The sequence below is a fragment of the Streptomyces sp. NPDC001904 genome, from assembly GCF_040297005.1.
Lineage (GTDB): Bacteria > Actinomycetota > Actinomycetes > Streptomycetales > Streptomycetaceae > Streptomyces.
Window position 1 is genome coordinate 1 of record NZ_JBEOYI010000024.1, and the last position, 55,557, is coordinate 55,557.

58 protein-coding genes and 2 pseudogenes (1 of these 60 only partly in view) are annotated in these 55,557 nt (G+C 69.3%); 35 read left to right on the forward strand and 25 right to left on the reverse strand.

Going from position 1 to position 55,557, the window contains the following annotated elements; translation table 11 throughout:
* Positions 1-528: 528 nt before the first annotated feature.
* Positions 529-1,140, forward strand: coding sequence for an HAD-IA family hydrolase (locus tag ABT127_RS30190; RefSeq protein ID WP_351456750.1), 612 nt, complete (start codon positions 529-531; stop codon positions 1,138-1,140).
* A 279-nt stretch (positions 1,141-1,419) separates the two neighbouring features.
* On the opposite strand, the gene ABT127_RS30195 is transcribed toward ABT127_RS30190, so the two are convergent.
* Entirely contained in the window at positions 1,420-1,824 is a 405-nt protein-coding gene (locus ABT127_RS30195) for a hypothetical protein (protein WP_351456753.1), read from the reverse strand.
* 579 nt (positions 1,825-2,403) lie between these two features.
* Between ABT127_RS30195 and ABT127_RS30200 the strand changes: the two genes are divergently transcribed.
* Entirely contained in the window at positions 2,404-2,664 is a 261-nt protein-coding gene (locus tag ABT127_RS30200; RefSeq protein ID WP_351456756.1) for a hypothetical protein, read from the forward strand.
* A gap of 285 nt (positions 2,665-2,949) precedes the next feature.
* On the opposite strand, the gene ABT127_RS30205 is transcribed toward ABT127_RS30200, so the two are convergent.
* On the reverse strand, positions 2,950-3,654 hold the full coding sequence (locus ABT127_RS30205; RefSeq protein WP_351456759.1) for a hypothetical protein: 705 nt from the start codon (positions 3,652-3,654) through the stop codon (positions 2,950-2,952).
* Positions 3,655-3,657: 3 nt separating this feature from the next.
* On the opposite strand from ABT127_RS30205, the gene ABT127_RS30210 reads away from it, so the two are divergent.
* Positions 3,658-4,791 carry an oxidoreductase gene (locus ABT127_RS30210; RefSeq protein WP_351456762.1) on the forward strand — a complete coding sequence of 378 codons (1,134 nt, stop codon included), beginning with the start codon at positions 3,658-3,660 and terminating at the stop codon, positions 4,789-4,791.
* Positions 4,792-4,814: 23 nt separating this feature from the next.
* Here the strand turns inward: ABT127_RS30210 and ABT127_RS30215 are convergent, their stop codons facing one another.
* Complete coding sequence (locus ABT127_RS30215; RefSeq protein ID WP_351456765.1) at positions 4,815-5,285, reverse strand: hypothetical protein; 471 nt, start codon at positions 5,283-5,285, stop codon at positions 4,815-4,817.
* A gap of 259 nt (positions 5,286-5,544) precedes the next feature.
* Between ABT127_RS30215 and ABT127_RS30220 the strand changes: the two genes are divergently transcribed.
* Positions 5,545-6,012: a nuclear transport factor 2 family protein gene (locus tag ABT127_RS30220; protein ID WP_351456768.1), complete on the forward strand. Its 468-nt coding sequence runs from the start codon at positions 5,545-5,547 to the stop codon at positions 6,010-6,012.
* Here ABT127_RS30220 and ABT127_RS30225 read toward each other — a convergent pair.
* From ABT127_RS30225 to ABT127_RS30235, 3 genes are all read right to left on the reverse strand, one after another.
* On the reverse strand, positions 5,937-6,287 hold the full coding sequence (locus tag ABT127_RS30225) for a transposase (RefSeq protein WP_351456771.1): 351 nt from the start codon (positions 6,285-6,287) through the stop codon (positions 5,937-5,939). The genes ABT127_RS30220 and ABT127_RS30225 overlap by 76 nt on opposite strands.
* 119 nt (positions 6,288-6,406) lie before the next feature.
* Positions 6,407-6,694 carry a hypothetical protein gene (locus tag ABT127_RS30230; RefSeq protein WP_351456774.1) on the reverse strand — a complete coding sequence of 96 codons (288 nt, stop codon included), beginning with the start codon at positions 6,692-6,694 and terminating at the stop codon, positions 6,407-6,409.
* An 836-nt stretch (positions 6,695-7,530) separates the two neighbouring features.
* The gene (locus ABT127_RS30235; RefSeq protein WP_351456777.1) at positions 7,531-7,980 is read right to left on the reverse strand and encodes a hypothetical protein; all 450 of its coding nucleotides are present in this window, start codon (positions 7,978-7,980) and stop codon (positions 7,531-7,533) included.
* A gap of 503 nt (positions 7,981-8,483) precedes the next feature.
* Here ABT127_RS30235 and ABT127_RS30240 point away from each other — a divergent pair.
* The 6 genes and pseudogenes from ABT127_RS30240 to ABT127_RS30265 all read left to right on the forward strand — a co-directional run bounded on the left by ABT127_RS30240 (position 8,484) and on the right by ABT127_RS30265 (position 11,883).
* Entirely contained in the window at positions 8,484-8,825 is a 342-nt protein-coding gene (locus ABT127_RS30240; RefSeq protein ID WP_351457105.1) for a DUF6192 family protein, read from the forward strand.
* Positions 8,826-8,827: 2 nt separating this feature from the next.
* Positions 8,828-9,235 carry a RacP protein gene (locus tag ABT127_RS30245; RefSeq protein ID WP_351456780.1) on the forward strand — a complete coding sequence of 136 codons (408 nt, stop codon included), beginning with the start codon at positions 8,828-8,830 and terminating at the stop codon, positions 9,233-9,235.
* 26 nt (positions 9,236-9,261) lie between these two features.
* Positions 9,262-9,447 (forward strand): annotated as a pseudogene (locus tag ABT127_RS30250) (transposase); the annotation flags it as partial.
* Between the two features lie 146 nt (positions 9,448-9,593).
* On the forward strand, positions 9,594-10,256 hold the full coding sequence (locus tag ABT127_RS30255) for a hypothetical protein (RefSeq protein ID WP_351456783.1): 663 nt from the start codon (positions 9,594-9,596) through the stop codon (positions 10,254-10,256).
* 112 nt (positions 10,257-10,368) lie between these two features.
* Positions 10,369-10,623: a hypothetical protein gene (locus ABT127_RS30260; RefSeq protein WP_351456786.1), complete on the forward strand. Its 255-nt coding sequence runs from the start codon at positions 10,369-10,371 to the stop codon at positions 10,621-10,623.
* A 51-nt stretch (positions 10,624-10,674) separates the two neighbouring features.
* Positions 10,675-11,883 (forward strand): FAD-dependent monooxygenase, encoded by a 1,209-nt coding sequence (locus ABT127_RS30265; RefSeq protein ID WP_351456789.1) that lies wholly within the window; start codon positions 10,675-10,677, stop codon positions 11,881-11,883.
* Positions 11,884-12,210: 327 nt separating this feature from the next.
* Here the strand turns inward: ABT127_RS30265 and ABT127_RS30270 are convergent, their stop codons facing one another.
* On the reverse strand, positions 12,211-13,956 hold the full coding sequence (locus tag ABT127_RS30270) for a putative Ig domain-containing protein (protein WP_351456792.1): 1,746 nt from the start codon (positions 13,954-13,956) through the stop codon (positions 12,211-12,213).
* Between the two features lie 355 nt (positions 13,957-14,311).
* Here ABT127_RS30270 and ABT127_RS30275 point away from each other — a divergent pair, with 355 nt between their 5' ends.
* The 3 genes from ABT127_RS30275 to ABT127_RS30285 all read left to right on the forward strand — a co-directional run bounded on the left by ABT127_RS30275 (position 14,312) and on the right by ABT127_RS30285 (position 18,943).
* Positions 14,312-17,263, forward strand: coding sequence for a helix-turn-helix transcriptional regulator (locus ABT127_RS30275; RefSeq protein ID WP_351456795.1), 2,952 nt, complete (start codon positions 14,312-14,314; stop codon positions 17,261-17,263).
* Positions 17,264-17,338: 75 nt separating this feature from the next.
* The gene (locus tag ABT127_RS30280; protein WP_351456798.1) at positions 17,339-18,229 is read left to right on the forward strand and encodes an endonuclease/exonuclease/phosphatase family protein; all 891 of its coding nucleotides are present in this window, start codon (positions 17,339-17,341) and stop codon (positions 18,227-18,229) included.
* Between the two features lie 219 nt (positions 18,230-18,448).
* Entirely contained in the window at positions 18,449-18,943 is a 495-nt protein-coding gene (locus tag ABT127_RS30285) for a hypothetical protein (protein WP_351456801.1), read from the forward strand.
* A 71-nt stretch (positions 18,944-19,014) separates the two neighbouring features.
* Here the strand turns inward: ABT127_RS30285 and ABT127_RS30290 are convergent, their stop codons facing one another.
* On the reverse strand, positions 19,015-19,542 hold the full coding sequence (locus ABT127_RS30290) for a hypothetical protein (protein ID WP_351457114.1): 528 nt from the start codon (positions 19,540-19,542) through the stop codon (positions 19,015-19,017).
* Between the two features lie 337 nt (positions 19,543-19,879).
* The gene (locus ABT127_RS30295) at positions 19,880-20,260 is read right to left on the reverse strand and encodes a hypothetical protein (RefSeq protein ID WP_351456804.1); all 381 of its coding nucleotides are present in this window, start codon (positions 20,258-20,260) and stop codon (positions 19,880-19,882) included.
* A gap of 415 nt (positions 20,261-20,675) precedes the next feature.
* Here ABT127_RS30295 and ABT127_RS30300 point away from each other — a divergent pair, with 415 nt between their 5' ends.
* Complete coding sequence (locus ABT127_RS30300; RefSeq protein WP_351456807.1) at positions 20,676-21,332, forward strand: hypothetical protein; 657 nt, start codon at positions 20,676-20,678, stop codon at positions 21,330-21,332.
* A gap of 244 nt (positions 21,333-21,576) precedes the next feature.
* On the opposite strand, the gene ABT127_RS30305 is transcribed toward ABT127_RS30300, so the two are convergent.
* Complete coding sequence (locus tag ABT127_RS30305; RefSeq protein WP_351456810.1) at positions 21,577-21,876, reverse strand: hypothetical protein; 300 nt, start codon at positions 21,874-21,876, stop codon at positions 21,577-21,579.
* A gap of 136 nt (positions 21,877-22,012) precedes the next feature.
* On the opposite strand from ABT127_RS30305, the gene ABT127_RS30310 reads away from it, so the two are divergent.
* From ABT127_RS30310 to ABT127_RS30335, 6 genes and pseudogenes are all read left to right on the forward strand, one after another.
* Positions 22,013-22,996 carry a tetratricopeptide repeat protein gene (locus tag ABT127_RS30310; RefSeq protein WP_351456813.1) on the forward strand — a complete coding sequence of 328 codons (984 nt, stop codon included), beginning with the start codon at positions 22,013-22,015 and terminating at the stop codon, positions 22,994-22,996.
* A 347-nt stretch (positions 22,997-23,343) separates the two neighbouring features.
* Complete coding sequence (locus ABT127_RS30315) at positions 23,344-23,736, forward strand: SMI1/KNR4 family protein (protein ID WP_351456816.1); 393 nt, start codon at positions 23,344-23,346, stop codon at positions 23,734-23,736.
* 178 nt (positions 23,737-23,914) lie between these two features.
* Positions 23,915-24,139 (forward strand): annotated as a pseudogene (locus ABT127_RS30320) (IS5-like element IS4811 family transposase); the annotation flags it as partial.
* A gap of 698 nt (positions 24,140-24,837) precedes the next feature.
* Positions 24,838-25,617, forward strand: coding sequence for a hypothetical protein (locus tag ABT127_RS30325; protein ID WP_351456819.1), 780 nt, complete (start codon positions 24,838-24,840; stop codon positions 25,615-25,617).
* A gap of 200 nt (positions 25,618-25,817) precedes the next feature.
* A complete protein-coding gene (locus tag ABT127_RS30330) occupies positions 25,818-26,183 on the forward strand; it encodes a hypothetical protein (RefSeq protein WP_351456821.1) in 366 nt (121 codons plus the stop codon).
* Between the two features lie 191 nt (positions 26,184-26,374).
* A complete protein-coding gene (locus ABT127_RS30335; RefSeq protein ID WP_351456824.1) occupies positions 26,375-26,758 on the forward strand; it encodes a hypothetical protein in 384 nt (127 codons plus the stop codon).
* Positions 26,759-26,802: 44 nt separating this feature from the next.
* Here the strand turns inward: ABT127_RS30335 and ABT127_RS30340 are convergent, their stop codons facing one another.
* Complete coding sequence (locus tag ABT127_RS30340; RefSeq protein ID WP_351456827.1) at positions 26,803-27,441, reverse strand: TetR/AcrR family transcriptional regulator; 639 nt, start codon at positions 27,439-27,441, stop codon at positions 26,803-26,805.
* 157 nt (positions 27,442-27,598) lie between these two features.
* Between ABT127_RS30340 and ABT127_RS30345 the strand changes: the two genes are divergently transcribed.
* The 4 genes from ABT127_RS30345 (at position 27,599) to ABT127_RS30360 (ending at position 32,640) form a co-directional block, all read left to right on the forward strand.
* Entirely contained in the window at positions 27,599-29,062 is a 1,464-nt protein-coding gene (locus tag ABT127_RS30345) for a purine-cytosine permease family protein (protein WP_351456830.1), read from the forward strand.
* The gene (locus tag ABT127_RS30350; protein ID WP_351456833.1) at positions 29,055-30,176 is read left to right on the forward strand and encodes an S-methyl thiohydantoin desulfurase family protein; all 1,122 of its coding nucleotides are present in this window, start codon (positions 29,055-29,057) and stop codon (positions 30,174-30,176) included. Before ABT127_RS30345 ends, ABT127_RS30350 begins: the two co-directional genes overlap by 8 nt.
* On the forward strand, positions 30,173-31,717 hold the full coding sequence (locus tag ABT127_RS30355; RefSeq protein ID WP_351456836.1) for a hydantoinase/oxoprolinase N-terminal domain-containing protein: 1,545 nt from the start codon (positions 30,173-30,175) through the stop codon (positions 31,715-31,717). The genes ABT127_RS30350 and ABT127_RS30355 overlap by 4 nt, the downstream gene beginning before the upstream one ends.
* Positions 31,718-31,875: 158 nt before the next feature.
* Entirely contained in the window at positions 31,876-32,640 is a 765-nt protein-coding gene (locus tag ABT127_RS30360) for a hypothetical protein (protein WP_351456838.1), read from the forward strand.
* A gap of 86 nt (positions 32,641-32,726) precedes the next feature.
* Here ABT127_RS30360 and ABT127_RS30365 read toward each other — a convergent pair whose 3' ends face one another.
* Complete coding sequence (locus tag ABT127_RS30365) at positions 32,727-33,005, reverse strand: HU family DNA-binding protein (protein ID WP_351456841.1); 279 nt, start codon at positions 33,003-33,005, stop codon at positions 32,727-32,729.
* A gap of 59 nt (positions 33,006-33,064) precedes the next feature.
* Between ABT127_RS30365 and ABT127_RS30370 the strand changes: the two genes are divergently transcribed.
* Positions 33,065-33,202 (forward strand): hypothetical protein, encoded by a 138-nt coding sequence (locus tag ABT127_RS30370; protein ID WP_351456844.1) that lies wholly within the window; start codon positions 33,065-33,067, stop codon positions 33,200-33,202.
* Positions 33,203-33,308: 106 nt separating this feature from the next.
* On the opposite strand, the gene ABT127_RS30375 is transcribed toward ABT127_RS30370, so the two are convergent.
* Both ABT127_RS30375 and ABT127_RS30380 read right to left on the reverse strand, forming a co-directional pair.
* Positions 33,309-33,680, reverse strand: coding sequence for a hypothetical protein (locus tag ABT127_RS30375; protein ID WP_351456846.1), 372 nt, complete (start codon positions 33,678-33,680; stop codon positions 33,309-33,311).
* 127 nt (positions 33,681-33,807) lie between these two features.
* Complete coding sequence (locus tag ABT127_RS30380; RefSeq protein ID WP_351456849.1) at positions 33,808-34,758, reverse strand: aldo/keto reductase; 951 nt, start codon at positions 34,756-34,758, stop codon at positions 33,808-33,810.
* An 83-nt stretch (positions 34,759-34,841) separates the two neighbouring features.
* On the opposite strand from ABT127_RS30380, the gene ABT127_RS30385 reads away from it, so the two are divergent.
* The 3 genes from ABT127_RS30385 to ABT127_RS30395 all read left to right on the forward strand — a co-directional run bounded on the left by ABT127_RS30385 (position 34,842) and on the right by ABT127_RS30395 (position 38,807).
* Positions 34,842-35,504, forward strand: a complete 663-nt coding sequence (locus ABT127_RS30385) for a TetR/AcrR family transcriptional regulator (protein WP_351456852.1) — start codon at positions 34,842-34,844, stop codon at positions 35,502-35,504.
* 163 nt (positions 35,505-35,667) lie between these two features.
* Positions 35,668-37,935, forward strand: coding sequence for a tetratricopeptide repeat protein (locus ABT127_RS30390; protein ID WP_351456855.1), 2,268 nt, complete (start codon positions 35,668-35,670; stop codon positions 37,933-37,935).
* A 173-nt stretch (positions 37,936-38,108) separates the two neighbouring features.
* Positions 38,109-38,807 carry a L,D-transpeptidase family protein gene (locus tag ABT127_RS30395; protein WP_351456858.1) on the forward strand — a complete coding sequence of 233 codons (699 nt, stop codon included), beginning with the start codon at positions 38,109-38,111 and terminating at the stop codon, positions 38,805-38,807.
* Positions 38,808-38,930: 123 nt separating this feature from the next.
* Here ABT127_RS30395 and ABT127_RS30400 read toward each other — a convergent pair whose 3' ends face one another.
* Positions 38,931-39,698 carry an esterase/lipase family protein gene (locus ABT127_RS30400; protein WP_351456861.1) on the reverse strand — a complete coding sequence of 256 codons (768 nt, stop codon included), beginning with the start codon at positions 39,696-39,698 and terminating at the stop codon, positions 38,931-38,933.
* 324 nt (positions 39,699-40,022) lie between these two features.
* Here ABT127_RS30400 and ABT127_RS30405 point away from each other — a divergent pair, with 324 nt between their 5' ends.
* The 3 genes from ABT127_RS30405 (at position 40,023) to ABT127_RS30415 (ending at position 43,372) form a co-directional block, all read left to right on the forward strand.
* Positions 40,023-41,750: a thiamine pyrophosphate-dependent enzyme gene (locus ABT127_RS30405; RefSeq protein ID WP_351456864.1), complete on the forward strand. Its 1,728-nt coding sequence runs from the start codon at positions 40,023-40,025 to the stop codon at positions 41,748-41,750.
* Between the two features lie 124 nt (positions 41,751-41,874).
* The gene (locus ABT127_RS30410; RefSeq protein ID WP_351456867.1) at positions 41,875-42,174 is read left to right on the forward strand and encodes a hypothetical protein; all 300 of its coding nucleotides are present in this window, start codon (positions 41,875-41,877) and stop codon (positions 42,172-42,174) included.
* Positions 42,175-42,340: 166 nt separating this feature from the next.
* Positions 42,341-43,372 (forward strand): polysaccharide deacetylase family protein, encoded by a 1,032-nt coding sequence (locus ABT127_RS30415; RefSeq protein WP_351456869.1) that lies wholly within the window; start codon positions 42,341-42,343, stop codon positions 43,370-43,372.
* A gap of 90 nt (positions 43,373-43,462) precedes the next feature.
* On the opposite strand, the gene ABT127_RS30420 is transcribed toward ABT127_RS30415, so the two are convergent.
* The 8 genes from ABT127_RS30420 to ABT127_RS30455 form a co-directional block, all read right to left on the reverse strand.
* Positions 43,463-44,167, reverse strand: a complete 705-nt coding sequence (locus ABT127_RS30420; protein WP_351456871.1) for a polysaccharide deacetylase family protein — start codon at positions 44,165-44,167, stop codon at positions 43,463-43,465.
* A complete protein-coding gene (locus ABT127_RS30425) occupies positions 44,164-44,493 on the reverse strand; it encodes a hypothetical protein (protein ID WP_351456873.1) in 330 nt (109 codons plus the stop codon). Before ABT127_RS30425 ends, ABT127_RS30420 begins: the two co-directional genes overlap by 4 nt.
* A gap of 66 nt (positions 44,494-44,559) precedes the next feature.
* Positions 44,560-45,408: a class II fructose-bisphosphate aldolase gene (locus ABT127_RS30430; protein ID WP_351456876.1), complete on the reverse strand. Its 849-nt coding sequence runs from the start codon at positions 45,406-45,408 to the stop codon at positions 44,560-44,562.
* 33 nt (positions 45,409-45,441) lie between these two features.
* Entirely contained in the window at positions 45,442-46,215 is a 774-nt protein-coding gene (locus tag ABT127_RS30435; protein ID WP_351456878.1) for a DeoR/GlpR family DNA-binding transcription regulator, read from the reverse strand.
* Complete coding sequence (locus ABT127_RS30440) at positions 46,205-47,224, reverse strand: D-2-hydroxyacid dehydrogenase (RefSeq protein WP_351456881.1); 1,020 nt, start codon at positions 47,222-47,224, stop codon at positions 46,205-46,207. The genes ABT127_RS30435 and ABT127_RS30440 overlap by 11 nt, the downstream gene beginning before the upstream one ends.
* Positions 47,221-48,006 carry a carbohydrate ABC transporter permease gene (locus ABT127_RS30445; protein ID WP_351456884.1) on the reverse strand — a complete coding sequence of 262 codons (786 nt, stop codon included), beginning with the start codon at positions 48,004-48,006 and terminating at the stop codon, positions 47,221-47,223. Before ABT127_RS30445 ends, ABT127_RS30440 begins: the two co-directional genes overlap by 4 nt.
* A 129-nt stretch (positions 48,007-48,135) precedes the next feature.
* Positions 48,136-49,086 carry a carbohydrate ABC transporter permease gene (locus tag ABT127_RS30450; RefSeq protein WP_351456886.1) on the reverse strand — a complete coding sequence of 317 codons (951 nt, stop codon included), beginning with the start codon at positions 49,084-49,086 and terminating at the stop codon, positions 48,136-48,138.
* 29 nt (positions 49,087-49,115) lie between these two features.
* Positions 49,116-50,417, reverse strand: a complete 1,302-nt coding sequence (locus tag ABT127_RS30455) for an ABC transporter substrate-binding protein (protein ID WP_351456889.1) — start codon at positions 50,415-50,417, stop codon at positions 49,116-49,118.
* A gap of 213 nt (positions 50,418-50,630) precedes the next feature.
* Here ABT127_RS30455 and ABT127_RS30460 point away from each other — a divergent pair, with 213 nt between their 5' ends.
* The gene (locus tag ABT127_RS30460) at positions 50,631-50,957 is read left to right on the forward strand and encodes a hypothetical protein (RefSeq protein WP_351456892.1); all 327 of its coding nucleotides are present in this window, start codon (positions 50,631-50,633) and stop codon (positions 50,955-50,957) included.
* 10 nt (positions 50,958-50,967) lie between these two features.
* Here the strand turns inward: ABT127_RS30460 and ABT127_RS30465 are convergent, their stop codons facing one another.
* On the reverse strand, positions 50,968-51,819 hold the full coding sequence (locus ABT127_RS30465) for a DeoR/GlpR family DNA-binding transcription regulator (protein ID WP_351456895.1): 852 nt from the start codon (positions 51,817-51,819) through the stop codon (positions 50,968-50,970).
* A 94-nt stretch (positions 51,820-51,913) separates the two neighbouring features.
* The gene (locus ABT127_RS30470) at positions 51,914-52,468 is read right to left on the reverse strand and encodes a Rossmann-fold NAD(P)-binding domain-containing protein (protein WP_351456898.1); all 555 of its coding nucleotides are present in this window, start codon (positions 52,466-52,468) and stop codon (positions 51,914-51,916) included.
* A 431-nt stretch (positions 52,469-52,899) separates the two neighbouring features.
* Between ABT127_RS30470 and ABT127_RS30475 the strand changes: the two genes are divergently transcribed.
* The 3 genes from ABT127_RS30475 to ABT127_RS30485 form a co-directional block, all read left to right on the forward strand.
* Positions 52,900-53,796 carry a hypothetical protein gene (locus tag ABT127_RS30475; RefSeq protein ID WP_351456901.1) on the forward strand — a complete coding sequence of 299 codons (897 nt, stop codon included), beginning with the start codon at positions 52,900-52,902 and terminating at the stop codon, positions 53,794-53,796.
* 84 nt (positions 53,797-53,880) lie between these two features.
* Positions 53,881-55,083: a saccharopine dehydrogenase family protein gene (locus ABT127_RS30480; protein WP_351456904.1), complete on the forward strand. Its 1,203-nt coding sequence runs from the start codon at positions 53,881-53,883 to the stop codon at positions 55,081-55,083.
* Between the two features lie 130 nt (positions 55,084-55,213).
* Positions 55,214-55,557: the 5' portion of an SIS domain-containing protein gene (locus tag ABT127_RS30485; RefSeq protein WP_351456907.1), read on the forward strand. The gene runs 841 nt beyond the window's last position; only the first 344 of its 1,185 coding nucleotides appear in the window; its start codon is at positions 55,214-55,216; its stop codon lies beyond the right edge, outside the window.

Sequence of the window (55,557 nt, forward strand, 5' to 3'; positions counted from 1 at the left end):
AGCAAAATAAACCGCCCCCAACACCCACCACAATCCACACACTCACCCCACCAACAAAAAACTGCACACGGCATACCCACCCCACCACCACAACGCATCGCAAGCGAAAAGTGCACGCACACAGATACAAACAAGACCGCAAGAACAACAGCACAACACCGAGCAGCAGTACGAAATCGCATCCTTCCAAACACCACCCGTACCGCTCTGCGCCACCACCAGCCCATCCCTTGGGCCACCCCTCGACGCATCTATCGAGTACAGACACCCCCAACCGGACAGACTTCGGCTGCTCACGCCTGCCCTCATGGGTGACCCAGACATTTCCGCGGCTTTGCAGATCGTCACGAGTTTTGAGAGCACTTGCCGATTGAGGCGATTCGGGTCGACGGGTTGCGACAGGGCTGTCACAGCCTTCGAAGATCGCTTGACCTTGTGCCAGAGGGAGAGACAACAGTGTCTCTGTCGATCACACGAGTGGGCGCTCTGCGCTCACTGGTCGGTCCAAGACGAAGAGGGGGAGTTCGCGTGACCGCGACCTGCGTCATTCTCGACATCGGCGGCGTGCTGGAGATCACGCCGGAAACAGGATGGGTGCAACGGTGGGAGAAGCGGCTGGAGTTGCCAATGGGCACTGTCCATGAACGGATGCACGACGTGTGGTCTGCTGGGAGTGTCGGCAGTATCAGCGAGCGCGAGGTGCACAAGCAGGTAGCTGGCCGCTTGGGACTTACCACCCTCCAGGTTGAAGCCTTCATGGCTGATCTGTGGGCGGAGTATCTGGGGACGCCGAACGAGGAGTTGATCGACTATGTGCGAGGACTGCATGGAAGCTGCAGGCTGGGCATCCTGAGCAACAGTTTCGTCGGCGCCCGGGAGCGGGAGACGTCGCTGTATCACTTCGACGAACTGGTGGAACAGATCGTCTACTCGCACGAGATCGGCATCGAGAAGCCCGATCCGCGTGCCTTCGAGGCAGCATGCGCCAGCTTGGACGTGCGCCCGGAGAACTGCCTGTTCATCGACGACGCCGCAGCCAACGTTGCAGCTGCCCAGGCGGCAGGCATGCAGGCGCATCTGTTTGAGGACAACACCCGGACCGTCACGCGCATCGCAGCTCATCTGGATGCCGGCACTTGACTGCAGGACGGGTCCCGCGCCGGCAAGAACCGCAGGGCTGTCAAAACTCGTGACACATCACCCGCCCGCGGATCGAGACGGCGCCCAACCCACTGGCCGACCAACCAGTGTCGTTACCCGTGGACAAGGCCACTGGCGCGTCAACCAACCCGACAGGCACCAGAATCACGGGCTGATCCACCGGAAGCGCCTACTCTGATGCCAGCGGCTCGTCCCGGCACCGTCCGGTCGGCCCGCAGCCATCGACTTAGCTCGAAGAGCATGCACGACCACGGCGCGCTACGTCGCAGGGGCGGCCGCCACCTTCTGCAGCGCGGACACCTGACGGTGCAGGAGATCACGCGGGGTGCGGACCTCGGTAGCAGTACCGCTCAGGTCGTTGCTGGCGAACGTGACGAGCGTCGTGCCCACCCGGACGACACGCACTTCGGTCGCCAGCGCCGGAGTGTCCGGGACCGGCACCATCTCGGCGCGGAAGGCCAACTCCTGATCTCCTTCGCCGAGTTGCCCTGCCGCATGGACGTTGCTCCACTTCCCACCGCCCCACAGGGCCGGAAAGGCTCGGCAAGTGCGCAGTGCGGCACGCAGGTCGTCCATGACCCGCCCGGCGTCCTGCGCCGAGTACGCGGTGAGAAAGACCTCGACCCCCACATGGCCTCCTGGCGAGACCGTGCCGTGCACCATCCCCCGGGGCATCCTCTGACTTTGGCCCTGGGCGGCAGCGAGTACCGGCGTGCAGTCCGCGGGGCTCGCGGCTCCTGCGCGTATCGCGGACGGCCGCCCGTCGATGGCCGAGCTCTCACGCAGCGCGGCCGCCTTCAGCTCCCGCTGTGTCAGCACGCGCGCGGCTACGGCCGACCTCGACGGCACCGCCGCGGTAGTCGGCCTGTCCGCCGCCGGTGTGTCTCCCCCGCAGCCGCTCGCACCGGCCAGCACGCATGCCACCGCGGCAAGCGCGACGGCCCCGCGTCCGTATCTTCCACCGCTCCCCACGGTTGCCTCCTCTGATCGGATCGCACGGATCTTACGGGACGGGCCGGAACACACGCCGCCCGGATTCCAACACCAGCCCCGGCTCATTCCTGCGGCTCATTGGCGGGAACACTGGCGGAGCCCAACTCACGAAACAGCACGCATCCCACGGGACCAGACGCTCAGCACCCGCGCGCGCCGTCCGCCACATCACATCACTGTCACAACCACTCCCAGCATCCCGCCCATCACGGATGATGCATTCCCACACAGCGCATCCCCGGGGGACCCTTGAAAACCCGCACCGCAATCATCGCCGTCGCCTTGTTGGCGGCCACACTCGCCGGCTGCACCAGAACCGAGGCCAACAAGCGAACCGACTGTCGTAACGCCCTCACCGACGGGGCCGCGACCGCGGACCGCCCCGACGCCTGCAAGGACGTCAGCGAGGACGACTACCAGACCCTGCTCGCCGACTGGAGAGAAGAGAACAAGGACATCATCGACGAAAACGGCGGAATCGACCCGAACAAACTGTTCGACAACGGCTGACAGTTTGTTGCACGACGACCGGAACCGCCCTGCGTGCGGACCAACCTGATATCGGCGACGTCGACGAAAAGGTGGGCCGCTTCCTCGGTTTGGCGCGTGAAGTGCACCGTTCCGCGGAGGTAGTCATTCTTGAGGGGCCTTCGTCTCTTGCCGCCGTCGCCGAGGGCGTAACCCGTGCATCCAGTGATGCCTCGCCAATCTCTGTGACGGGGAAATCGATTTCGCAGCCCGGGGGCATCTTGTCGGCGGAGGTTGCTCACTCCGAGGGATCGACACTCGCCTTGACTATGTCTGCGGCGAAGACTTCGTTAATGGCGATGTCGCAGTCGTGTAGGGCACTGAGGTAGCCGGCGCACGCGTCGCGACGCTGCTGACGACGCCACTGCTCATGTTGAGCCTGTGCCTGCGACCGGCCATTGATGAAAGCGGCGCCCAGCGTCGCCAGAGAACCAACAGCAGCGCCCAGAACACCTCTGCCGCCCACGCGTGCCGCGGAGTCTGTACGGGAGGCCGCCGACGCTGCAATGATCGCCGATCATGCAGCTCGAAGAACTCGGCCCCGCTGAAAGCCAGTTGTGGCACTCCTACGCTCAGGGTCACCACGTCGACGTTCGCCCGGAATCGTCGCGAGCTGCCCGCCCCTCCATTCGCGCCGAGTGCATCATGGCCCTGCTCCTTGGCGCCGGTCCCGAGCCCGGCCCAGGTGAACGGCCCGGGCTGCGACTGAGCGGTGCGGCCATCACGGGCACACTGGACCTGCAGTTCGCTGACGTCCCCGCACCCGTCGCCCTGACGGACTGCCACTTCGCAGAAGCTCCTGTCCTGCGAGGTGCCCAGTTCCGCGAACTGTCCTTTCATGACTGCCTGTTGCCCGGCCTGATCGCCGACACGACTCAGGTCCACGGCCGACTGATCCTCTCTCACTGCCGGCTGTCCGGCCCTCTCGTACTCACCCGTGCCGAGATTCAGAGCGACCTGGACCTGACGCATACCGTGATCACCGCACCGGGACACGAGGCGGTCTCCGCCGTACGCCTGACCACGGGCGGGGACCTGCTGTGCACTCACCTGGCCGTGCACGGGACCACGCGCCTGACGGGCGGCTGCATAGCCGGCGAGTTCGACCTGGAAGGCGCGCACCTGAGCAGTCCCGGCGGCACCGCCCTTGACGCCTACCACATGCAGATCACCGAGGACCTCACCTTCCATCCCGGCTTCCGTGCCGGGGGAAAGGTCATCCTCTCGGGTGCCAAAGTGGCCGCGGCCATAGGTTTCTGCGGGGCCCGCCTGGACAACCCCGGCGGCACCGCCCTGGAGGCCGTCGATGTCACGGTCAGTCGCAACTTCGACCTCGGCGTGGGCCTCACCGCGAACGGCGGGATCACGCTCGACGGTACCCACATCGGCACTCGCCTCAGCCTCCACGACGCCACTGTGGTGCACCCCACCGGCACAGCCCTGTCGTTGCGCCTCACCCAGGCGCGAGAGACCGACCTGCGGACCCGGACGGCGATCGACGGCTCGGTCGACGCCGGCAACGCCCAGCTCGGCGTTCTCTACGACGCGCCCGCCACCTGGCCGGCCCGGTTGCGGCTGTCCGACACCTCGTACGACGCTCTCGCCACCCCGCTCACCGCCACCGAACGGCTCACCTGGATCCGACGCAGCCCCGACAGCTACCTTCCACAGCCGTACGAACAGCTCGCCGCCGCCTACCGTCGCCTGGGCCACGAGGACGAAGCCCGCACTGTTCTGCTCGCCAAGCACCGCCGCCGCCGTTCCGGACTTCGCTTGCACGCTCGCGTGTGGGGGTACGTCCAGGACGCGACCGTCGGCTACGGGTACCGGCCCACGCGCGCGGCCCTCTGGCTGATGGCCCTGCTCGCTCTGGGCACGGCCTTCTTCTCGGCGCATCCCCCGACCCCGCTCGAAGCCGCCAAGGCCCCGCCTTTCAATCCGCTGTTCTACGCACTCGACCTCCTGCTCCCCATCATCGGTTTCGGCCAGAAGGGCGCCTTCGCACCCCACGGCATCGGCCAGTGGATCGCCTACACCCTGACCACCGCCGGATGGATCCTCGCCACGACAGTGACCGCCGGAGTATCCAGGGCCCTCAGCCGTCAGTAGCGCAACTCACTGCGAAGGTCAGTTCAGAAGGAGGCGAGACTCGAACGCGCCGCGTCCATGATGGCACTCTTGTGCTCCTCGACATGCTCGTTGACCTCGGCGTCTCCGATCTCGCGCCAGACCGCCTGATTCAACGCACGGGCATAAGCCTGAACAGGAGCCTGAAGACTGGCATGGCAGACGAGAACCAGGTGTCGCTCCGCAACCCAGAGTCTGCCCATCGCCGCCGAAGCCGCCCCATGCCACCCCTCGTCTTCACCCCATGCCACAGGGCGCCGATAGGCCACTGCTTCGGACTCTTGCACACAGGCGAGAAAGTCCTTGATCGCCTGCAACTGCTCAGCCCGGCGAGCCTCGCGGCCCGCGACGGCCTGGCGACGCTCCTCCAGCCGCTCGGCAGAACGCTGAACAGCACGTTGCGACAGAGCCGTCAGACCGCCGCCCAGTACAACACCCGCCAGCGAAAACAGCGGCGCCCACACCTCTGCCGCCACGCGACACTCCCCCTCACCACAAGCCCTCGCCCGCCAGAATTCACAGTCTGTCGTCGTGGCTCGATGCCTCATAGTGGGCAGACTCGCCCCTCACTCTGATCCGACCGTTACAGACGAGAGCCGGACGGCTCAACGCCGTAATGGCGAGCGGCTGATTGGTTCGCGGGACCTAGCGCGTGTTGCGGAAGTGCCGACCGCCCAGCACAACGACGTCTGATTGCCGCCAGCAGGGTCCTGCTGTGACGCTCATGCTGGCGGCATGAAGATGTCATCCACTTCCGAGTCAGCAGCAGTTCTCACCGCCATGTATGCGGCTGAGGCGGAGTACCTGGCGGCGGGCGGCCCTGACGAGGCCTCGTTCGACCTCCTCGCCCCCTTCTTCGCGCCGGATGTCGAGCTGCATCAAGCAGATGCCCTGCCCTATGGGGGCACTTGGCGTGGATACGGCGGCATGACCCGGTTCTTCCTCATGATGCGAGAGGTGTGGGAGTCGTTCGACATGGTGGAGCAGGAGTTCCTTGCCACCGGTGAGACTGCGGTCGTACTCACACAGGTCCGTGCTCGCGCTCGCGCGACCGGCCGCGAACTCAGCTTCCCGATTCTGCAAGCGATCACGGTCAAGGACGGGCGGATCACCAAGGTCCGTCCGTTCTACTGGGACACGCGGGCTATCGCCGATGCGTGCGCCGTGCCGACACCGACACCGACACCGACACCGACAGACTGAGGAGGACGACAAGACCCACTGGCCACAGCCACCCGGCAGGCAGTGGAGTTGACGTTCACGGCCCAGGTGATCAGGCCCTTCGCCTCCGCCCCGGCCTGGAGTTGGGTGACGATCCTGGCCCAGGTGCCATCCCGCTGCCAGCGGCAGAACAGGTCATAGGCCCGGTCCCAGGGTCCGTAGCGTGCCGGTACATCGCGCCAGGGGGCACCGTGTGCCGTCCAGCAGGTGCCGCCGCGTCCACGCTGGAGGCACAGCTTGAGGCCCTGTGGAAACAACGGCTACAGCCGGGCCCCGGGTTCGTTTCGGCCTCGCTGCCACGATGCCGCTGGCCAGCCTCGATGGAACACACCGCCTGACGCGCACGTCGGCACTAGAACAACCGAGTGCCTGGCACTCACGCGCCGGCAGGACCGCACATCTGCGATTCCTCCCGGAGAGACAAGTCAAGCCCCTTGGCCTGCGCGTACTCACCGATCTCCACCAGGGCCTGTTCAATGTCCGCTGCCGTGGCCGGCATCCCTGACGCGGTAGCAAGCAGATGTGAGGTTCCCTCGTCTCGGGCGGACGCCAGAAACTCGTAGAGCCCAATCACCGCGGTGAGGGCGGTTCTCCCCTCGATGGACTGCTCCCAGCCATGGTGGACGGCAACGTAACCGCTGTGGTCCTCAAACACGACGATCATCTGCCGGACGCTACAAGCCGACCTACTTCCGTTCACGAAACGCCACACAAGAGGGCAAACAGTGCAACCCAATGGGCGGCATCCGGCAGAGATCAGCGCAGGTGAATACCGTCGATGCAGACCAAGCCAACGGGCAGCCGACGATCGGCCCAGCGCTCATGCGTCGAGGCATCTTCGACAACGTCCCCTTGACCACCCTCTCCCCTGCCTTGTCGCCCACCGACGTGCGGTCCCCTGCGACATGCGGCCCGTGCCGTTGACGGGGCCCGAGCATGTGGAGGCAGAACAGAGTGGGAATGGGCCCTGCAGCACGCGGTCTTCCGGGGCCCGGAACCGGGGACACCCATCATCCTTGGCCTGAATGTTGTTGAGCATGCAGACGGACCCGACCAGCTGGAGTTCCTACTCCAGGTCGTATGGACGGAGCAAGGTCAACTCGCCATCGATGCGGCGGCCAACGTGGCCTGCTGGTGCGACACCGAGCACGCCACCCGTGACATCGACCCTGTCAGAGTTGTTGTCGACAACGTGAGCTCACTGGTCAGTGCCTTCCAGGCTGGCACCGAGCGTCTGACCGGGTGGCTGGCCGATCCTCGAGACGCGGACTACTGGCGCGCTCGGGCAGGACTGCCCGCCCGCCGTCTCGCATGACAGGGTGCGTTCACCAGTAGGCCGCCAGCAAAACATGGCATCCCAAGGTGTCGCCTCGGACAGCACCGTCAAGCAGCTCACAGTCACCGCATGGGCGACTGCCACGCTGGAGTAGGCCTGCACCGCGCTCTCCGCCAACCCTGTGCCGATGCAAGTCCGGAGGTGTGAAGAGGGTCAGCCCGGGATTAGGAGAACCAGACGATGAGACGCACGTTGGATGCGCCGTGCAGGTCGCTCAGCGTGCGCATCACGCTCCACGCGGGCCCCCAGTGCGAGTCGTCGCCGGCTGCCTGCTCCCGGGTCCGCTTGCCGGAGGCGTCGGTCACCTGCCAGTTGGCTGCGAGCAGCTCCGCCCACGTGATCCACGTAGTTCCGTGAACGCTGTCGAGCCTCCAGGACGCGTGCTCGTCGGCAACCGTCTCGGAGGCATCCACAGGGAGTCCACGGTCTGCGGCCAGGGGGTGAAAGCCGTAGGTGTTGCGAATACCGAAGAGGCAGGCCAGGGCATCGTAGGCATTGCCGATGTTCAGCAGCCACAGCTCCATGGCAGCGTGCCAGACGGAGTCCTCGTCGTCGGGGCCCCACAAGCGGGCGCCTGGACGGCATTCGATCATCCCGTCGACCTCGGTTGCCATGCCGGGGATCTTGCCTCCTCGCGGGCCTTACTGCACCCGCATTTTCTGACATTGGGCAGCAGTTGGTGGGGTCGAACACACCCGCCGCGCTGAGTGTCTGATTGGAATCCCTGGTCGTAGGGCTTGGGGCCGTGATGCTGGCTGTATGGGTTCGAGTGGGGTGGTGCGGCGGTACTGCCCGGAGTGTGGGGTGTGCCGCTGGCGCCGACGAAGTCGGCGGTAGCGGTGTTCTGTTCGGGTAGGTGCAGGTCAAGTCGTTGGCGTGCCTTGCACCATGCCCGTCGGCGGGTGGCAGAGATGCAGCGGGGCCGTAGAGCGTTCTGCCCGGTGTGCGGGCGTGGGTGGACGGTTGGGGTCGAGTTGCGCCGCTCGGCGGTGTTCTGCTCGTCGCGGTGTCGGACGCGGGCCTGGCGGGCTAAGGCGTCACCGGATTCCGTCACGGTGCCGCCATAGCCGAACGCTGCAGGTGAACCGCATGTCACAGGGCTTTCGCCGAGGGGCACCTGTTCAACAAAGCGCAGAACAAACGGTGGCAGCAGGCGGAGCGGGCCCGCCAGGAGGAGGTGCCCGGGCAAAAGGAGGGGCCGCTGGCCCCGGTGGTGCGCTCGATCGACCGGACGATGGAGTTCCTCGATCTGGTTGCGGCCTGCCACAAGTTCGTGGCGTCCACCAACCGTCTGGTGCCGCTCTTCAACGACCGGTACCTGCCTGAGGACGCCCGGGCCGTGATCGATCACAATTTGTCGCGGGTGCGGGCCGCGTGCGACTGGGTGGAGCACGCCGTCTCCACGGGCGAGACGGACATGGATGAGGAATTGGCGCGCCTTCTGCGGGGCGGCGAGTGACCATGGCACGACGCAAGGGTGATGCGGCCCGCGCGCACGCCGCGTGCATCTACCGCATCCTGCTGGAGACGCGGCCGGCTGGGCTTGAGTTCCCCCAGATCCTGGCCGCCTGCGAGTTGACCCGCAGTCAGGTGCGGGACGGCCTGGCGATGCTGCGTGACCAGATCGCCGAGCAGGACTGGCCGCCCCTGGTCTACAGCCGCCGGGACAAGTGGTACTTCTTCACCGCCGATCCCGACGAGCTGGAATCCTATGAGGTGATGTGGGTGCGGGCCCGACTCACCCAGGTCCGCCGTTTCATCAACGGCACGCTCATCCCGCACACCAGGTTGGCCCCGGATGACAAGCGGGTGCGTTTCATCAACAGCCAGATCACCGCGGTCGAGTCCACTCTCGACCTGATCGCCTGACCGGAGAGGATAGGGGCGAGTCGCAGATGAGGCAGCGCTGCTATCCGTCGGACACCAGTGATGCGGAGTGGCAGGTCATCGCACCGCTGCTCCCGCCGCCGGCCTGGACAACGCCGCGCGGCGGGCGCCCCGAGAAGGGGCCCCGCCGGAAGATCTTCGACGCAATCCGGTATGTGACGTCCGAAGGGTGCCGGTGGCGGGCTCTGCCTGCGGGCTGACCCTCGCCGGAGTAGCGGCGGCGTCAGAAGGGCAGAGACCTAAACCGAAAAGCTACTTGCGGGAGGGGGCCTGCGGGCCGATTCGTACGAGCAGCACGGGTCCATATGCTCGCGGCACCGCAACCACATCGGAGAACTTGATGACCAACGGCACTGCTTGGATAGGCGCGCGCCAGCACACTTCTGTTTCCGGCGCTGTGCAGGGAATGCACGGTGGAATTTCGCTCACGGCGGCCAGGAGTATTGACCCTGACGAATTCCTCCTCGCGCTGGGCGCAGAGGTGGATGAGCTGGCTGTGCGCATCCCGTACAGGGACCTTGAAGTGCCGGTGAGGGGTCCTGGCGGTCCGTCGCCCGCGGTCAATCCCGTCATGTACGGGACGTGCGGCGACTGGGTCTATGTGCTGGAGGACTGGGGGGCCGCGACGTGGTCCACCGGCTGGCGCACAGTGGAGTCGATGCGGCCGCAGCCGGGCGAGGAGATCGTCTGCGTGACGGTGAACCGCTTCAGCCCGCCGTCGCAGATCTTGCACGTCCCGGGTGACGAACAGGCGCGGCGGGCGGAGTTCGGCCAGGACACCGGCGAAGCGTCCGCTCTGGACTCGGCGCTCAACGCGGCGGGCGCGGTCTTTCCCGCCGTCGGGGACGTCGGAGAGGCCGCTGTGGTGGAGTACTACGAGGAACACGGGCCGCGGCTGCCCGAGGCGGTGTTCACCGCCGTCGGCAGCTACTGCGGTCTGTCCATCGACGAGGCTACGGTCCGGGCCGGTGGCCTTCCTGGTGTACTTCTGTCCATGCCCTGACCGTGCCGCCGGGCGCCCGCCGACCCTATCCGCAGTCGAGGTGGGGGCCGGCGCGTTGGACGGGTCTACTGTGCGGTCAGCCGTCATGGTTCGGGGATGAGCAAGGGCATCCGTGGGAGGGTCTTCCGGGCGGGCCGGTCCCGAGGCCGTCGCCGCCCGGCTCCGCGCCGCCGTCCACCCGGGCCGGCTCCTTGCCCAGCACACCACGGCCGAACTGGAGGAGAGGATCGGAGCGGGGGCACGACTTCGACTCACCGACGCCTACGAACAACTGCGCAACGGCACGGGCTCGCTCCTGGATCTGCCCCAGTCGGTACTCGACCTGCGCGCCGCACGACCCGCCTGGTGGGGTCTGCTGGAGGGGTGATCCCCCGACAGGACCTGTGACCGGCGCGACGACTCGACCCGAAGGACACTCATGCACACCCCCACCGTTCTGATCTCCGGAGCGAGCATCGCCGGCCCCGCCGTGGCGTACTGGCTGAACGCCCACGGCTGGCGGACGACCGTCGTCGAACGCTTCGACGAACTGCGCGACGACGGACAGAACATCGACGTGCGCGGTGCCGGCCGCGAGGTCAGCCGGCGGATGGGCATCGAGGACGACATCCGGGCGGCGACCACCGGCGAGAAGGGCACCGAGTTCGTCGACGCCGACGGGAGGCCCCTCGCCCGCTTCGCGGCCGGCACGTCCGACTCGGGCGGCGCCACCGCCGAACTGGAGATCCTGCGCGGCCAGTTGTCCCGCATCATCGTCGACCGCACCCGTGGCGAGACCGAATACGTCTTCGGTGACCAGATCGTCGCCCTGGAGGACGGGGAGAACGAGGTCACCGTGCGCTTCGCCCACGGCGCGGCCCGCACCTTCGACCTGGTGATCATCGCCGAGGGGCTGCGCTCGCGCACCCGCGCCCTGGTCTTCCCGGACAGGGACGCCGTACACGAACTCGACTTCTACACCGCCTACTCGACCATTCCACGCACTCCGGCGGACACCGACCTGTGGCGCTGGCACAGCGCGGCCCGCGGCCGCAGCGTCACGCTGCGCCCGGACAACCTCGGGACCATCCGGGCCACCCTCTCCTTCCTGTCCGAGGTCCGAGGTCTCGAAGAGCTCGACCGCGACAGCCTCACCACCGTCCTGCGCCGCACCTTCGCCGATGTGGGCTGGGCGGCACCCCGCATCCTCGACGCCCTGGACGACGCCCCGCTCTACTTCGACGCGGTCGGCCAGACCCGCATGCCGAGCTGGAGCAGCGGACGGGTCGCCCTCGTCGGGGACGCCGCCTACTGCTCCTCGCCGATCAGCGGCATGAGTACGAGCCTGGCCCTCACCGGCGCCTACGTACTCGCCGGAGAACTCTCCGCCCACCCGCACACCGCGGCGTTCCGGCGCTACGAAACGCTCATGCGCCCCTACGTGGACCAGGCCCAGAAGCTTCCCCCCGGCACCCCGCGCGTGGCCAACCCGCGCAGCCGCGCCGGACTGGCCACCATGAACACCGTCCTCAGGATCGCCGGCACCCCGACAGCCGCCCGCCTGGGCGGACTTGCCTCCCGCTGGTTCACGCCCCCCGCGGACGCCATCGACCTCCCGACCTACCCGCTCCCCCGTGCCGCTCACTAGAGCGAGGCGCTTCGGGACGGCGACCCAGGGCGCGGTGGCCGGGAAGGGCCGGCGGATCGTGCGGCCAGACGCGCGGGGCGGCGGTGAAGTCCGGCACGCGCTCGGTCGCCCCGGGAGGCGTACGGGACCCGATGGTGACGACGCGGGACGCGCCCGCGGCCCGAGCGGCCCGCCGACCGGCGGCGGAGTCATCGAAGGACGACGGCCCGGGCCGGATCGCACGTCAGGCGACGCCGTGGGCCCCGGCCCCAGGGTGAGAGCCGTGGGCCGAGGCCGCGATCTGCGAGGTCCCGCCGTACGGTCGTGCGACGGGGCCGTCTTCGGCGATCAGGACCAGACGGTGATGGTCACCGTGGCTGAGGACTTCTTGCCGGAGGCATCCGTGACGGTCAGGGTCGTGCTGCGGAAGCCCCAGGCCGTGGGCGTGCCGCTGATGACGCCGGTGGAAGCGTTGAGGGTGAGGCCTGCGGGCAGGCCCGACGCGGTGAAGGTGTACGGGGTGGTGCCTCCGGTCGCCTTGAGGCCAAGGCTGAAGGGCCGGTTGAGGTAGGCGTTCTGGTTGCCGGGGTTGGTCAGGGTCGGCGAGGTCGTTCCGGAGGCGGTGACGGTCCAGGTGAAGCTTGTTGAGCCCTTCTTGCCCGCCGAGTCGGTCGCGATCAGAGTGACCGGGCTGGTGCCCGCGGTGGTCGGTGTCCCCGAGACCGTGCCGGTGGAGGCGGCGATGCCGAGGCCTGCCGGAAGACCGGTCGCGGTCCACGTGTACGGGGCGGTGCCGCCTTCGGCGCTGTTCGTCAGTGTCACCGGGGTGCCGACCGTCGTGGTGCGGTCCGAGACGGCGGCGACCGTCACGTCTCCGGGCTGGGGCGCGGATGTGGACAGGGAGGCGCCGAACTTGCCGAGGGCCTCGTTGACGGGCTGGAAGATCGTGAATTTCTCGCCGCTGCCGCTGGAGCAGGTGGCGCTGCCGCCTCCGGAGTGCAGGCCCACCGCCTTACCGCCGGTCGCGGTGACGTAGGAGCCGCCCGAGTCGCCTCCGGCGGAGCAGGCGCTGGTATAGGAAAGTCCGTTGATGACCACGGTGCCGTAGTCGACGCTCTGGTTGACCTTGGTGACCTCGCCGCACTGGAACCCGGTGGTCTGTCCGGAGTGGCAGACGGCCGTGCCGACGACCGCTTCGGCGGAGCCGGTGAGGGGGACGTCGCCCTTGCCCCAGCCGGAGACCTTGGAGGAGAGGTCCCAGCCGGTCTGGTCGACCTCGACGATGCCGAAGTCGCCCTCGGAGCTGTTGATGCTGCCCGTGCCGCTCTTGTTGGAGGTGCCGACCCGTGATCCGTCCTTGCCGTAGGCGGGCTGGTTCACGTCGTTGGTGCAGTGGCCCGCCGTCAGGAACGCCTTGGCGCCGCCGGAGCGGGTGACGGGGAACCCGATGGAGCACGGGCTCTCGCTGCCCGGTGTCCACTTCTCCCCGCCGACCACGCTGCCGCCCTGCTGACGGGGGACGTCGCGCGACTCGGTCATCGACACCAGATCGCCCAGTTCGGCCAGTCGTCCGCGCAGGGCCGCGGTGCGCGCGTCCGAATGAGCCGGATCCATCACCACACGCACCCGGTCGGTCCGTGCGTCCGGACCCCAGGACAACAGCGCGGGTACGCCCTTGCTCCAGCGGCCGATCGAACGCGTGACCTCGTCGAGCCGCGCGCTCGAATGACGGGCCCTGTGCGCGACGGCGCCGGCCGCCTCGATCGCACGGCGGTCGGCGCCGGTGGTGGCGGACGCGTGCAGGCGGCCGTCACCGGCGTCGAACCACAGGCCCGCCACCCGGTCGCCGAGTCTTCCCCGCAGGGACGTGGCGATCTGCTCGGCCTGGCGTTCGGCCGATATTCGGGCGTCGACGGCCCGGGGAGTCAGGCCTAGGTCACGGGCCATCGCGGCCCGGACGTCGGCCGGCATCCGTGCGTTCGACGGCGTGGAAGCAGGTGTGGGCTGTGCTTGGGCGGGGGCACCTGCCAGCGCGGTGGCGGCGAGTGCGGCCACGGCGGCGCCGACGAGATACCGGGGAGTCGCAGGACGCATGGGGCACGCTCCTAAGGTGGTTGAGAGGGGTCCGGCGCCGAAGACCGTCGAGGGCCCGGTGCAGCGGGAAGTACGGGGAGGTGGCGCCGGACCGTCCGGGACGGAGCACAGCCTTGCGCTGTGGTCGGACTCGTCCCAGACGGGAAACCCCCTGCGTGCGACGGCGCCCGCCACGGCCGGACAAACCCCGCAGACCCCGCGGCGCGTCCGGCGTGGAGCCAGATGTGAAACTGGCATGTCATGAAAGCTCCCGGTTCCGGAGAAGCCGGGAGGCGATCGGGGAACTCCCTTGCGTCCACCGGGAAACGGCGCAACGCCTTGGCCGGTACGGGCCGGGAGATCTAGCGTGCCGAGCGTGAGCGACACCGGACACTGGGCCCCCTCCCGGCACACGCGCGCCCTGGAAGAGAGCCGGCAGGGCGCGCCCGACACCTGGGAGTCATTGGTGCGGTCGGCTCTGCGCTCGCTTCACGAGCGCGGCCGACTCGCCGTCCACGGACCGTGGGGCGCGGGCAAGAGCACGCTCCTGGACGACGTGTGCCGGCAGTGGGAGGGCAACGTCCTGCGGATCCGAGCACTGCGCCACGACGACGAACTGCCGTGCTCCGGACTCGCGCAGATCCTCGACGATCTCCCGGAAGTGATCACCGCGCCCTCGGCCACCACCACCGCTGCCGCGCCCGTCTCCCCGCTGCCAAAGCCACAGCCACAGCCACAGCCACAGCCACAGCCACAAGGACAGGATCGGCTGCGTCTGCGCGTCGCGGTCACCCGACTGCTGAGCCGCAGTCCGGGGCTGTTGCTCGCCGTCGATGACGTGCAGTGGCTCGACGCGTTCACCCTGGACGCCCTGGAGTACGCCGGCCGAGTCCTGCCGCCACGTCAGTGCGCCGTCGTCGCCGCCGAGCGCACGGTCGGCCGTCCGGCGCGCGGCGTCCAGCTCCTGGGCGGGTACGCGCCCTTCCTGTTCGTGCCGCCCGCCGGCGAGGACGAGATCACCGGCAGGCTGGCCGAGCGGAGCCTGCCCGTGCGCTGGGGGCCGGCGCTGCACCGCCACAGCGGCGGCCATCGCGCCCTGGTCGCCGCCGGTCTCGACGGGGCGGCCGGCATCCGCGCGGTGGAGACGGACGGCCTCGCGGGCGTGGACACCCGCTCCCCCCACACACCGCCCGGCACCCGGCTGCCCCCGCCGATGCTGCGCGGGGCGGACGCGCTGGCCGAGGCTTGGCTCTCCACTCTTCCCTCCGCGGTGCGCACCACGCTGCGCACCGCGGCACTCGCCCACCACGCCGACACCGAGTTGCTGCGCCGCGCCGGGCACTTCGACGCGGAGGAGCATGTCGTCCTGGCCTGCCGCGCGGGGGTGCTGATCCCCGGCGCGCCAGGGTCCGGCCTCGCCGACGGGGGCGAGGTTCGCTTCTCCGCTCCGGCGCTGGCGCACGCCGCCGCCCGCTCCTCCGACTCCCCTACCCGGCGTCTCGATCACGCGGCGCTGGCCGAAGCCGTCACCGATCCCGTCCGATCCGTGTGGCACCGCGCGATGGCGGCGGCCGCGTTCAGCGAACCGACCGCGCAGGTCACCGCGCAGGCCGCCGCCACCGCCCGGGGCGGCGGCGACCGGTCCTTCGCCGCCCGGCTGATGCTCAGGGCCTCGCATCTGACCCCGCCCCGACTGTCCGCCCTGCGTGCCCAACGGCTGGTGGACGCGGCACACGACGCGGCGGCCGCCGGCGAGACCGACCTCGCCCACCACGTGGCCCGGCGCATCATCGACGACCACGGCAGCGCCGAGCACCGGGTCGCCGTCCTCCTGGCGATCATCGATGCCTGCGGGCAGGACCTCGCCGCCGCCGAACCGTACGTCGCGGCCGCCCGGGCCGCCGCCCGGGACGATCCGCACCTGCTGGCCGCCATAGAGCTGCGGGCGGCGATCCAGGCCAACGTCTCCCGCGGCGACTTCGCGCTCGCGGCCCAGCACGCGACCACCGCCGCGCAACTTGCCCGGGAGTCGGTCGACGACCGTCTGGAGGCCGCCGCCCTCACCATGGTGGCCCGGATGAGGCGCATGCTCGGACGTCCGGAACAAGCCCACACCGCACTGGAGTCGGCGCTCGCTCTCGCCGTGCCGCCGGCGGCCGTCGGCGTTGCCAACAGCCCCGAGTACCTCTCCGCGCGCCACGCCGTCTTCGACGGACGGCTGCACCACGCGCGTACCGCCCTCATGGCGCTGCTGCCCGTGGCGCAGGCCGCCGGCGGCGTGGAGGACCTCGTCGACGTCCTGCGCAGCCTCGCCGAGGTCGACGCCGGTCTGGGAGCCTGCGCGAACGCGTTGGCCTGGGCCGCCCGCGCCCGTGCGGTCAGCGCCGACGCCGACCTCTCGCCGGGGCCGGTTTGGTACACGTCCGCGCTGGTGCACAGCCACGGAGGGTCCTTCGAGCAGGCCCTGGACTACGCCGAGCGTGCCCTGGGAGCCTCACGGGCCGAGCACGATCTGCTGCACATCAGCCGCAGCCTGTGGGTCCTCGGTACCGTGCATCTGCATCGCGGCCACGCCGGTCAGGCCGTCGCCGCGCTCGCGGAGGTCGCGACCCTTGAGGGACGTACGCAGTGCGTGGATCCCACCGTCCTGCGGTGGCGGACGGACGCGGTCGAGGCTCTCGCCGCCGCGGGACACACGGACCGGGCACGCGCCCTGCTCGACCACGTGGAGGAGGCGATGACGCCCCGCGACGCGCGTGCGCTGCTGCGCGCGAGCACCGATCGCGCCCGCGCCCTGTGCCTGTACCAGGAGGGTGACAGCGACGGTGCGGCGCGGCTCCTGGACGGCGCGGCACGGACTTTCGCCGCCCTCCACCGGCCCCTCGACGAGGGGCGGACCCTGCTGGCCCGGGGCCGTGTGGAGCGCCGTCGACGCCGCGCCGCGGCCGCCCGGATCGCCTGGGAGCACGCCTTGGCGCTGTTCACGGAGGCCCAGGCGCGACCGTGGATCACCTTGGTCGAGGACCACCTCGGCGCACTCACCGGGACGACGGCCCCTGGTGCGGCCGCGCTTGCCTCCGCGGCGAAGGACCGGCTGACCGCGCGCGAGCGCCAGTTGGCCGGTCTCGTACGGTCGGGGTGCACGAACGAGGAGGCGGCGCAGCGCATGTTCCTGTCGCGCAAGACCGTCGAGACCATGCTCAGCCGCGTCTACCGGAAGGCGGGGGTGCGCAACCGCACCGAACTGGCGGCCCTCCTCGAACCTGCCGACTCCGCTGCCCCGTTGTCGGATCGCACAGACGGCGCGGGGCCGGTCCGTCTCTTGTGACTGCGCGAAACCTTCACGGGATCGTCAGGGCAAAAGCCCTGATCAGAGGGCGAGTTGCTCGGTAGAAGAGGGGGCATGATCTCTCACCGCGCGCCCTCGGTTTTCGTCTCCGCCGTCTGCCTCGCGGCCATGTCGCTGCTGCCGGGCTGCACTGCGGGCGATCCGCGCGCCTCTTCGACGCTGAAGTCCGCCGCGACCGGCACGTTGAAGGTGATGTCGTTCAACACCTGGAACGGGGGCGCGCACGTCGACGACGGCATCGACAGGATCGCTTCGGCGATCACCGCCGCCGGGGCGGACGTCGTGGCGCTGCAGGAGAGCAACGGCGACGTCGCCCAGCAGGTGGCCGATGCCCTGGGCTGGCACACGACCGCGACCGGTACGCACGTGGACATCGTCTCCCGCTACCCGCTGGAGAAGACGGACTGGTCGAACACCGGCAACGGGATCGCCGCGGCGAAGATCAAGGGGTTCTGGATCTACTCGGTGCACCTGAACTACACCAAGTACGGTCCCTACAACGTGTGCTGGGACAACGACTCGTACGACACCATCTATGCCGACGAGGCGCTCCGCGGACAGCAGGCGAAGGAGGCCGTGTCCTGGGCCGGCTCGGGACCGGCCATCGTCGCCGGGGACTTCAACTCGCCCTCGCACCTGGACTGGACGGCGAAGACCAAGGCCGAGCACTGCGACTCGGTGGTCGAGTGGCCGGCGACCAAGGCGTTCTGGGACGGCGGTTACTGGGACTCGTACCGGCAGGTGCACCGGGACGAGGCCGCCGAGCCCGGGAACACCTGGTCACCGGTGGTCAAGACGACGGACGGCCGCGCCGAGCCGCAGGACCGTATCGACTTCATCCAGTACAAGGGATCGACCCTGGACGCGACCGCGTCGACCACCGTGGGCGGCGGGGCCGGCTGGCCCAGTGACCACCTCGCGGTGCTCACCACCTTCACCTACTGACGCCGCCCGGGGGCACGGCGGTGCCGCTGTGGCCGGTGCAGGCCACGCATACGTCCTCCACGCGCACACGACGCGGGATCCGCGATTGCCTCTCAGCGTGGGAACGGGGCGTTTGGCGGTACACCGGTGGCCGCCGGCGCTCGCGCAGGGTGGAGTGGCCAGTACGGCCGCGGGGGAGTTCTCCTCACGCGCCGTCCTTGTGCCCCTCGTGGAGGTCGTATGCGCCGCTCACTCACGACTCGGTCCCTGGCCCTGTCCGCACTCGGTCTGCTGGCGGTTGCGCCCGTGGCCTCCGCGGACGACGGCGGAACCCAGCCGAACGTCACGTCGTTCGGCTTCTCCGTCACCCCGACGACGGTGCCGGCGGGCGGAACGGTCACTCTGAGCGCCAACGGCTGCGAGGTTCCCACCGTCCGGGCCAACGCGCCCGTCTTCGACGCCGTCGAGCTCAACGAGGGGCATTCAGCGACGGCCCGGGTCTACGCCGACGCCAACCCGGGCGCCCAGTACGAGGTCGAATTCACCTGCAACGGCGAACGCGGCACCACGACGCTGACCATCGCCACATCCACCCTCCACCACGGCGTCAAGGCGGGTATCGGCGGCAGCGCGTCCGGCTTCGACACGGGCCAGCTCGCCGCCGGAGCAGCCCTGGTGGCCGTGGTGCTGGGCGTTGGCATCCACCAGGTCCGCCGCCGTCGCGGACAGGAGTAGCCGCCCGCGGTACCGCCGCGGAGCCCGGTGGATCGGGTTCACCTGGTCCGAGCGCCTGTCGACGTGTGCGGTCAGCCGGGTGGATCGAGCTCGCTGAGCGGAGTGCCGCCCGCCCACCGGTTCAGCCGAACGCCGTCGACGAGCTGTACCCGTGGGTGGCGGGCGACCCACAGGATGTCGGCGCGGCCGCAAGAGCCGCGGTGGACGACGAGCCGGTGACGGCCCCGGCTCGGAGGGGCACTCCCGGCCGGCGCACCGTCTCCTGTGACGTTCGCCCCGAGCGAGATGTCGATCATGGCCTGGACGACCTCGTCGAGCTCCCTGCCGTGGGCGTCGCGCCGTAGGGCCGCACGCCGCGCTCGTTCGGTCAGGTCGGTGACCTGCCATCCGTCCCGGCCCAGCATCCGTTCGACGGCTCCGGCCAGACCTCGCCGGTCCAGCCGGGAGAGTCCGGCGGGAGTGTAGAGCCCCCGGCGACATTGGACAGGGACGCGGCTTCCCCGCAACGAGGCCCAGACCAGCACGAGGGCGAGCGCGACCGCGCCGAGGCCGAAGGCGCGGTACAGCGCCGGCCCAGCGAGCGGTACGGCCAGCAGCACCGGAAGACCTGATCCTGGCCGCGTCGAGGCGCCGCCGCCGCGGCGCTTTTCTCCTTGCCCGATGGCCCGCCCGTTCCCGTCCTGCTCCTCGCGGTCTTCAGGTAGTCGTTCCAGCAGCCCGATGGCCGTCCCCCACCTCCAGGTAGGCCGCGCAGCCGGGCGAGCGCGGCGGGATCCTGCGCGTCGAGCCAGTCGACGAACTGCCGGAAGGAGACGAGCCGTACGTCCTTCTGGCTGGCGCTCCAGACAGTGTCTGGTTTCAGCATGGGTGTCATCGACAAGTAGCCCGGGATCTGCGTGCCGCCAAGCGAGACGACCTTCGTGTATGGGACGTCGATCATGCCGTCGTCTGTGGGTAGTACACGGCGCGAGCTCTCATCCGGGTAATCGCTACGGGTTTGCTCTTCTCACTGGTGAGCTGCAGTTTGTAGGAGCCGGCTTCCATGCCGGAGCGCCACCCGTGCTGCTCTCTCACGAAGGCCCAAACGGCCTTCTTGTCGTCGGCCAGCGACTTGAGCTTCGCCGCTTCTGCGGGAGTCAGCCTCCGATCGAGAGCCCAGGCGAAGCCCGGCTCTTCGTCGCGCAGTGCGTAGTTGAGCTTCCAGTCGGAGGGCTTCTTCGCGTCGTCGATCGCATCGGCGTTTCGGTCGTCCCGCTCGGCGTCTCCCTGGGAGTGCTGGTCCTGGAGATAGTTCGACACCTCGAAACCAACGGCCATGGCAACGAGTGCGATGGCAGCTGTGACCGCGATGGCTCTGAACGCACGCTTGCGTCCACGCGCCGGGGCCTGCCCGGAGAATACTTCCAGTACCTCGTCGCTCCATCGCGACGAGGGCGAGGCTGGCATCGCCGGGGCAGGTGCAGCCGTTGGCGACGCCGGGCCCGGCGTCCCGGTGTTCGGGGCAGATACGGGAGGAGACGGGGTCCCAGCAGAGCCTGCTCCACCCGAGGCAGCAGCGCTGCCCAAAGAAGGGGTCTGGCCGCTACCGCTCGAAGGTGGCTGCGCCTTCGAACTCGTCACCCCTTACTCAGCCGACCGCAGTGCCGGAGCTCACCCCTGGGCCCACTCAGCCCAGCACCCCGGATCCCACTAGCCCTCTCCACGCGCCGGTTCACACTGTTACCGTCCCCTCATGGGGGTGCTAAAGGAACTGCTGATCTCCATCGCGGGGTCGGCCATATTTCTCATCTTGGTCTGGTTGGTGTCCCGAACAGCTCGACGGGCGACCGTCCTGATCACAACCAGAATCCTGGGGCTGGACCTCGAGGAGTCCTTCCAGGATGCCGCACGAGCAGCAGATGACCTGCAAGGCGAATTGCGTCGAGCACGCTGGGTCACCGTTATGACCAGCCGGGGCAATGACCTTCAGCGTCACGTCTTCTCGGAGACCCTGCGGGCCGGTGTGGCAGGGCATAAACGCGTGCGCCTCCTTCTGCCCAACCCTGACTGCGCAGGAAACCCTGACTGGATCGAGATCCGGGAACGCGAGGCCGCGTCCTTCGACCACGCCTACCAGAACGGGCTCCTGCGCACTCAGGTAAGACAGAACATCTCCTACGTCGTCTCTCAAGGCATCAACGCTACGCTCGAGGTACGTCTCTACGACCTGCCACACATCGCCCGCATCGTTCTCACCGACCGAGTCGCGTATCTGACGTGCTACGAAACCACGCGTCACGGACAGCTCAGCCCGATCAAGAAATACAGACGTGGTGACATGTACGACTACCTCTGCCGGACTGCGGCTCTGGCCTGGGAGAACGCGACCCCTGCCCCATCAGTTCCGTAACCGCGATCAAGCGTTCACGTCCATCTTCGAGAGACTTGGCGGCAAGTCTCTCCCCATCCTGTGGCCACAGGATGGGGGCCCGATCCTCAAGACAGAAATCCACGAGCCGGGAAATGCGGTGGGCGGTCCACCGACCAGGAGATCGGCGCGGATCTGTCCAACGCGCGGAGCAGGGCGGGCTGATGCAGGAGCGCAAAGGCTGATGCAGACTCCTATCCCGCGCGCACCACGAAGCGTCTGCTGGTCAGGTGGGATGAGTGAACGAGATCGGCTTGCCGGTGGCGTGGGCATAGGCGATCTCCTTGCTTGTGGACTCGCCGATGTACCCGCCGGGATTGACGACCAGGACCCGGTCAGCCAGATCGATCTTGCGCAGGTGGAGGGCGCTCAGCGTCGTCTTCTGCTCGTCGGTGACCAACTCTTCCGTTTCGCCTGGCGCGACGACAATGATGCCTGCGAAGGTCAGATCACGGTTCGCCGCACGCATCTCCTCGACGAACCGGGTAGACCCGCAGATGCAGACGATCTCAGGCCGGTTGGCCACGGCTCAGTCCCTTCGGTCGATTGGTGTACCGCCAGTGTGCACATGCGAGAGCCGTCGCCCACCGCCGATCACTGATTACAGTTCCGCGTCCGTGCGGGCTGCTCGCAGAACCTTTGGCCACGAGTATGCTCTGGCGATGCCTAATCAGTCAGTGGCGGCGGGAGTCAGTCTCGCTGGTGTGTTGGCGCACTGCGGCGGAAGCCCGGTGGGCGCCGTGGAGCTTTTGGTGGGGGCAATAGCATCCGCACCGGAGGCTCCGGAGCCTTATGCGGCCCTCGCCGAGTTGTGGCACGACCAAGGCCCGGAACTGAAGGAGAGTCTCCAAGAGGACGGCTCCCTGAGCGCCGTGCTGGCACAGGCTTACTTCATGTTCCTTGAAGGGGACATGGACAACGCGGTGATGGCTCTTGGATCGGTCACCGGTGTACGGCCCAACGTTGCCTGGGGCGCTGCGCCCTGGTTCGGCGATGCGCGCTTTCTCGGCACGGTAAGTGCTGCGGCGCTGGCAGAGGCGTGTCTGCGGACGCTGGACTACGGTCACAGCCTGGACGCCGACGAGATGCGAGAGCGGTTCGCGCCCTGGTTCCATGCCCTCGACGTGGTGTCCGAACGGGATCCCATGCCGGAGTCGCTGGCCGCCATGGCCCGGCTGCCCCGGGCCTGCGGCCGGTACGACCTGTCCTTCGCGCTGTGCGACCGCGCCGACGCGGTCGAGCAGGTCATGTGGACGGCAGTCGCACGAGCAGCCACCTGGCGTCAGATGGGCGACCTGGATCAGACGGCTGCGGCCTTCGAATGCGCCCTCCTCCTAGACTCTGCCAACTGGTCCCTCTACCTGGACCTAGCCGACGTGCGCGCCGAGCAGGGCGACTTCGCCGCAGCCGCGAGCCTCGTCGAACAGGGCCTGGAATACGAACCTCACGAAGTCACCCTGCACGCGGCGAACGCCGCCTACCGCACCCGCCTTGCCGGCTCGTCCGAGGACCTAGGGGCCCTAATAACCCTGGCGCCAGAGATCACGAACACCACCTACCGGAACCTGCTGATCGACTACGCATGCGCAGGGCCGAAGCTACCTCGCAGGCTCGTTGCCAAGGCCCACCGGATTCGTAAGAACTGAAAGGGCGGTCGTGCCAGCAGGTCCTAGTCAGGGTGGACTTCAGGTTACTGGTCACGTGATCCGCCGGACAGCGCCTAGACGCCTACCGCAGCCCGCCGTCCCGGCCATGCCTCCGGCAGCCCGGCCTCTGCTGCGAACTCCTGACCGTTCCGACGCCTGCAGCACGCCTCGTGGCACCGTGGCGCCGCGCCAGGACCCCCACCCTGAAAAGGGGGCGCCGCTGTGCCCTTTTGTGGGGTGCGCGGCGGGGTGTCGAGGGTTCCAGGTGCCTCCGCAAAGGCGTACTCCTCACCGCCGCTCAGGGGGGGGTTCCGCTCGGCAGGACGCTGCCTTGATAGAACAGCGTCATGAGCTCGAACGAGGGCCCGATCACCCAGGCTGAGCAGCACTTCGGAATCCAGCTTCCCCCGGACTACCGGCACTTCCTGACCACACAGGGCAGCATGAGTCAGTTCGTCCTCCCGGCCGACGACTTCCTGATGATCAATGAGGTCGCGGAGCTCGTCGACGTCAACGAGGCCGGCGAGTTCCAGGAACGATTCCCCGGAAGCCTCGTCATCGGTGGCGACGGAAGCCGCGAGATGCTCACCTACGACTTCCGACAGGACCCGCCGCCTCTCGTCCTGCTCGACGTATCCGCACAAGACTGGTCCTCTGCCATCCACCAGGCACCCTCCTTCACGGCTTTCCTCGAAGAGTTCCCCCAGACAGGGTGGAAGTGGGACGCCCCCCAGCCTTGATCGTCCTCACGGAATGTGTGCCTGATCCGAGTTGTGGGTTCTGGCACGAATCTTGGGGAGCTGTCATGGAGGGTGACGGAGTTGTTCTATTGGGGAGGGTGGTCACGGACCCTGACTGTCGGACGTAAAGGCTCGCCTCGTAGCCTCCGCGCATGGCTGGTCGGGCAGCTTCCTCGACATGACCCTCAAAACGATTTCCCGCCCCCGCGGAGCCAAAGGCTTCGTCGTCCTGCCCCGCCGCTGGAAAGTCGAACGAACCCTGGGCTGGATCATGAAAGCCCGCCGCAACGTCCGCGACTACGAGCGCCTCCCACAACACTCAGAAGCCCACCTGACCTGGGCACTCATCACTCTCATGACCAGTCGTCCCACCCGCAGCGGATCCCGCACCGACTGGACGAAGAACACCTGACCACCGGCCGGCCACGATGCCTCAGCCAGCGTCAGTTACATGGCCCCAAGCGTGAAGTAGGTCATGACCCGGTCCTGCGCACGGCCGTCGGCTGCTTCTGCCGCGGCTTGCTTCTCAGCACGACGCTCCATTGCAGTATCGACCTCGGCAGCCGTTGGCTCTGTCTCCTGCTGCGAAGTCTCGGCTCGCACGTTCTCCCCGTGATTCATGGTCAGAAGCTACGTGATTGCGTCCGATACCACCAGGGCGGTCGGCATTGAGCTTCCGGCGAGGTACTCAAACACTCACTGAGCGGTTCAGCCTGGGCAAAGATCCTTCATTTCGGCTGTCGATCCGTCCGCGCGCCCCGCTGGCCGCTCCTGGATCGCTTGCCCGGCGAAGGGTTCGTCGTCGCCGCATCTCACGGCCGCCGGCACTGGGACGCGAACCCCGCGTGAGCAGGAGGCGATGGGAGGTCGAAGGTACCTATCCAACAGCGGCTCATGCCAGGGTGACGGTCATGCCGCCTGCCGTCAGGGTTCCGAGGGGACTTCCGTTCCCTCCACGAAAGCTTCGGCCCTCATGCTGGCCCCTCCCCCTGCGCTGATATGTGAAGCCCCGGCTCAGGACATGGTCGCGTCCCCTAGACGCCAGACACTGCCGCGCGTGACCGGGGACAAAATGACGACAGTAGCGCCCTCAGTTGGAGCATGATCTGCAAGCTGAAGAGGGAGGCGGATGCGGGCATGAGGATGAGCATCGATGATGACGGCGTATGGCACGACCGGCTGGGATGGGCATTCGGGCTCGTAGCGAGCGATCCGGCTGAACGTAGCGCGGCGCTTGTCCGTCTGGCCGAGGCAGAGAGGAACACCCAGGCCGCTCTCGATCGGTACAACGCGGCGTGGCGTCTGCGGTATTCGCTGGGTCGGCAGGCGGCGTACAGGAATTATCAGAAGGCATTGAGGTGTTCGCTACCCGGCGGACTGTGGGATCGGCCGGCCGGTCCGGACATGGGCGCCTGGCCAGGTCTGCCCTACGTGCTGCTCTTCCTGGAGTGGGAGGCGAAATATCCGCGAGAGTGGACGCAGTGTGCAAAATCGTGGGGCACGAAGCAGAGCCTTGTCCGGGATGTGGCGCTCGCTCACAACGATGAGGCGGTCGCGGGCAAGTTGGTAGACATCCTCGAGGTCATCGTCCAGCGGCCCTACCGCTGCAAGGACCGCGAGTACGTGCGTGTGGCCAGGGCCGTGGACAGCGTGGACCTGCGCAGCAGACTCGTCACGGCCGCCTGTTCGGACAACGCCTGGGCGCAACGCCATGCCGCATACATTCTCTGGCTGCTGGACCGTCCCGAAGTACCAAACACGCGTCATGTCTGGCGGACATGGCTAGCGGCGGCATCTCTGCCGGCGATCCCTCGCGTGCGGGATACGGACCAAGAACGCCCTGCTTCGGCCGATCATGATGGGTCCCGCTATCTGCGGTGACGTACGCGCTCGCCGAGAACCGATAGGCGTGCCAGGAGGAGCCGACCCGCCCTTCGCACCAGCCTCAGGGATCACGGCCACTGACGCCATATCGCCGCCGCCCTCATCAGCTACCGCCGAATCACCCTAAGGCCGCCTCACCCATGTACGGTCAGCCGCAACCAGCCCCGTACAACTGCGTGGTCCAGGACGGTGTGGCGGTGGGATTCATCGATTTTGACGCGGCACACCCGGGCCCCCGCATCTGGGGCGTCGCCTACACCGTCTACCGGCTCGCGCCGCTGCAGGGACCGGGTAACCCGAAGAGTTTCGGCTCACCTCAGGAACAAGCACGCCGGGCAGCCGCCCTCTGTCGGGCCTATGGAACGGGTGCGGATGCCGAGGTCATCGATACCGTCCCCGATCGGCTACAGGCCCTCATTGACTTCATCCGCGACCAGGCCGCCCAGGGCAGCGAGGTGTTCCAGCAGCACATCGCGGACGGACACATTGACGTGTACGAGGCTGACATCCACTACGTACGCCCCCATCGCGACACCCTGCGTGCCGCCTTCACAGTGAGATAGGCACACCGAACCCACCGGTACTACGCCTGGCGACCATAACGGCAGCAAGCCCGGACACAGCGACCAGAGTGAACGGGGCCGTCCAGGACGCTCCCGGTACCGTGATCGGACCAGCCGTCCCGAGATCATTTCAGTTGCCGACAGCCCTCCCCACGGCTGATCCTGAGCATCGAGCACGCAAGGGAGGCGACATGGGACTGATGCTCTTCCCCGGTGACGACGACGTGGCGAGCCCGGACGTCTCCTGGTCCTACACGGGCTTCAGCATGTTCAGGAGTTGGCTGGCCCAGGCTGAAGGGTTCACGCTCGCCGAGATGGACGGCTTCGGCGGAGATCACCAGTGGTCCACCGTCTCCACCACGCTGGCCCCGCTGCTCAACCATCCGGACGACGACGGCCCCGACCTCACACCCGCTCAATGCGCGGCCATGCTGCCCCGGTTGGAGGAAATCCTCGACCACGGTCAGCCTGACGACAGCGACCCTGTCCGACAACGGCGCATCGAAGACGTCAGCCAGTTGGTCATCGTCCTGCGCTCCTGCGTGGACAAGGACGTTGTGCTTGTCTTCGGGTGACCCGGGCGTGCGGAGCGATCTGTCGTTGAGGGGGCGACCTGCCCCTACGGGATGACTTTTAGGGTGAGCGCGCCTGCTTTCAGGCCGAGGGATTCCTCTGCCGAGCGCGTGATCGTGGCACGGACGTCGACGATGCCCCGGTTCACGCCGATCGACGAGTGGACGATGAGGCCGTCGAGAGCGGTCAGCAGCTGCCAGGCGAGGGCCGCGAGGTCGGGGTGGGTGAAGTCGCCTGCGTCCGCGCCGCGTTGGAGCAGCCCGAGGAGACGGTCGTGGCTGGCGTGCATGGCCTGGTCGACCGCCTGGCGCATACCCGGTTTGCGTATGGCCTGGCACCAGGCGTCGAGCCAGAGCGTCTTGTGCGGCTCGGGGTCCTCACTCACCCAGTGGCCAAGGAGGTGGGCCAGCGCGGCGACGGCGCCGGGCTGTTCTTCCGCTCGCTGGAAACAGTTCTGGAGGTCGGTGGCAACCGCCGCGGTGAAGGCTTCGACCTCCAGGCTCTCCACTGATCCGAAGTAGTGGTGCACCAGCCCGCGAGCGCATCCCAGCTCTTCCGCCACGCTGCGATAGGTGACCGCCTCGAGTCCGCCGACGAGCGCCACCCGCGCTGCGGCCGCAACGATCTCCTGACGCCGCTCCTCAGGTGGCATGCGGCGAAAGCGGGGCTGCTCGGTGCTGGTCATAGGCCGTTTCTACGTGATTCTGCCGCCCCGGGGCAAGGCCGTCGCCCACCTTGTTGGCTCAGGGGCCAACAAAGCATTGACGCTCCGTTCTTCGGTGTGCTGAACTTCGCCGCATCCTTACTGGCCTCCAGGCCAACAATCAGGGGAGCTGATGCCGATGGACGCTGGGCAAGCCGTCAGACCGGCCACCACACCCGCGCCGTCCGAGGCCGCGACACACATCGAAACCCACGGGATCGACCACATCCCACTGGCGGAGCGGCACGGCCGGCCGCGTGAGCTGTTCTGGGTGTGGCTCGCGGCGAACGTGACCTTCCTGTACTTCGTCCTGGGCGGGGTCGTGCTGATGCTCGGCCTGAACCTGTGGCAGTCCGTCCTCGTCGTCGTGCTCGGCAACCTGTACTGGATCGGCGTCGGCGCCCTCGCGGTCACGGGCCCGGTATCGGGCACGCCCACCGCCGTGGTCACCCGCGCCATGTTCGGCATCCGGGGCAACAGGTCACTGAGCGCGGGAATCGGCTGGCTCACCGCGATCTGCTACGAGGCGATCAACCTCGCCCTCGGCGCCGCCGCCGGATTCGCGCTGGCGGAGCACTTCGGACTGACCGTTTCGACGCTGATCAAGGTCCTGATCCTGGCCGCGACCGCGGTCCTCACGTTCACGGTCAGCATCTTCGGCCATGCGGCGATCGTGAAGGTGAGCCCCTATTCCACCGCCGTCCTGAGCGCCGTGATGGTCGGTCTCGCGGTGTTCGTCATCGCCCACACCGACCCCCAGTACGTCCCGCAGGGACCTCCGGTCGGCGCCGACACCCTGACCACGGCGACGATCGGGGTGGCGGTGATCGCCGCAGTGCCGCTGTCGTGGGCGAACGGCGCCGACTACTCCCGCTATCTGCCGCCCTCCACATCCAAAACACGTGTGCTGACGTGCACGGCCCTGGGCGGGTTCATCCCGGCAACGGTCCTCGGCATCCTCGGAGTACTGTCGGGCACCCGCATCGACATGGCCGACCCGCAGGCCAATCTTGCCGAGATCGTGCCCGGCTGGTTCTACCCGCTCGTCCTGGCCGTCATCGGCCTGTCCTCGATCACCAACAACGTCCTCACCTCGTACTCGTCCGGGCTGTGCCTGCAATCCGTAGGCGTTCCGGTCAGCCGCGTCGGGGCCGTGTTCATCGCAGCCGTCGCCAGTGTGGCGCTGGCGGCGTACGCACTGTTCGTGGACGACTTCACCGCCTCACTGAGCCGGATCCTGGAAGTCACCGTCGTGATCCTCGCCCCCTCCATGGCGCTGTTCATCACCGACATCCTGCTGCGCCGCAACGCGTACGACGGCATCGACCTCCACGACGAAACCCCCACGGGCCGCTACTGGTACCAGGCGGGATTCAACCTCCCCTGCATCATGGCCTTCGCCGCAGGCGTCGCCGCCTCCGTGCTGTGTGTGAACACCACCGCCTTCCAGGGCCCGCTCTCCCGCCTCCTGGGCGACGCCGACCTCACCTTCGCCGTGGGCCCGGCGGTCACCACGGCCGTCTACCTCCTGCTGTGGCGCCGCGACACCGGTGGCGTGCGCAGTGCCATGTCCACCCCTCGCCCGGAGCTCCCCCTTGACTGACCTGGACCTTCTCACCGCGGACGACCTCGACGCGCTGGCCCTGGGCTGCGCCGTGCTCGGCACCGGTGGCGGCGGCGACACCGGCGTGGAGGAGCTGGCCGCACGGCTGGCCCTCGACGCCCACGGCTCCGTCCCCCTCGTACGGCTGACGGACCTGCCCGACGACGGACTCGTCCTCGTGCTGTCGTCGATCGGCGCACCCACCGTCGCCAGCGAGATGATCGGCTCCGGCCTCGAAGCGGCCGCCATCCGCGAACTGGTCGAAGAAGCGACCGGCCGGAAGGCTGCCGCGGTGATGGCGGCCGAGATCGGCGGCGCGAACGGTATCGCCGCCGTCACCTGGGCCGCTCAGCTCGGCCTGCCCCTGGTCGACGCCGACGGCATGGGCCGGGCCTTCCCCGAACTGCAGATGATCTCCATGCACGTGGCCGGCCTTGCCTGCAGCCAGGTGTTCCTGGTCGACGCGCTCGGCAATCGCGCCACCCTCGAGCCGACCAGCAGCGGTTGGGCGGAGCGCTGGGCCCGCGCGCTGTGTGTGGCCTCCGGATCCTCGGCCGTGTTGTGCGACTACGTGCTCGGCCCCGACGACCATCAGGCCGTGATCCACGGCACCGTCTCCCAGGCACTGCGGATCGGTCGGACCATCCGCGCGACCGCGGACCCCTCCCCCGGTTCTCGGCCTCACGCAGGCGGAGGAGAGCCCCTTCCCGCCCTCGCCGAGACCCTGGGAGCGCGGGTGCTGATCAGCGGGATGATCGAGGACATCGCCCGCGACACCCACGAAGGTTTCGTGCGCGGCACCGTCACGATCGGCGGCCGGGGCGCCGACCACGGCCGCGAGGTCCTGATCGCGCTGCAGAACGAGAACCTGCTGGCCACCGAGGCCGGACAGGTCCTGGCCGGCGTGCCCGATCTGATCACCGTGTGCGACACCGCCACCGCCATCCCCGTATCGACCGAGGCCCTCACCTACGGCCAGCGCGTCAGCGTTCTGGCCTGGCCCTGCGATCCGCTGTGGCGCACCCCCACCGGGCTCGCCGTCGCCGGACCCTCGGCGTTCGGATACTCCCACCCGTACGTCCCCGTCGAGACGACCGGAAGGCCAGCCGTATGATCCGCCCCGCCAGCCCGCTGCGCATCGGTATCGACGTGGGGGGAACCAACACCGACGCGGTCGCCCTCGACACCGCGGACCGGATCGTCGCCCACACCAAGCAGGCGACCACCGAGGACGTCACCGGCGGGGTCCGTGCCGCGTTGGACGCGGTGCTGCTCCAACTGGGCCACCGGGCACCGGACGTGCGGGCCATCATGCTCGGCACCACCCACGCCACGAACGCCGTCGTCGAACGCGCCAACCTGGCGAAGGTCGCCGTGATACGGATCGGCGGCCGCGTGGCCGGGGCGATCCCGCCCCTGGCCGCCTGGCCGAAGGATCTGTACGACGCCGTCGTGGCCGGCACCTGCCAGGTCGACGGCGGCAGGCTCCTCGACGGCCACCCCATCGCTCCCCTCGACACGGAGGCGGTCAAACGGTTCCTCGACGAGATGGCCCCCACCGCTGAGGCGGTGGCGGTGACCGGTGTGTTCGGGCCGGTCCATCCGGATCAGGAACAGGCCGTCGCCGAACTGGCACACAGCCGGCTCGGGGTTCCGGTGTCGGTCGGCGCGCACCTGGGCACCCTCGGCCTCCTCGAACGGGAGAACGCCACCGTCCTGAACGCCGCCCTCGGCCCCGTGATCCACCTGGTGGCAGGAGCTCTGGAGCAGGCCACCACCGCACATCGACTCAGCGCCCACACCTACTTCGCGCAGAACGACGGCACCCTCATGGACGCCGCCCACGCCCTGCGCTTCCCCGTCCTGACCGTCGGCTCGGGCCCGTCCAACTCGCTGCGCGGAGCGGCGCTGCTCTCGGGCGCCAGGGACGCGATCGTCGCCGATGTCGGCGGCACCACCACCGACATCGGTGTCCTCGTCGACGGCTTCGCCCGCGAAAGCCAGGCGACGTCCACGATCGGCGGTGTCGCCACGAGCCTGCCCATGCCCGACATCCTGGCCATCGGCTACGGCGGCGGCACCATCCTCCACGAGGGCCGCATCGGCCCGGACTCCGTCGGCCACCACATCACCCGCGAAGCCCTCGTCTTCGGCGGCACGACCCCCACCCTCACCGACGCGGGCGTCGCATTGGGACGCTCCGGCATCGCGCCCTTCGCGAGCGTGGACACCGATCTGACCTGCCGGTTCAAGGAAGCGTTCGTCACCTACGACGATGCTCTGGAGCAAGCTGTCGCACTCATCTCACACGGTCGGAAGGACCAGCCGATCATCGCGATCGGCGGTGGCGCAGGCCTCCTGCCCCCGCGCATCTGCGGCCATGACGTCGTCCAGCCCGAGCACGCCGATGTCGCGAACGCCGCCGGGGCCGCCATCGCGCTGGTGTCCGGAGAACACGAGACCCTCGTCCCCGCAGGTCCCGGCCGCTCGGAAGCCTTGGACGCGGCGCGCGCGACGGCAGTGCAGCGCGCCGTCGCGGCCGGTGCGGCGCCGGAGACGGTGACCGTCACCCGGGTCCAGGAAACCCCTCTCGCCTACGCGGACGATCGGTCTGTCCGCGTACGCGTGAAGGCAGCCGGCCGTCTTGGTCTCTGAACGGCGCTGTGAACGGGCGCTTCACCTCATGCGAGGCGAACATCGTCTGATGCCCGTTTGTGATCCACGGGAGTACAACCCGAGGTGGATCCCGGCTGTCTGAAAGGCGCCGGAGGAAGAGCCTCCGGCGCCTTTCCAGTACAGAGATCGGGGAACAGGTGGGGAAGAAGGTCTTCAGGGCTGTCGTGACCGGTGGGGTGGCGGCGATGTTCACGGCCGTGGCCGCGGTGCCGGCCGGGGCGGCCGAGGGCGGGGTCTCGTTCACCCGTGTCCAGGTGAACGGCGGCAAGCCGATCGTGATCGGGGTGTCCGAAGAGGTCGCGGCGCCCACCTCTTTCCGCATGGCGACCACCCACAAGTGGAAGTGGCCGGCGGTGTTCCTGTACCGCGGCAGTACGGATGACCCACTGTGGCACGCCATCGAGACGAGCGACTGCATCGAGGTGAGCCCGGGCGTCTGCGACATCAAGGAGACGATGTTCTTCGACCCGAGCGTATGGGACATGAGGAACAGCGAGGCCGGGGCCTGGAAGGTCGCGGCCGAGGTGCACTTCCAGGGCGGCGGCGGTGACACCGATGACGAGGGCCTCACGGTCTACGTCAAGCGCAACTCCCGTCTGACCGTCAACGCCTCACCCGAACCGGTGTCCAAGGGCAAGACCATCACCGTGACCGGAAAGGTCACGCGGGCCAACTGGGAAACCAGGAAGTACGCCTCGTACGAAGGCCGCCTGGTGAGTCTGCAGTTCAAGCCCAGCGGTGCCACCTCCTACACCACGGTGAAGAAGGTGTACGCGAACGGCTCGGGCAATCTCAAGACGACGGTGAAGGCATCCAAGACGGGCACATGGCGCTGGGTGTACTACGGCAACACCACCACGGGACCGTCGACTTCCTCCGGGGACAACGTCGTGGTGAGGTGAACTCGCTGATCCCTCTGATCCTGTGCAGCGCAGGGGCGGCTGTCCGCGTCCTCGGACAGCCGCCCCTGCGCGGATTCGCGGCGCTGCTAGCCCTTGGCGGCTTCCTTCAGCTTGGAGCCCGCGGCCACCTTGACGCTGTAGCCGGCGGGAATCTTCATCGCCTCGCCCGTGGACGGGTTGCGGCCCTCACGCGCGGCACGGTGGGTGCGCTCGAAGGTGAGGAAACCGGGGACGGTGACCTTCTCGTCGCCCTTGGCGACGACATCCCCGACCGTGGCGGCGAACGCGTTCAGCACAGCGTCCGCGTCCTTCTGGGTCACCTCGGCACGCTCGGCCAGGGCAGCCACCAGTTCACTGCGGTTCATACTCACACTCCATCAGCCTCGACGATCCCCGCCGCGGGCGGGGCAAGATCAAGCGGCCCATGGTGTCATCCAACATCGACAACTTCGGCACGCCTCAGCGCCGCATGCCCCGAACGGCCCCACCAACACACCGGACGGACCACCGCAGCTGGGCCTTCTACAGCGCCCTGGCCGAACTGGCGTTGGCGATCTCCTAGAGTGACGGCCCCGGCGCTCTCGCGGCCGGACTGTTGCTGCGTCACGGTTGTTCGGCCGCGATGGAGATCGCTGGCGTCCGTTCGACGGTGAGCCGTCCGCCCCTCATCACGAAGCGGATCGGCGCCTCGCAGGAAGCGCCTGCTTCAGCACCAGGACGCCTCCCGTCGCCGCCCCGACCGCTCCCATGGCCAGGAAGCCGCGAGTGGAGCGCCAGGACAGCACCGACCAACGCGAGTGCGCCGAGAACAAGGATCCGGCACTCAGCCACGACCCGGTCGAGATCAACGACAGGGACGAACCGATCGAGCCGACCGACAATGCGCTTCCGATGGAGCCGATCGACAGGGCAGATCCCACAGATCCGACGGACAGCACCGAACCTACTGAGCCGATCGACAACACCGAGTCCTGCGACCACAAGGACAGCGTTGAACCCGAGGAGCGACAAGGAACCGACCGTACGGGCAGCTTTGGCATGAGGTCATTCTGCGCACCGGACGCCGCTCCCGCGAGCCTTTGAGCACACAGAGGACGGGACGATACGGATGACCCCGGACTCCCCCGCCCCTGCGGCGCCCCTCGTCGGCGTTCGGGCTCAGTGCCGTTACTCGCCCGCAGCCTCGATGTCGATCTCCCCGGACCGCGTCGTCACGGTGGCCAGCTGCTCGAGCGTCGCCGCGTCGAGGGTGAGCGCACCGGCAGCGACGTTCGCCGCGAGATGGTCGGGGTTGGCCGTACCGGGGATCAGGAGCACGTGCGGGGCGTGGTGCAGCAGCCAGGCCAGGCCGACCTGGGCCGGCGTCGCCCCCAGTGCGTCGGCGGCCGCGACGACGGCGGGCTCGTCGGTGACCTTGGGCATGCCGGGGAAGGCGCTGCCCAGCGGGAAGTACGGCACCCAGGCGATGTCCTCGTCGAGGCACAGCCGCAGCATCTCCTCGTCGCCGCGGGCCACGAGGCTGTAGGCGTTCTGTACGCAGGCGATCCCGGCGGGCAGGCCGCGGCGCAGCTCGTCGAGGCCGACGTTGCTGAGGCCGATGGCGCCGATCTTGCCCTCGTCGCGCAGGGCGGTCATCACGGCGAGCTGGTCGTCGATGTCGACCACCTGGTCGCCCTCGGCGCGCAGGCCGGGTCCGACCTCGGCGCGGCGCAGATTGACCAGGGGGATCCGGTCGACACCGAGGCTCTTGAGGTTGTCCTCGACGCCGGCCCGCAGTTCCTCGGGCCGCTGGGCGAGTCGCAGCGGGAGCGGACCGTCCGAGTCGGGCGTGGCGCCGACCTTGCTGACGACCAGGACATCGTCCTCGGGGCGCAGCGCCGCCCGGATGACCTCGTTGGAGAAGCCGTTCCCGTAGAACTCGGCGGTGTCGACGTGGTTGACGCCCAGGTCCACGGCGCGGCGCAGCAGGGCGACGGCCGCTTCCCGGTCCGGGGCCAGGCGCGGCAGCTGCATCGCGCCGAACCCGACCCGCGCGACGTCGCGACCGACGAGGCGTCCGGTGCCGCCCGGCGCGGAGGAAGAGGCAGAGGAAGCGGAGGAAGGAACGGACGAAGGCATGGGAATCTCGTCTCGTGCGAAGATGAGGGAAACGGAGGAACCTCCGTTACATCGAACGTAGCACAACCGGAGGTGCCTCCGCTTTGCCCGCATCCACATCCGGCCCGATCCCGGCCTCCACCGGGGACGGCACCGCACGCCCCGCCCGCCGGGACGCGCGCCGCAACCGCGACAGACTTCTGTCCGCCGCCCTGGCCGCCTTCACCCGCGACGACACCTCGGTGCCGCTGGAGACGATCGCCCGCGAGGCGGGGGTCGGCATCGGCACGCTCTACCGGAACTTCCCCACCCGCGAGGCGCTCGTCGAGGCCGTCTACGCGGCCGAGCTGGACGCCGTCACGGCCGCCGCCGAGACCCTCCTGGCCGAGCTGCCACCACTGTCCGCGTTGCGGGCGTGGATGGACCGGTACGCGGACCTGGTCACCGCCAAGCGCGCCATGGCGGGCAGTCTGGCGCCTCCCACGGCCGGCGGCCGCGGCCCCACCGCGAACACCCGGGAGCGCCTCACCGCCACCGTCGCCACGATCCTGGACGCCGGGGCGCGAGCGGGCGATCTGCGCGCGGACGTCGACGCCGACGACGTCATCACCATGCTGCTCGGCGTCTTCATGTCCACCGCGGCGGTCGACCGGCAGGACCGCACCCGACGGCTCCTCGACCTCGTCGTCGACGCCGTGCGCCCATGCGAGACGGACACATCCGGCACCTCGCCGACTCCGCACACCCCGACGGCACTTGACGGGTAGCCGCCCCGACACACGACGCCGTGTTCACGGCGGACCTGCGCACGGGCCAGGGCGACGGGCCTCGCTGTAACGTTCGATCCACCATCGGTATCCTCCAGGAAACCGAAGCAGCTTGGGCCGGCCCGCGGGCGAGCGCGCCTCGACGCGACCGACCGGAGGGGCGATGGACAAGCAGGCGTTCGGCCGACTGCTGCGCGAGGCGCGGCAGCGCTCGCTGATGACGCTGGAGGCGCTTGCCGAGGCGTCCGGTGTGAGTGTCCGCGCCATCAGTGACATGGAGCGCGGGCAAAGTGTGCCGCGCCAGGCGACGTTGCGTGAGCTGCTCGATGCCCTCGGACTCGACGAGGAGCAGGCGCGGCACCTGGTCCAGGCGTCCACCGCCGTACGGCGTGCGAAGCAGGTTCCCCAGCAGTTGCCGCCCGACCTCACGGTCTTCCGCAGCCGGGACGAGGCACTCGCGACGGCCGACGCCCTCACCGCACGGATCGCGGAGGGCGACGGACACGGCGGGCACGTGGTCGTCTCGGCGATCGGCGGCATGGCCGGCGTGGGCAAGACGGCGTTCGCCGTGCACTGGGCGCACCGCGTCGCGGACCGTTTCCCCGACGGCCAGCTGTACGTGAACCTCCGTGGGTTCGCGGAGACCGAGCTGCCTCTCGAACCCGGCGAAGTCCTGGGCGGGTTCCTCCGCGCGCTCGGCGTGGCGCCGGGTGACATCCCTGCGAGCACGGAGGAACGCGGCGATCTGTTCCGGCAGCGGACCGCTCACCGGCGATTGATCGTCCTGCTCGACAATGCCCGCAACACCGAACAGGTCAGGCCACTGCTGCCGGTGTCCGCCCGGTGCCTGACCATCGTGACCTCCCGCAACCGGCTCTCCGGCCTTGCCGCGGCCGAGGGCGCCACGTTGATCGGCCTCGACACGTGGACGCCGGCCGAAGCCCTGGCGGCGCTCGCCGCCAGAATCGGCGACGACCGCTGCCGGACCGAACCCCGCGAGGCCGCCGAACTCGTCGAGCTGTGCGGACGCCTGCCCCTGGCCGTCGCCATCGTCGGCGCGCAGATCAGCGCGGCTCCCCGGACGTCCCTGCACCGCAGCGTCGTCGAACTGCGGCAGTCCCTGCCGAGGCTGGACGCCCTGTCCGGGGACGACCGGAAGGTGGATGTCCGCGCGGTCTTCTCCTGGTCCTACCAGGCGCTCGCTCCGGACACGGCACGCTTCTTCCGGCATCTCGCCGTCTACCCCGGCTCGGCCCTGTCCGCCGAGGCCGCCGCCTCGCTCGCGGGCGCCGCGATGCCCGCAGCCCGACGGCATCTGCGGGACCTGACTGCGGCCAGTCTGCTCTCCCGCGACGCCGAAGGCCGTTACGTGCTGCACGATCTGGTCCGCGCCTACGGCACCGAACTCCTGGACCAGCGGCAGGACGATCTCTTCGGCGCCGAGACCCGCCTGCTGCGGTATCTGTGCGACAACGCTCACGCGGCCAACCGCTTCATCGACACGCGGCCCGGCATCCCGGCGGACGACACACCGGCTTCCGGCGCGGTACGGATCGCCATCGACGACCGTTCCGAGGCACTGGAGTGGTTCCGCCAGGAGGAGTCCGCCTTCGCGGCCGTGCTGCACTCGGTGAACGACTCGCGACTGCTGCGCCACCTCGTCCGCCTCACCCATCACTGGCAGAGCTACCTCGCCGCCGTCGGCCGCTGGACCGAGCAGATCCCGGCCCAGGGTGCGGGCATGGCTCACGCCCGCACCCTGGGCGACCCCGTCGCGATCTCACGCATCGGCATCGTGCTCGCCAGCGCGCTCGGCCAGACCGGGCAGACGGACGCCGCCGACGCGCAGGTCGCCCTGATCCTCGCTCAGCTGCCCGAGCTCCCGCCGGCCGAGCAGGCCATCACCGAGCGCAGCGTCGCCGGGGTGTTCGCCCGCCGGGAGAACTACACCGAGGCGCTGCGCCACACCCACCGCGCCCTCGACCTCTTCCGCACCCTCGGTGACCGCGACGGCATCGCCCGCGAGCTGAACGCCGCCGGCTGGTACGGGGCCATGCTCGGCAACTACGAGGACGCCGTGACCATGTGCCGCCAGGCCCTGCCCATGCTCCGGGCCGCGGGCAACCGCCGTGACGAAGCGGCGACCTGGGACAGCATCGCCTACGCCCGACAGCACCTCGGCGACCTCACGGGCGCGATCGAGGACTACCACACGTCCCTCCGCCTCTACGGCGAGATAACCGACCCCTACAACCAGGCCGACGTACTCGACCACCTCGCCGCCGCCCACCTCCAGCTCGGCGACGTGGAAGAAGCACGGGCGGACTGGAACAGGGCCGCCGACCTCCTCACCGGTATCGGCCATCCGCACGCCGATGCCATGCGCTCCAAGGCGGAGACAGCGGGCGCTCCACGCCCCGAGGACATCTGACGCCGGCCGGGCAACGGTTGTCATCGTTTCGTATCAGCAGACGAACCCGTACAACCCCCGCGCCCGAGGACTCGTCTAGCCGGGCAGAGTCTCCGTACACCCAGGTGTCGGCGCTCGGACGTGCCTCGACCGGAATCCGGGGCCCGTTCCGGAATCCAGGGAGAGGATCGGTCATGGGGGACCATCGCAGACGGGTCGTCGGCGTCGCCGCGGTCGCCGGGCTCGTCGCGCCGCTCGCGCTCGCGCTCGGGACGGCACCGGCGCAGGCGGCCGGGAGTTGTACGACCCAGACAGGGCCGCGTCAGAAGCAGGTGGAGAAGTTTCTCGGCCGCCCGGTGGACGGCAAGCAGTCCGCCGCCGACTGCAAGGCCATCAAGGCCTTCCAGACGAAGCACGGCATCACCCCGAACATCGGGTACGCGGGTCCCGTCACCTGGGGCGTGATGGACCTGATGAACAAACAGAAGGCCGTCGGCAATACGCCGAACAAGGCGGGAAAGTGCCCGGTGAACAAGGGGCGCATCGCCTGCGTGAACCTGACGCTGCAGCTCAGCTGGATCCAGGACGGCAAGAACCTCGTCTACGGACCGGTCCCGGTGCGTACTGGTCGCAACGGCTATGAGACGCGCACCGGACTGAAGAAGATCTACTGGCGGCACATCGACCACGTGTCGACGATCTACAACGTGCCGATGCCGTACAGCCAGTTCTTCGACGGCGGCCAGGCGTTCCACTCGGTCGGCGTCAGCATGTGGAACCCGCCGGGTTCGCACGGCTGCGTCAACATGACGAAGACGTCCGCGAAGAAGTACTGGTCCCTGCTGAAGAAGGGCGACGACGTCTTCGTCTACGGCCGCAAGCCGGGCACCTGACCGTACGGGTCGTCCGCAGAAGTCCGACGGACACCGAGGCCGGCCCACCCCGGGGCGATGGCGCGGCGGCACCGGCCGTGCCGCCGCGCCCCGGGGTGGGCCATGTCGTACGGGAGACGACGGTCAGGAAGCGACGAAGCGGGCGATCTGCCCGAGCACGACGGTGTCGGTCAGATAGCCGATGTGGGTCTGACAGGCCACGTTGTTGTTGGTCGCGCCGTCGAGGCGGGTGCTCGTGTAGGGGATGATGACGCCGTCGCACGCCGAGTACCACGTGGCGTACTTGGTGGAGCCGGGTGTCTCGTCCCCGGAGGAGATCTGGGAGATGAACGAGGAGCCCGGATACATCTGCTGGCAGGTCGTGTAGACGAGACAGGCGCCGGCGGCGGTGGTGCCGTGGTTGGCGCCCGCGATCGAGGCGAGGTGGCTGACGCTGGCGTTGCCGCCCAGCACCTTCAGGTAGTACTGGCTGACCAGCCCGCCCATCGAGTGGTTGACGATGGCGACCTTGGCGGCGCCGGTCCGCGCCTTCACGCTGTCGACGTAGGCGGCGAGGCCCTGGGCGTTGGTGATGTTGTTGCCGTACGAGTTGTACTCGTAGGCGAAGAGGTTGGAGCTGGACCAGCCGTTGGCGCGGAAGACGCTCATGGCGGCGACCCAGTTGGAGGCGCTGCCGGTGTAGCCGTGGACGAAGACGACCGGCGTGCTGGTGGACAGCGACTGCGCGGCAGCGGACCGCGTGGCGGTGCCCGTGATGCTCTGCGAGGCCGTGGCGGCGGAGTCGGCTGCGCCTGCCGCCGTCGTGGCCGAGGAGAAGAGGGTGAACGCGACGGCGCTGGCGGCGAGCACGCCGAGCAGTCTGCGCGGGGGACGATGACGGGTGGAGCTCATGGAGCCCTCCTGACGGGGGGTGTGCGGGTACCTGGTCCGCCCCAGGGTGAGGGCGTTGGGCCCGGGCGCCATCGGCTAAATCGCCAGTGCGCGCCGGTCATCGGGCGGAGCCAGTCTCGGGCGGATGCGGCACAGGAACGCGCTGACCAGCGCGACTGAACCCGGATGACAGACATGAGCGGACCGATCTGGGTTAACCGGTCGACCATGGTGCGCTTCGGAGCCGCCAGGCGGTGGTGCCGTCGATGCATTCGGTCGACGTGCCCGAGCAGGCGCCCCGAATCCGTTCACTCAGCACTCGACGCCTCAGAAAGGACACCCTCTATGTCCCGCACCGTCGCCCGGCTTTTCACCGACACCCTGGAGGAGCTGGGTGTGCGGCACGTCTTCGGCGTGGTCGGTGACGCGCTCAACCCCCTCACCGACGCCATCCGGTCCTCCGAGACACTCTCCTGGGTAGGCTGCCGCCACGAAGAGGCCGCCGCGTTCGCGGCCGGCGCCCAGTCGCAGCTCACCGACACCCTCGGCGTCTGCATGGGGACCGTCGGCCCCGGCTCGGTGCACCTGCTCAACGGCCTCTACGACGCGGCCAAGAGCGGCACCCCGGTCCTCGCCGTCGCCGGGCAGGTCCCCCTCTCCGAGGTGGGCACCGACTACTTCCAGGAAGTCGACAACGACCTCCTCTTCAAGGACGTGGCGGTCTTCCGCGCCACCGTCACCTCGCCCGAGCAGCTCCCCGGCCTCCTGGAGGTCGCCGTGCGCACCGCCATCGGCCGCCGCGGGGTCGCCGTCCTCACCGTTCCCGGTGACATCGGCGACAAGGAACTCCCGGCCGACCGGCCCGCGCGGCTCTCCGTCGCCCGGTCCGAGACCCGCCCCGACGACCCCGAACTCGATGAGGCGGCCCGGCTCATCGACGACGGCGGCGACGTCACGCTGCTCGTCGGCCGCGGAGCCCGCACCTCCCGTGAGGACGTCCTCGCCCTCGCCGACCGGCTCGCCGCGCCCATGGTGATCACCCTCAAGGCCAAGGAGGGCTTCGAGGGCGACAACCCCTTCCAGGTCGGCCAGACCGGCCTCATCGGCAACCCGGCGGCCGCCCGCGCCATGGACCGGGCCGACACGCTCGTCCTGCTCGGCACCGACTTCCCCTACCGCGAGTGGTATCCGGAGGGCAAGAAGGTCGTCCAGGTCGACCGGGTCGCCGAGCACATCGGGCGGCGTGTGCCCGTCGACGTGGCGCTGGCCGCCGATGTCGGTCCCACCGTGCGCGGACTGCTGCAGCGGGTCGCGGCCCGTGAGGACCGCAAGCATCTCGACTCCGCCCGCGAGAAGTTCACCCAGTGGCAGGACGGGCAGCGCAGGCTCGCCGACCCCGGCCACGACAAGGGTCTGATCGGCAAGGTCCGCTCCGCCTTCGACAACCGCGACCACCTGGTCCGCCCCGAGGCGCTCGCCGCCGCCGTGGACGCCGCGGCCGACGACGACGCCGTGTTCACCTCCGACACCGGCATGGCCACCGTCTGGCTCTCCCGGTTCGTCGAGATGCGCGGCAGCCGCCGGCTGATCGGCTCCTACAACCTCGGCTCCATGGCCAACGCGATGCCGCAGGCCATCGGCGCCCAGCTGCTCGACCGCGACCGGCAGACGGTCGCCTTCTGCGGCGACGGCGGTCTGTCGATGCTGCTCGGCGACCTCATGACGATCCGCACCGAACAGCTGCCGGTCAAGCTCGTCGTCTTCGACAACCAGCGCCTGGGCATGGTCAAGCTCGAACAGGAACAGGCCGGGCTGCCCGAGTTCGGCACCGTCCTGGACAACCCGGACTTCGCCGCCGTCGCCGTGGCTCTGGGCATCAAGGGCATCCGTGTCGAACGCCCCGAGGACCTCGCCGACGCCGTCACGCGTGCCTTCGCCGAACCGGGTCCCGTCCTGCTCGACGTGCTCACGAACCCCGACGAGATCGCCGTACCCGCCAAGCCCACCGTCCAGCAGGGCTGGGGCTTCGCGATCGCCAAGGTGCGGGAGAACCTGCGCAGCACGGGGAGCTGAGGGCCGGGATCGGGGAGGACGTACGGGCTCACCCCACTCCGTTGCCCCGGTGGCGTGACCAAGCCGGGGCTGCGGAGTTGAGCAGCCGATGTTCCGTCGTCGTCGATTCAGGGAGCCCTTCACGATGCGTATCCGCACTGCCGCCGGCACCGCCGCCGCCCTCCTGGTCCTGTCCGCGTCCGCGGCCTGGGCTGTCCCGGCCTCGGCCGCCGAACCCGAGCCGGGTGCCGGGACGGTCGTCATGTCGAACGAGGCCTATGACGAATTCGCCCGTGCCGATCAGGACGAGCAGGACCTGATCCTGACGGACCGTTCGTACCGTGAGGCATGGCTCTTCTGCCTGCGCTCGACGGAACCCAGCCACGTGGAACGCAACGGTTGGGGTCCGGGGTACGTGTGCATCCCGGACGGCGCCGTGCAGTGACGGGCTTCGCACGCGTGTGAGCCTCCAGGACGGGCATGCCGGGTCCCGTACGTCGTGCGGTCCCGTCGAAGTGAGCAATACCAGTCAGAACCTGCGCGCTCTTGCCGCTCCTCGCTCGAATGAGCAGAGTGAGGGGGTCAGTTGAGTACGGCATTGAGGATCTGGCATGTCTCATTCCTTCACGGCATTCACCCCGCAGGACGCCCTTGAGGCCAGTCGGCGTCTGGTGGCGCGGCGCCGGGGCGTGCCGATGTACGTGTCGCTGCGATCGGCGTCGGCCTCGAACGACGCGGCAGGCGGCACGGACGAGCGGCTCTCCGGCACCCCGCACCCGGCCGACGCGGAACTGGCTGACGCCTTCGCAGCCTCGCGCCCACAGCTCGAAGCGCCTGGCGAGGAGGAGACGTTGATACGGACGTTGCAGGCCCTGGCCCATGCCGGACTGGGGCCCGAGCGAGTGCCGCCGCGCCCGTCCACGTCGGCCGCGCCCCCGCACCTGCCCCTGTCGGCCGACCCCGGCATCAGCGCTCGCGGCACCGAGTCCGACCTGCGGGCCGGTCACTTCCTCCGCGTGGTGAACTACCACAACACCCCGGCCAGCTGGAAGGACGAGCTGGTCGCCGAACTGCGCGGTTACGCGGAGGACTTCGAGACGGTCGACGTCGCCGATCTTGAGCGCTTCGCCGGGACCGGGGTGTGGCACAAGTCGCGGCCCGGACTGATTCCCGTGTTCTACGAGGGCTACCGGGACAACTACGACGTCGCCGCGGCCGCCTGCGAGGAGGCCGGGGTCATCGGGTGGTTCTTCGTCTGCACGGCCTTCGTGGACACTCCGGTCGACGACCAGTACGCGTACGCCCTCGCCCATCGGATCAAGCTCGTCCCGGAGAATCCGCGCGGGGAACGCCTCGCCATGTCGTGGGACGAGATCGCCGATCTGCACCGGCGCGGCCATGTGGTCACTCCGCACACCGCCTCGCACGCCCTGGCCCGCGAGGTGCTGGCGCCCGAGGACATCGAGCGCGAGGTGATCGAGCCCAAGCGGCTCATGGACCGGGCCACAGGTGGCTCCGCGCTCTGCACCGCCTGGCTGGAGGGCACGTCCTGGACCGGTGAGTCGGCCGCCGACCGTGCCCTGGTCGAGGCCGGCTACCGCTTCGTGTTCAGCAACACCATGGTGCAGCGGCTGCCCGGCTGACCACGACGGAGCGGGCCGGCACGGATGTGCCGGCCCGCCGTCTCGTCTCCGGACCCTCGCCCTGGCCCTGGCCCTGGCCCTGGTGCTGTCCTACCCCTCGCCGATGTACTGGATCATGGTGTTGCCGAACTGGTAGCGATAGCCGGCGTCGCGCAGTGCCGCGTCCACCGCCGGGTTCGCTCCGTAGGGCGTGCCCCACAGGAAGGCCGTGCTCGCCGCGTCCTGGCCGGTGACGGCGTCCATCCGGCGCTTGGGCTCGACGATCTCCCGCTGGAGATCCAGGTCGGTGTGCAGGGAGGCGGCCTCGGCGTGGTTGGCGGTGTGCGGGGTGACCACGTGCCGTCGGCTGAGTTCGGCGACGTCGTCCCACGTCATGGCGAGCCGCTCGCCCTTCACGTTCTCCTGCACGAGGTCGATGTCGTGGGCGTTGGCGTAGTCGTACTGTTCGGCGACCGGCACGTCCAGGAACGCGGTGCAGATGAAGAACCAGGCGGTCAGGCCGACTTCCTCGGCCAGCGGCGCGGCGACCTCGGCGTTGTTGCGGTACCCCTCGTAGAAGACCGGGATGACTCCGGGGCGGTCCTTGTGCCAGCGGCCGGTGGACCGGAACAGGTCGAGGTCGTCCAGGGTGACGGACGAGAAGTGGTCCGCGAGCTCGCTCAGTTCTCCGCGGATCTTGTCCGTGTCGGCGTGCGGGGTGTTGTGGTAGTTCACCACGCGCAGGTACTGGCCGGACCGCAGGGCCTGCTCCTGGCCGTCGAAGGAGGGCAGTCGGGTGCGGGAGGACGTGTTCATCGTCGGGCCTCGTCCTTCTGTGCCGCGGTGGCCTGGGGTGTGAAGTGGGCTGCGCCCATGACCTGGAGGACTTCGATCAGTGCGGGTTCGGCGTCGTCCGGGGCGTCCGGGACGAGGGCGCCCCGGTAGTGGCGGAGCAGCCCGGCGAGTTCCTCGCCCTCGGCGTCCGCACGGGCCGGTCCCCGCGGCTGGTCGGTTGCGTGCGACGGGACCTGGAGTGCCAGGAACATGGGGATGCCCTCGCGTTCGAGGACGCGCTCGCCGAGTTCGGTGAGCAGGGCGCGGGGATCGGCGACGGGTTCATGACGGGGCGCAGAGGTGGGCACGCTCGCAACTCCTGTGGCGTTGTGGTGCTGGTGGTCTGGTCGTGCTGAGTGCTGGATGCTGAGTGCTCAGAGTGCGGCCGGGGCGGGGGCGAGCAGCCGGAGGCGTTCCTCCGTGGCGGCGGCCACCGCCTCACGGCCCGCCGCGAGATAGCGCCGGGGATCCACTCCGGCGTACTCGTCGAGACCGGCGCGTACGGCCCGGGTGAAGGCCGCGCTCAGATGCGTTCCGAAATTGATCTTCCGCATCCCGTGGGTGATCGCCGCACGCAGTGCTTCGTCCGGGACGCCTGACGAACCGTGCAGGACGAGCGGTACGTCGACGGCGTCGCGCAGCCGGGCGATGAGGGACTGGTCGAGCGAGGCGGTGCGTTCGGTCATCGCGTGGGAGCTGCCGACGGCCACCGCGAGCGCGTCGATTCCGGTGGAGCGTACGTAGTCGGCCGCCTCGGCCGGGTCGGTGCGCGCGGTCGCGGAGTGGACGCCGTCCTTACCGCCGATCTCGCCCAGTTCGGCCTCGACCCAGATGCCGTCGTCGTGGAGGCGCGTGGTGACCGCGGCGGTTCTGGCGATGTTCTCCGCGTGCGGCAGCCGGGACGCGTCGAACATGACCGATCCGCAGCCCAGTTCCTTGGCGTGCAGCACGAGTTCCTCGTCCTCCACGTGGTCGAGGTGGAGGGCCAGCGGGACGTCGCAGTGTCGCGCCACCGCGCCCGCGGCGGCGAACAGCGGGGCGGGATCGTCGTGGTGGTAGCGGACGGCGTTGTGGCTGACGGCGAGCACGGCCGGTGTCTGCGCGGCCTCGCAGGCCTGGGCGACGGCTTCGGCGTGCTCCAGGGTCACGATGTTGAAGGCGAGGACCGCGGAGCCTTCGCGCTCGGCGTGCTCCACCAGGGCGGCGGTGGGGACTAGGGGCATGGTGCACCTCTGTGCGGACGTGGACGGTGGGTTCTAGGCGTGGACGACGGTGCTGCCGTGGTCGTCGAGGGCGCGGCACACGGGGTGTTCCGGGCCGGCGTCGGTGACCAGGGTGGCGACGCGGTCGAGCGGTGCGAGGCGGACCGGTCCGCGGCGGCCGAGCTTGGAGTCGTCGGCGAGGACGACGACGCTGCGGGCGGCGGCCAGCAGGGCGCGGTCGGTCTGGGCCTCGTCGACGTGGGCTCCGGTGAGTCCCGCGTCGGCGTCGAGCCCGAACGCGCTGGTGATGATCTGGCCGATCTGCAGTTCGTGCAGGGCGTGCTCGGTCAGGTGGCCGAGCAGGGACTGCTCGCGGTGGCGCAGGACGCCGCCGAGGACGATGACGTCGACGTTGGCGCTGGCCGACAGTGCCTGGGCGATCGGCAGCGCGTTGGTCACCACGGTCAGGCCGCGCCTCTCCCCCAGTCTGGCGGCGAGCGCTTCGGTCGTCGTGCCGCCGCTGATGAGGACGGTGCTGTGGTCGGGGATCAGCCGGAGGGCGGCCTCGGCGATCCGGCCCTTCTCCTCCAGCTGGGTCGACGCCCGCTGGGGCTGCTCCGGTTCGAAGGCCCCGTCCACGGTGGTGGCGCCGCCGTGCACCCGGCGCAGCATGCCCTGGAGTTCGAGGTCGCGCAGGTCGCGGCGGACCGTGGAGGCGCTGATCCGCAGCAGGTCGGACAGCTCTTGCACGTTGACCGTCCCGCGCCGCCGCAGCCTGGTCAGTACGGCATGCCTGCGCTGCGGGGCGAGGAGGTAATCAGTAGCCACGGGTCCGGTCCACCAGGTTGATCAGTTCGCGGTCGGCGAGGAACCGCTCGACGTTCGCGCTGACCAGTTCGAGGGTCTGCTCCTCGTAGTCCGGGGCGAAGCCGGCGACATGGGGCGTCAGGATGACTCCGGGCTCGGTCCACCAGTGGTGGTCGGCGGGCAGCGGCTCCTCGTCGAAGACGTCGAGGGCGGCGCCCGCGATGCGGCCCGAGCGGAGTCCGGCACGCAAGGCGTGTTCGTCGACGATGCCGCCGCGGGAGACGTTGATGACCATAGCCTCGTCCTTGAGGGCGCCGAGGGCGGCGGCGTCGATCATGCCGCGCGTCTCGTCCGTCAGGGGGCAGGTCACGACGAGGTAGTCGCAGCGGTTCATGAACGCGTGGAGTTCGTCCGGGGTGTAGAGCTCGACGTCGCCCGAGCCCTCGGCGGGGCTTTTGAAGAACTCGCCGGCGCGGGTGCTGCGGCCGCGCTTGAGACCGAGCACGGTCATGCCGAACTCGCCTGCGAGGCGGCCTATTTCGCGGCCGATGCGGCCGTAGCCGACCACGCCGACAGTGGCACCGCGCAGCCTGCGCGGCATCAGGGTGTTCCACCGTTCGTCGAGGGAGGGCCACTTGCCGCTGTGCTGCACCTCGATGGCGCGGGGCAGCCGGTGTGCGAGGCCGAGCAGCATCATCATCACGTACTCGGCCATCGGGACCGGTGAGATGCCACCGATGGAGGTGAGCGGCACCGGGAGGTCCCACACGCCGGTGTCCTTCAGGTGGTCCGCGCCCGAGGTGTCGAGCTGGATCCAGCGCAGGTCCGGTGCCGCGTCGGGGGTGTTCGGGAAGACGGAGCTGGTGTGCAGGATCTGCGTCCGCCGCCACACCTCCTCGGGCACGTCCGCCGGGGAGGCGGCGGGCACCTGCGTGACGGTGAGCCCCGGGTGGCTCGCGCGCAGCCGGTCGAGCCACCAGTCGGGGAAGGAGAGGGTGCTCAGGTAGTGGACGGGGGACGAAGAGGTCACTTGATTCCCGATCGTGCGAAGCCCTGGACGAAGTACTTCTGGAAGCAGAGGAAGAGAACGACCATGGGCAGGACGGAGATGAGCGCGAGCGCCATGATGGCGCCGTAGTCGGCGGTGTACTGGCCGTTGACGAACTGCATGCCGACGGCGAGCGTGTACAGCCGCTCGTCCTTGAGGACGGTCAGCGGCCAGGCGAAGTCGTTCCACTGGTAGAGGAACGTGAGCAGCGACAGCACCGCGATGAGCGGCTTGCACAGCGGCAGGACGACGGTGAAGAAGGTGCGCAGCTGTCCCGCGCCGTCCATCCGCGCGGCCTCGATGACCTCGTCGGGGATGCCGAGCATGAACTGCCGGGCGAGGAAGACCCCGAAGGCCGTCGAGGACGCGGGGACGATGACGGCCCAGAAGCTGCCGAACATGCCGAGGGCGCTGACGAGTTTGAACTGAGGGACCATCAGCACCTGGACGGGCACGGTCATCGTGCTGAGCATGACCAGGAAGAGCAGGTTGCGGCCGCGGAAGCGCATCTTCGCGAAGGCGTATCCGGCCAGCAGGTTGCAGGAGACCGTGACGAGGACGACCAGGCAGGTGATCACGGTGGAGTTCATCGCCCAGGTCCCCACGGGCAGCCGGAACACGCGGCGGAAGTTGTCCAGGGTCGGCGCGCTCGGCCAGAAGCGGAGTTGCGAGGTGTGCAGGTCCGCGATGGGCGAGAAGGCGACCAGCACCATCCAGAACAGGGGCAGGGCCATGGCCAGGCCGATGACGACGGCCGCGGCCATGCGCAGATGACGTCCGCGATCACGTCGTCTCGGACGGGTGGTTCCGGGGAGTCGGGCGGAGGAGGTGACGGACATCGGTGTCCTTCGGGGAGGGGTGTCCTTGAGGGAGGGCTGCGGCGGGGCGCGGAGTCAGCCGACCGTGTCCCTGTTGCGGCTGAAGCGCCACTGGAGCGCGGTGAAGATCATGACGATGACGTAGAGGACGATGCCGATGGTGGCCGCGTAGCCCTGCTGGCGTCCTTCGAATCCGTTGCGGTACGCGTAGGTGATCATGACGTCGGTGGCGTGTCCCGGCCCGCCGAGGGTCATCACGTAGACGGTGTCGAAGACTTGGAACGAGTAGATGACGTTCATGATGAGCAGGAAGAACGTCGACGGTCCGAGCAGCGGGATCGTGATGTTGCGCAGGCGCTGCCAGGGGCCGGCGCCCTCGACCTCGGCGGCCTCGTACATCTCGGGCGAGATGCCCTGCAGGCCGGCCAGGTAGATGACCATGTTGAAGCCGACGCGCATCCACAGGGTGATGAGGACGACGGAGAGCATGGCGGTGCTGCCGCTGGTCTGCCAGGGCGCGGCGGGCAGCCCGAAGGCGGCGAGCAACTTGTTCAGGAGGCCGATGTTCTGGTCGAACATCAGGGTGCCGATGAGGGCGGTGGCCACTCCGGAGATGACCATGGGCAGGTAGACCAGGGTCCGCCACAGCGGGCGCGCGGGCATCACCTTGTTGAACAGCAGGGCCACGCCGAGTCCGAGCGCCATCTCCACCGGCACGGTCGCCACGCAGAAGACGGCGGTGTTCAGGACCGTGCGCCAGAAGACCGGATCTCCGGCGAGCTGGCGGTAGTTGGCGAGTCCGGCCCAGGTGGGGGACGCGAGTCCGGTGCTGTACTGGAAGCTCAGTACGAGCGCCATGACCAGCGGGACCAGCAGGAAGACCGTGACGAGGATCAGGTTCGGGCCGAGCGTGCAGTAGGCGGCGAGTGTTTCGCGGAAGCGTGCCGCTCTTCGGGCGGTCGGCGGGGGCGGGACGGTCGGTGTGGGCGGGCGCAGGGCGCGCGGCGGCGAGGCAGTGGTGGCCATGGCAACTCCTGTGTGCGGTAGGGAGGGCCTTACGCGGAGGCCAGCGCGGTCCGGGTGGATGCGGCGATGTTCCGGAGCGTGACCTCGGCGGGCTGCCGGTTGACGAACGCGGCCTCGAGTTCGTCCTGGAGCGCCGAGTTGATGCGGCCGAAGCCCGGGATCGCGACCTGTTCGGTCATGCCCGGGGTGAGCGCCGTGGTCTGTTCCGCGTACACGGGCATGAGGTCGGGCCGTACCGCGTAGTCGAGGGGCTGGGTGAGCAGGGACTTCCGGGTGGGCAGCACGACGGTCTGCTCGCAGAAGCGGGCCATGTTGTCCTCGTTCGCGAGGAACTTGAGGAAGTCGGCGGCGAGTTCGGGGTTCTCGGTGGTGCGCGTGGCGACCACGGCGTTGCCTCCGAGATCGGTGGCCGCGGTGCGTCCGCGCGGCTGGAACGTGACGCCGTACAGGTCCTTCTTGAGCGCCGGGTCGATGGTGGGCAGCAGGAAGTCACCGGCGAAGCTCATGGCGACGGTGCCCGCGGTGAACAGGGAGTCGGGATAGGCGGCGCTCTTCACCGAGCTGTTGGGCGGGACGAAGCCCTCGCGGAAGAAGTCCTGGGTGAAGCGCAGTGCGCGCAGTCCGGCCGCGGATTCGATGGCCGGCGCCGTGAGGCTTTCGTCGAGGATCCGGCCGCCGGCCTCCCACAGCCACGTCAGCCAGCGGAAGGCGCCGGTCTGCTGCCAGCCGTAGACGAAGGGATAGACGCCGTGCAGCTTCTTGCGCAGTCGTGCGCATATCTCGCTGAACTCGTCCCACGTCCATGCCTCGTCGAGCGAGGTGGGCACCGAGGTGATGCCCGCCTTGTGGAACATGTCCTTGCGGTACAGGACCGCGGTGGTGTCGGTGTGGTGGGGAACCGCGTACGGCTTGCCCTCGTGGCAGACGGCCTTCCACAGCGCGGGGAGGAACGCGTCGCGTTCCTCGGCGCTGAAATAGGGGCTGAGATCCAGGAGCTGACCGCTGGCGCTGTACATCCCGAGGTTCGCGTAGTCGCATCGGAACAGGTCGGGGGCCCGTCCGCCGGCGAGCAGCGCGTCCATGTTCGTGTACATCTGCTGGTACGACTCCAGCCGGATCTGCACACGGATGCCGCGGTGGCGCCGTTCGTAGGCGCGGGCCAGGGCCTGGAAGGCCGCGATCTCGGCGTCGGCGCCCCACAGCGAGAAGGTGAGCGTGTCCGCTCCTGCCGAGCCGGTGCTGGAGGGCGAGAAACCGGACCGGCGGGCGAAACCGACCGCTCCGGCACCCGCCGCTGCGGCACCCAGCACGGCTCGTCTGGCGACAGCCATCGTGCACAACCTCCGTCGTCAAGGGGGAGATTCGGCCGCGTAGGCCTTGATGCCTGCTTTTTAGTCGCATCGGCCAAGGTCAGTCAATATCAAGCAAGCCTTGATTTTTATTGCTCGTTTTTTCTTGACGGGTTCTGGGGGCCCGCTTAGCCTCGGCCCGGCGCGCACCCTGTGACAGCGCCGCTGCCTGCGCATTCCAGAAGGAGCACACGTATGCCCGTGATCCAGGTGACCGCCCCGAAGTCCCCCGACGGCGCGGACGACGCGGCGCGGCTGAGGGATCTGTGCGGTGAGGTCGCGACAGCGCTCGGGCTGCCGCCCTCCGGGGTGGTCGCCGTCCTCTGCGAGGCGGCTCTGACCAGCACGGGCGACGGAGTCGTGGCTGCTTGGCCGCTGGCCGTGGTGCACGGTTCCGACCGCGGACGGGAGGCGACGCGGCGGGCTCTCGACGCGGCCGGCGCAGCGCTGGCACAGGGCTGGGGAGTACCCCGAGACGAAGTCTGGGTCGAGTGGGCCGCCTCCCGGGCGGCGGGGGTCTGACCGGGTCCGCTCAGACCTGCACGACGTCCACCCCGGCGGCGCGCAGCGCCCGCAGCTCGTCCTCGGGTGCCGAGGCGTCGGTGATCACCCGGTACAGCTGGCCGGCCGGAGCGACGCGGACCGGGCCCGAGCGGCCGAACTTCGAGCCGTCGACCAGGGCGGTGATCCGCCGGACGCGCGAGAGCAGCCAGCGGTCGGTCTCCGCCTCGTCCACGTGTGCGCCGCTGATCCCGGCGTCCGTGATCCCGTACGCTCCCACGAACGCCTCGTCCACCTGCAGCTCTTCCAGCGCCTGGCGGGTCAGGTGGCCGAGCAGGGACATCTCCCGGTGGCGCAGGTACCCGCCGAGCACGACCGTGCTGATCTCCTCGAACTGGGCGAGCTCACCGGCCAGGTGGAGCGAGTTGGTGACGACGGTCAGCCGCTCGATGCCGTCGAGCAGCGGCACCATCGCGGCCGTGGTCGTGCCGCCCGTGACGAGGATCGTGGCGCCGGGGGCGACATGCTCGACGGCGGCGCTCGCGAGCTTGCTCTTCTCCCAGGACGCGACCCCGCTGCGCTGCGGCCGGTCCGGCTCGTCGGCCTGGACCGCCTCGGCCATCGCACCGCCATGGGTGCGGTTGAGCAGGCCCTGGGCCTGCAGCGCGGACAGGTCCCTGCGGATCGTCGACGGGCTGACGTCGAGGCGCTCGGCGAGCGTGCCCACATGGGCGACGCCTTCCGCGCGCACCACGTGAAGCAGCCTCTTCCTTCGCTCGGCGCCCAGCATGGCCCGGTCCCACTTCCCTCGGCATGGGCGCCTGCCGACACGGCCCCGGCACCCGCGGATTCCTCGGCCGGCGGTGGTCCGGCGGCCGCACATGCAGCTTACTGGCGTTGCTCATCCTTGCCGGAAGTTGACTCCGATGCGTGCAGAAGATCTCCACGCACTCGGTCATTCCGGTCACGGCGTTCGGTCACATCGGGCGTGACGACCACGGGCGGACCCTGCCGAGCACCGTGTCGCGGCGGGCCGGGGCGTCCAGCAGGTCGATTGCGGCGGCGGAGATCTCGTGCGGCGTGTGCCACCGTGCCGCCCGCCCTTCTCCGTGCCAGCCGAGCACGAGGAGCCTGCTCTCTGCCCCCGAACGCACAGCGTCCGGGAGGTCGTTGGGCGTCCACTGATGCGTGCCCGCGTCGGACGCGGTCGGCGCCGCCCACTCACTCGTGGCGAGAACGACGACCGGCCCCGTGACGACAGGGCCGACACCCTCCGCGAGCGTTCCGGGTGGCAGGGTGGGGGCGTACACCACGGCCCCGGTCAGGGGCGCGTGTTCGGCCGCGTCGCGCAGAATCGAGCCGAAGTCTCGCGCCGTGACGTCCGCGGCGAGCGGGGTGACGCGGCCCGGGTGCTCATCGGCGAGCGCGCGGAGGTCGGCCGCGGAGCGGGCGACGGCCGTCACGGACACCGACCGTTCGCTCAGTTCGGCCACGGCGGGGCGCAGGATGCGGGTCGCGCCGACGATCAGCATGTGTCGGCCCTTCTGCGCGTCAGGCGCATCAGGCGCATCAGGCGCGTCAGGCGCGTCAGGCGCGGGGACTCGGCGTCCTGGCGGGATCCGTCCGGGCGTCTCAGGCATCGTGTCGGCCTTCCTGTCGGTTTTGTTGTCGGGGTTCTTGTGGGCTTCGTATGGGGCTTCATCCACGGCGGTCCGGGCCTAGGGCCGACCGGACCGCCATCATCATCGCGCATCTTTGCTCACTTCTGCTCATTGACGCTTGTTAATGAGAGTGAATAGGCTGCGGATGTGGCGCTCCGGGCCGACGGCCCTGGATCGGCGCCGACGTTCTCGTTGCCCGGCACTGAAGGTGTTCCATGGCGTCTCCCCCTTCTTCCTCCCTCCGTGTGGCGTCTCCCCCGGCCTCCCGCGGTGGCATCGGCCTCGCGCAAGGACGCTACGGCGTGCGCGGGAACCTGGAACTCGTCCTCTGCGACGAGCAGGACGGACTGTGGGTGCACTGGTTCAACTCCGACCCGCAGGGCACGGCCCCCGAGCCCGGCGGCCCTCCGCCGGGCGAGTGGAGCGGTGGACTGCGGTTCGCGACCGGCCGCCGCTACGACGAGGTCGGCGTGGTGCAGAGCCGGCACGGTCCGCACCACCTCGAACTCGTCGCCCGCTCCGGCGACGCGTCGCACCGCCTGCGCTGGAGCCCCGAGGCCGCGTTCACCACGGAACCGCCCCCACCGAGCGGCCCCGCCCGCGGGGTCGTGGCGGCGGAGACCACGAACGGCGTTCTGTGGACCGGTGTCCTCGGAACCAGCGGCGAACCGCGCGTCCTGCGCGCCGACACGTCGGACTACCCGCACCTCACGTGGTCCGACGACACACCGGCCCACGCCCTCCTCCACGACTCCCGGTGGACCGCGATGGCCCTGGTGGCGGTCCGGGACGGGGCCCGTCCCGGGATCGTCCTGGCCGGGCACCGCGAAGGCCTCTACCTCTCCCCCACCGGAGAGACGCACCCGATCCCGGCGGGAACGGTCGCCGCAGCGGTTGCCGACGACGACGGCGCGCGGGTCTACGTAGGGGCCGAGGGGCCGTGGCTGGAGGTCGTGACGCCCGGACGCGCCGGCGGGGCGCGCCGCCTGCCGTTGCCGGGGGCCGGGGACGTGACCGCCCTCGCGGCCACGCCGGTCTCCTTCGAGCCGGGTCGGACCGACCTCGTCGTACGCCGCGGCGGTCAGCTCTGGCATCTGCGGGACACCGGCCCCGGCGGCGCCACGGCCACCGCCACGGCGCTCATGTGCAGGCTGACGCCCGCGCCGGACCACGGACCGCACGCCGTCCACCGGGGCTGACGCCCCGCCCCTCCCCCGTTCGTCCGCGGGCACCACCGGCCCGCCATCCCCTACCTGTCCAGCGAAGAGACCCGAGGGTTCATCATGCGCATTCTCATAGTCGGCGCCGGAGGCGTGGGCACCGCCGCCGCCGCGATCGCCGCCCGGCGTTCCTTCTTCGACCACTGCGTGATCGCCGACTACGTCCTCGACAGGGCCGTGAAGGCGACGGAAGCCACCGAGGACGCCCGCTTCGTCGCCGCCCGGATCGACGCCTCCGACGAGGACGCGGTCGTCGCCCTGCTGCGCGAGCACCGCTGCGACGTCCTGCTGAACGCCACGGACCCGCGATTCGTCATGCCCCTGTTCCGCGCGGCCCTGGCCGGCGGCGCCCACTACCTCGACATGGCGATGTCGCTGTCCCGACCCCACCCCGAGCGCCCGTACGCCGAGACCGGCGTCATGCTCGGCGACGAGCAGTTCGCGCTCGCGTCCGAATGGGAGAGCGCCGACCGTCTCGCCCTGGTGGGCATCGGGGTCGAGCCCGGCCTCTCCGACGTCTTCGCCCGCTACGCCGCCGACCACCTCTTCGACAGCATCGAGGAGATCGGCGTGCGCGACGGCGCCAACCTGACGGTCGACGGATACGAGTTCGCCCCGTCGTTCTCCATCTGGACGACGATCGAGGAGTGCCTGAACCCGCCGGTCGTGTGGGAGAAGGACCGCGGCTGGTTCACCACGGAGCCGTTCTCCGAGCCGGAGGTCTTCGACTTCCCCGAGGGGATCGGCGAGGTGGAGTGCGTCAACGTGGAGCACGAGGAGGTCCTGCTCATCCCGCGCTGGGTCGACGTACCCCGGGTGACCTTCAAGTACGGGCTCGGACAGGAGTTCATCGACGTCCTGCGCACCCTGCACAAGCTGGGGCTCGACCGCACGGAGAAGGTGCGCGTCGGCGATGTGGAGGTCTCTCCGCGTGACGTCGTCGCCGCCTGCCTCCCGGACCCGGCGGGCCTCGGCGACCGGATGCGCGGCAAGACCTGCGCGGGCACCTGGGTGAAGGGCGTCCGGGACGGCGCTCCCCGCGAGGTGTACCTCTACCACGTGGTCGACAACGAGTGGTCGATGGCGGAGTACGGCTCCCAGGCCGTGGTCTGGCAGACCGCCCTCAACCCGGTCGTCGCTCTCGAACTGCTGGCGGGCGGCCAGTGGAAGGGCAGCGGCGTCCTCGGACCCGAAGCCCTGCCCGCCGAACCGTTCCTCGGCCTGCTCGAGGAGTACGGCGCGCCCTGGGGCATGCGCGAGCAATGACCGACGGCCGTGCGGCGGTCCGCGCCCGCTGCGCGACCGCCGTCGTACCCCTCCCCCTGTCACATGAACCACGCGCGGGTCGCAGCCGCACACAGCGCCGCGCCCGCATCCCACGCTCGAAGGAGTACGTGTGAAGACCGCCGCCCCCGAGACCGCCGCCCCCGAGGCCGCCGACGACCGCCAGTCCGTGCCACAAGGCGCCGCGCACACCTCTCGCGAGATCCGTCACCAACCGCGCCTGTGGGCCGAGACGGCAACGCGGCTGGGCAAGGAGCGCGACTCCCTCGACGCGTTCCTGGCGCCCCTGCTCGCCGAACCGCGGCTGCGGATCGTCCTCACGGGCGCCGGCACCTCCGCGTACGCGGGACAGATCGCACGCTCCGCGCTGGCGAGAGCCACCGGCCGGTCGGTGGTGGCCGTCGCGACGACGGACATCACGGCCGATCCCACCGGATGCTTCGAGGAGAGCGGCCG

Bases quoted from the DNA above. Each gene is read 5' to 3' on its own strand.
- ABT127_RS30195 (WP_351456753.1), bottom strand. From the start codon at position 1,824: ATGGTGCACGGCACGGTCTCGCCAGGAGGCCATGTGGGGGTCGAGGTC.
- ABT127_RS30205 (WP_351456759.1), bottom strand. From the start codon at position 3,654: ATGCGTCAGGTCCAGGTCGCTCTGAATCTCGGCACGGGTGAGTACGAG.
- ABT127_RS30220 (WP_351456768.1), top strand. From the start codon at position 5,545: ATGAAGATGTCATCCACTTCCGAGTCAGCAGCAGTTCTCACCGCCATG.
- ABT127_RS30230 (WP_351456774.1), bottom strand. From the start codon at position 6,694: ATGATCGTCGTGTTTGAGGACCACAGCGGTTACGTTGCCGTCCACCAT.
- ABT127_RS30235 (WP_351456777.1), bottom strand. From the start codon at position 7,980: ATGGCAACCGAGGTCGACGGGATGATCGAATGCCGTCCAGGCGCCCGC.
- ABT127_RS30245 (WP_351456780.1), top strand. From the start codon at position 8,828: ATGGCACGACGCAAGGGTGATGCGGCCCGCGCGCACGCCGCGTGCATC.
- ABT127_RS30255 (WP_351456783.1), top strand. From the start codon at position 9,594: ATGACCAACGGCACTGCTTGGATAGGCGCGCGCCAGCACACTTCTGTT.
- ABT127_RS30265 (WP_351456789.1), top strand. From the start codon at position 10,675: ATGCACACCCCCACCGTTCTGATCTCCGGAGCGAGCATCGCCGGCCCC.
- ABT127_RS30270 (WP_351456792.1), bottom strand. From the start codon at position 13,956: ATGCGTCCTGCGACTCCCCGGTATCTCGTCGGCGCCGCCGTGGCCGCA.
- ABT127_RS30280 (WP_351456798.1), top strand. From the start codon at position 17,339: ATGATCTCTCACCGCGCGCCCTCGGTTTTCGTCTCCGCCGTCTGCCTC.
- ABT127_RS30285 (WP_351456801.1), top strand. From the start codon at position 18,449: ATGCGCCGCTCACTCACGACTCGGTCCCTGGCCCTGTCCGCACTCGGT.
- ABT127_RS30295 (WP_351456804.1), bottom strand. From the start codon at position 20,260: ATGGCCGTTGGTTTCGAGGTGTCGAACTATCTCCAGGACCAGCACTCC.
- ABT127_RS30300 (WP_351456807.1), top strand. From the start codon at position 20,676: ATGGGGGTGCTAAAGGAACTGCTGATCTCCATCGCGGGGTCGGCCATA.
- ABT127_RS30310 (WP_351456813.1), top strand. From the start codon at position 22,013: ATGCCTAATCAGTCAGTGGCGGCGGGAGTCAGTCTCGCTGGTGTGTTG.
- ABT127_RS30315 (WP_351456816.1), top strand. From the start codon at position 23,344: ATGAGCTCGAACGAGGGCCCGATCACCCAGGCTGAGCAGCACTTCGGA.
- ABT127_RS30325 (WP_351456819.1), top strand. From the start codon at position 24,838: ATGATCTGCAAGCTGAAGAGGGAGGCGGATGCGGGCATGAGGATGAGC.
- ABT127_RS30335 (WP_351456824.1), top strand. From the start codon at position 26,375: ATGGGACTGATGCTCTTCCCCGGTGACGACGACGTGGCGAGCCCGGAC.
- ABT127_RS30340 (WP_351456827.1), bottom strand. From the start codon at position 27,441: ATGACCAGCACCGAGCAGCCCCGCTTTCGCCGCATGCCACCTGAGGAG.
- ABT127_RS30345 (WP_351456830.1), top strand. From the start codon at position 27,599: ATGGACGCTGGGCAAGCCGTCAGACCGGCCACCACACCCGCGCCGTCC.
- ABT127_RS30355 (WP_351456836.1), top strand. From the start codon at position 30,173: ATGATCCGCCCCGCCAGCCCGCTGCGCATCGGTATCGACGTGGGGGGA.
- ABT127_RS30365 (WP_351456841.1), bottom strand. From the start codon at position 33,005: ATGAACCGCAGTGAACTGGTGGCTGCCCTGGCCGAGCGTGCCGAGGTG.
- ABT127_RS30370 (WP_351456844.1), top strand. From the start codon at position 33,065: ATGGTGTCATCCAACATCGACAACTTCGGCACGCCTCAGCGCCGCATG.
- ABT127_RS30375 (WP_351456846.1), bottom strand. From the start codon at position 33,680: ATGCCAAAGCTGCCCGTACGGTCGGTTCCTTGTCGCTCCTCGGGTTCA.
- ABT127_RS30380 (WP_351456849.1), bottom strand. From the start codon at position 34,758: ATGCCTTCGTCCGTTCCTTCCTCCGCTTCCTCTGCCTCTTCCTCCGCG.
- ABT127_RS30390 (WP_351456855.1), top strand. From the start codon at position 35,668: ATGGACAAGCAGGCGTTCGGCCGACTGCTGCGCGAGGCGCGGCAGCGC.
- ABT127_RS30395 (WP_351456858.1), top strand. From the start codon at position 38,109: ATGGGGGACCATCGCAGACGGGTCGTCGGCGTCGCCGCGGTCGCCGGG.
- ABT127_RS30400 (WP_351456861.1), bottom strand. From the start codon at position 39,698: ATGAGCTCCACCCGTCATCGTCCCCCGCGCAGACTGCTCGGCGTGCTC.
- ABT127_RS30405 (WP_351456864.1), top strand. From the start codon at position 40,023: ATGTCCCGCACCGTCGCCCGGCTTTTCACCGACACCCTGGAGGAGCTG.
- ABT127_RS30410 (WP_351456867.1), top strand. From the start codon at position 41,875: ATGCGTATCCGCACTGCCGCCGGCACCGCCGCCGCCCTCCTGGTCCTG.
- ABT127_RS30415 (WP_351456869.1), top strand. From the start codon at position 42,341: ATGTCTCATTCCTTCACGGCATTCACCCCGCAGGACGCCCTTGAGGCC.
- ABT127_RS30420 (WP_351456871.1), bottom strand. From the start codon at position 44,167: ATGAACACGTCCTCCCGCACCCGACTGCCCTCCTTCGACGGCCAGGAG.
- ABT127_RS30430 (WP_351456876.1), bottom strand. From the start codon at position 45,408: ATGCCCCTAGTCCCCACCGCCGCCCTGGTGGAGCACGCCGAGCGCGAA.
- ABT127_RS30445 (WP_351456884.1), bottom strand. From the start codon at position 48,006: ATGGCCGCGGCCGTCGTCATCGGCCTGGCCATGGCCCTGCCCCTGTTC.
- ABT127_RS30450 (WP_351456886.1), bottom strand. From the start codon at position 49,086: ATGGCCACCACTGCCTCGCCGCCGCGCGCCCTGCGCCCGCCCACACCG.
- ABT127_RS30455 (WP_351456889.1), bottom strand. From the start codon at position 50,417: ATGGCTGTCGCCAGACGAGCCGTGCTGGGTGCCGCAGCGGCGGGTGCC.
- ABT127_RS30460 (WP_351456892.1), top strand. From the start codon at position 50,631: ATGCCCGTGATCCAGGTGACCGCCCCGAAGTCCCCCGACGGCGCGGAC.
- ABT127_RS30465 (WP_351456895.1), bottom strand. From the start codon at position 51,819: ATGTGCGGCCGCCGGACCACCGCCGGCCGAGGAATCCGCGGGTGCCGG.
- ABT127_RS30470 (WP_351456898.1), bottom strand. From the start codon at position 52,468: ATGCTGATCGTCGGCGCGACCCGCATCCTGCGCCCCGCCGTGGCCGAA.
- ABT127_RS30480 (WP_351456904.1), top strand. From the start codon at position 53,881: ATGCGCATTCTCATAGTCGGCGCCGGAGGCGTGGGCACCGCCGCCGCC.